The organism is Corynebacterium sp. UMB10321, assembly GCF_030228725.1.
GTDB classification, from domain to species: Bacteria; Actinomycetota; Actinomycetes; order Mycobacteriales; family Mycobacteriaceae; genus Corynebacterium; species Corynebacterium pseudogenitalium.
The window spans coordinates 56,133-112,827 of the sequence record NZ_JASOZC010000007.1 but is presented as its reverse complement, the minus strand read 5'-3'; the positions used below and the strand labels follow the sequence as shown (position 1 = coordinate 112,827).

55 protein-coding genes, 1 tRNA gene and 1 riboswitch (2 of these 57 only partly in view) are annotated in these 56,695 nt (G+C 59.5%); of the genes, 19 read left to right on the top strand and 37 right to left on the bottom strand.

Going from position 1 to position 56,695, the window contains the following annotated elements:
* Both QP752_RS08145 and QP752_RS08140 read left to right on the top strand, forming a co-directional pair.
* Positions 1–686 carry the 3' portion of a NaeI family type II restriction endonuclease gene (locus QP752_RS08145; protein ID WP_070479467.1) on the top strand. 229 nt of this gene lie to the left of the window's left edge, so only the last 686 of its 915 coding nucleotides appear in the window; its start codon lies off the left edge, out of view; its stop codon occupies positions 684–686.
* Positions 687–828: 142 nt separating this feature from the next.
* Positions 829–1,827 (top strand): L-lactate dehydrogenase, encoded by a 999-nt coding sequence (locus QP752_RS08140; RefSeq protein ID WP_070362663.1) that lies wholly within the window; start codon positions 829–831, stop codon positions 1,825–1,827.
* A gap of 61 nt (positions 1,828–1,888) precedes the next feature.
* On the opposite strand, the gene QP752_RS08135 is transcribed toward QP752_RS08140, so the two are convergent.
* Together QP752_RS08135 and QP752_RS08130 are read right to left on the bottom strand one after the other, a co-directional pair.
* Positions 1,889–2,701 (bottom strand): nucleoside hydrolase, encoded by an 813-nt coding sequence (locus QP752_RS08135; protein ID WP_070976262.1) that lies wholly within the window; start codon positions 2,699–2,701, stop codon positions 1,889–1,891.
* 9 nt (positions 2,702–2,710) lie between these two features.
* On the bottom strand, positions 2,711–3,919 hold the full coding sequence (locus tag QP752_RS08130; RefSeq protein ID WP_070976261.1) for an MFS transporter: 1,209 nt from the start codon (positions 3,917–3,919) through the stop codon (positions 2,711–2,713).
* 124 nt (positions 3,920–4,043) lie between these two features.
* Between QP752_RS08130 and QP752_RS08125 the strand changes: the two genes are divergently transcribed.
* A complete protein-coding gene (locus QP752_RS08125; RefSeq protein WP_284805237.1) occupies positions 4,044–4,505 on the top strand; it encodes a hypothetical protein in 462 nt (153 codons plus the stop codon).
* Between the two features lie 8 nt (positions 4,506–4,513).
* Here the strand turns inward: QP752_RS08125 and QP752_RS08120 are convergent, their stop codons facing one another.
* Together QP752_RS08120 and QP752_RS08115 are read right to left on the bottom strand one after the other, a co-directional pair.
* Complete coding sequence (locus QP752_RS08120; protein ID WP_252931052.1) at positions 4,514–5,113, bottom strand: hypothetical protein; 600 nt, start codon at positions 5,111–5,113, stop codon at positions 4,514–4,516.
* Positions 5,114–5,167: 54 nt separating this feature from the next.
* Positions 5,168–6,733 carry a carboxylesterase/lipase family protein gene (locus tag QP752_RS08115; protein WP_284805234.1) on the bottom strand — a complete coding sequence of 522 codons (1,566 nt, stop codon included), beginning with the start codon at positions 6,731–6,733 and terminating at the stop codon, positions 5,168–5,170.
* A gap of 102 nt (positions 6,734–6,835) precedes the next feature.
* On the opposite strand from QP752_RS08115, the gene QP752_RS08110 reads away from it, so the two are divergent.
* Together QP752_RS08110 and QP752_RS08105 are read left to right on the top strand one after the other, a co-directional pair.
* Positions 6,836–7,735 (top strand): hypothetical protein, encoded by a 900-nt coding sequence (locus QP752_RS08110; protein WP_070479458.1) that lies wholly within the window; start codon positions 6,836–6,838, stop codon positions 7,733–7,735.
* A gap of 560 nt (positions 7,736–8,295) precedes the next feature.
* Complete coding sequence (locus QP752_RS08105; protein ID WP_284805231.1) at positions 8,296–12,009, top strand: multifunctional oxoglutarate decarboxylase/oxoglutarate dehydrogenase thiamine pyrophosphate-binding subunit/dihydrolipoyllysine-residue succinyltransferase subunit; 3,714 nt, start codon at positions 8,296–8,298, stop codon at positions 12,007–12,009.
* Positions 12,010–12,093: 84 nt separating this feature from the next.
* On the opposite strand, the gene QP752_RS08100 is transcribed toward QP752_RS08105, so the two are convergent.
* Both QP752_RS08100 and QP752_RS08095 read right to left on the bottom strand, forming a co-directional pair.
* Positions 12,094–12,834, bottom strand: coding sequence for a hypothetical protein (locus tag QP752_RS08100; protein WP_141742279.1), 741 nt, complete (start codon positions 12,832–12,834; stop codon positions 12,094–12,096).
* A 53-nt stretch (positions 12,835–12,887) separates the two neighbouring features.
* The gene (locus QP752_RS08095; RefSeq protein WP_070479453.1) at positions 12,888–13,439 is read right to left on the bottom strand and encodes a general stress protein; all 552 of its coding nucleotides are present in this window, start codon (positions 13,437–13,439) and stop codon (positions 12,888–12,890) included.
* A gap of 60 nt (positions 13,440–13,499) precedes the next feature.
* Here QP752_RS08095 and QP752_RS08090 point away from each other — a divergent pair, with 60 nt between their 5' ends.
* Positions 13,500–14,648 carry an Mrp/NBP35 family ATP-binding protein gene (locus QP752_RS08090; protein ID WP_070479451.1) on the top strand — a complete coding sequence of 383 codons (1,149 nt, stop codon included), beginning with the start codon at positions 13,500–13,502 and terminating at the stop codon, positions 14,646–14,648.
* A gap of 11 nt (positions 14,649–14,659) precedes the next feature.
* Here the strand turns inward: QP752_RS08090 and tatB are convergent, their stop codons facing one another.
* Genes tatB through sigE form a run of 3 tightly spaced genes read right to left on the bottom strand, consistent with a single transcriptional unit; the run spans position 14,660 to position 16,100 of the window.
* The gene (gene tatB, locus QP752_RS08085) at positions 14,660–15,079 is read right to left on the bottom strand and encodes a Sec-independent protein translocase protein TatB (protein ID WP_070479449.1); all 420 of its coding nucleotides are present in this window, start codon (positions 15,077–15,079) and stop codon (positions 14,660–14,662) included.
* Positions 15,080–15,089: 10 nt separating this feature from the next.
* Positions 15,090–15,431 (bottom strand): zf-HC2 domain-containing protein, encoded by a 342-nt coding sequence (locus QP752_RS08080; protein WP_070362675.1) that lies wholly within the window; start codon positions 15,429–15,431, stop codon positions 15,090–15,092.
* 45 nt (positions 15,432–15,476) lie between these two features.
* Positions 15,477–16,100 (bottom strand): RNA polymerase sigma factor SigE, encoded by a 624-nt coding sequence (gene sigE, locus QP752_RS08075; RefSeq protein WP_070362676.1) that lies wholly within the window; start codon positions 16,098–16,100, stop codon positions 15,477–15,479.
* Positions 16,101–16,202: 102 nt separating this feature from the next.
* Here sigE and QP752_RS08070 point away from each other — a divergent pair, with 102 nt between their 5' ends.
* On the top strand, positions 16,203–16,895 hold the full coding sequence (locus QP752_RS08070; protein WP_070363543.1) for an O-methyltransferase: 693 nt from the start codon (positions 16,203–16,205) through the stop codon (positions 16,893–16,895).
* A 72-nt stretch (positions 16,896–16,967) separates the two neighbouring features.
* Here QP752_RS08070 and glgC read toward each other — a convergent pair whose 3' ends face one another.
* Positions 16,968–18,191 carry a glucose-1-phosphate adenylyltransferase gene (gene glgC, locus QP752_RS08065; RefSeq protein WP_070479448.1) on the bottom strand — a complete coding sequence of 408 codons (1,224 nt, stop codon included), beginning with the start codon at positions 18,189–18,191 and terminating at the stop codon, positions 16,968–16,970.
* 121 nt (positions 18,192–18,312) lie between these two features.
* Between glgC and glgA the strand changes: the two genes are divergently transcribed.
* Together glgA and QP752_RS08055 are read left to right on the top strand one after the other, a co-directional pair.
* Complete coding sequence (gene glgA, locus QP752_RS08060; protein ID WP_070362678.1) at positions 18,313–19,470, top strand: glycogen synthase; 1,158 nt, start codon at positions 18,313–18,315, stop codon at positions 19,468–19,470.
* A 24-nt stretch (positions 19,471–19,494) separates the two neighbouring features.
* Entirely contained in the window at positions 19,495–20,883 is a 1,389-nt protein-coding gene (locus QP752_RS08055; protein WP_070479446.1) for a GH32 C-terminal domain-containing protein, read from the top strand.
* Positions 20,884–20,904: 21 nt separating this feature from the next.
* On the opposite strand, the gene QP752_RS08050 is transcribed toward QP752_RS08055, so the two are convergent.
* The 6 genes from QP752_RS08050 to QP752_RS08025 are packed head-to-tail and all read right to left on the bottom strand — an operon-like array spanning position 20,905 to position 24,722.
* Positions 20,905–21,768: a methyltransferase domain-containing protein gene (locus tag QP752_RS08050; RefSeq protein ID WP_070362680.1), complete on the bottom strand. Its 864-nt coding sequence runs from the start codon at positions 21,766–21,768 to the stop codon at positions 20,905–20,907.
* Between the two features lie 32 nt (positions 21,769–21,800).
* A complete protein-coding gene (locus tag QP752_RS08045) occupies positions 21,801–21,968 on the bottom strand; it encodes a DUF3117 domain-containing protein (RefSeq protein WP_070362681.1) in 168 nt (55 codons plus the stop codon).
* Complete coding sequence (locus QP752_RS08040; protein ID WP_070362682.1) at positions 21,940–22,296, bottom strand: hypothetical protein; 357 nt, start codon at positions 22,294–22,296, stop codon at positions 21,940–21,942. The genes QP752_RS08045 and QP752_RS08040 overlap by 29 nt, the downstream gene beginning before the upstream one ends.
* Before the next feature lie 9 nt (positions 22,297–22,305).
* Positions 22,306–23,079 (bottom strand): glucosyl-3-phosphoglycerate synthase, encoded by a 774-nt coding sequence (locus tag QP752_RS08035; protein ID WP_070479444.1) that lies wholly within the window; start codon positions 23,077–23,079, stop codon positions 22,306–22,308.
* Positions 23,079–23,915: a dihydropteroate synthase gene (gene folP / locus QP752_RS08030; protein WP_070362684.1), complete on the bottom strand. Its 837-nt coding sequence runs from the start codon at positions 23,913–23,915 to the stop codon at positions 23,079–23,081. The genes QP752_RS08035 and folP overlap by 1 nt, the downstream gene beginning before the upstream one ends.
* A gap of 3 nt (positions 23,916–23,918) precedes the next feature.
* Positions 23,919–24,722, bottom strand: a complete 804-nt coding sequence (locus tag QP752_RS08025; protein ID WP_070362685.1) for a TIGR00730 family Rossman fold protein — start codon at positions 24,720–24,722, stop codon at positions 23,919–23,921.
* A 115-nt stretch (positions 24,723–24,837) separates the two neighbouring features.
* On the opposite strand from QP752_RS08025, the gene QP752_RS08020 reads away from it, so the two are divergent.
* From QP752_RS08020 to QP752_RS08010, 3 genes are all read left to right on the top strand, one after another.
* Positions 24,838–25,776: a succinyltransferase gene (locus QP752_RS08020; RefSeq protein WP_070479443.1), complete on the top strand. Its 939-nt coding sequence runs from the start codon at positions 24,838–24,840 to the stop codon at positions 25,774–25,776.
* Positions 25,777–25,869: 93 nt separating this feature from the next.
* On the top strand, positions 25,870–27,300 hold the full coding sequence (locus tag QP752_RS08015) for an amino acid permease (RefSeq protein WP_284805226.1): 1,431 nt from the start codon (positions 25,870–25,872) through the stop codon (positions 27,298–27,300).
* Positions 27,297–28,667: an amino acid permease gene (locus tag QP752_RS08010; RefSeq protein ID WP_070976247.1), complete on the top strand. Its 1,371-nt coding sequence runs from the start codon at positions 27,297–27,299 to the stop codon at positions 28,665–28,667. Before QP752_RS08015 ends, QP752_RS08010 begins: the two co-directional genes overlap by 4 nt.
* Positions 28,668–28,680: 13 nt before the next feature.
* On the opposite strand, the gene QP752_RS08005 is transcribed toward QP752_RS08010, so the two are convergent.
* The 7 genes from QP752_RS08005 to typA are packed head-to-tail and all read right to left on the bottom strand — an operon-like array spanning position 28,681 to position 35,560.
* A complete protein-coding gene (locus QP752_RS08005) occupies positions 28,681–29,217 on the bottom strand; it encodes a GtrA family protein (protein ID WP_070362689.1) in 537 nt (178 codons plus the stop codon).
* Positions 29,218–29,247: 30 nt separating this feature from the next.
* On the bottom strand, positions 29,248–30,354 hold the full coding sequence (gene dapC, locus QP752_RS08000) for a succinyldiaminopimelate transaminase (protein WP_070479440.1): 1,107 nt from the start codon (positions 30,352–30,354) through the stop codon (positions 29,248–29,250).
* Positions 30,355–30,360: 6 nt separating this feature from the next.
* On the bottom strand, positions 30,361–30,687 hold the full coding sequence (gene fdxA / locus QP752_RS07995) for a ferredoxin (RefSeq protein WP_070362691.1): 327 nt from the start codon (positions 30,685–30,687) through the stop codon (positions 30,361–30,363).
* Between the two features lie 13 nt (positions 30,688–30,700).
* Entirely contained in the window at positions 30,701–31,078 is a 378-nt protein-coding gene (locus QP752_RS07990) for a hypothetical protein (protein WP_070479438.1), read from the bottom strand.
* Entirely contained in the window at positions 31,075–31,953 is an 879-nt protein-coding gene (gene mshB / locus QP752_RS07985) for an N-acetyl-1-D-myo-inositol-2-amino-2-deoxy-alpha-D-glucopyranoside deacetylase (RefSeq protein ID WP_083290977.1), read from the bottom strand. The genes QP752_RS07990 and mshB overlap by 4 nt, the downstream gene beginning before the upstream one ends.
* Positions 31,934–33,613 carry an ABC transporter family substrate-binding protein gene (locus tag QP752_RS07980; RefSeq protein WP_284805223.1) on the bottom strand — a complete coding sequence of 560 codons (1,680 nt, stop codon included), beginning with the start codon at positions 33,611–33,613 and terminating at the stop codon, positions 31,934–31,936. Before QP752_RS07980 ends, mshB begins: the two co-directional genes overlap by 20 nt.
* Positions 33,614–33,643: 30 nt before the next feature.
* Complete coding sequence (typA, locus tag QP752_RS07975) at positions 33,644–35,560, bottom strand: translational GTPase TypA (RefSeq protein ID WP_284805221.1); 1,917 nt, start codon at positions 35,558–35,560, stop codon at positions 33,644–33,646.
* Between the two features lie 181 nt (positions 35,561–35,741).
* On the opposite strand from typA, the gene QP752_RS07970 reads away from it, so the two are divergent.
* Both QP752_RS07970 and QP752_RS07965 read left to right on the top strand, forming a co-directional pair.
* The gene (locus tag QP752_RS07970) at positions 35,742–36,431 is read left to right on the top strand and encodes a hypothetical protein (protein WP_070479429.1); all 690 of its coding nucleotides are present in this window, start codon (positions 35,742–35,744) and stop codon (positions 36,429–36,431) included.
* Positions 36,432–36,438: 7 nt separating this feature from the next.
* Entirely contained in the window at positions 36,439–36,975 is a 537-nt protein-coding gene (locus QP752_RS07965; RefSeq protein WP_070362697.1) for a DUF402 domain-containing protein, read from the top strand.
* Here QP752_RS07965 and QP752_RS07960 read toward each other — a convergent pair.
* The 8 genes from QP752_RS07960 to QP752_RS07925 all read right to left on the bottom strand — a co-directional run bounded on the left by QP752_RS07960 (position 36,972) and on the right by QP752_RS07925 (position 45,671).
* Positions 36,972–37,451 carry a (d)CMP kinase gene (locus QP752_RS07960; RefSeq protein ID WP_070362698.1) on the bottom strand — a complete coding sequence of 160 codons (480 nt, stop codon included), beginning with the start codon at positions 37,449–37,451 and terminating at the stop codon, positions 36,972–36,974. The two genes, QP752_RS07965 and QP752_RS07960, sit on opposite strands and share 4 nt — an antisense overlap.
* A 3-nt stretch (positions 37,452–37,454) precedes the next feature.
* Positions 37,455–38,216 (bottom strand): energy-coupling factor transporter transmembrane protein EcfT, encoded by a 762-nt coding sequence (locus tag QP752_RS07955; RefSeq protein WP_070362699.1) that lies wholly within the window; start codon positions 38,214–38,216, stop codon positions 37,455–37,457.
* Positions 38,213–39,571: an ABC transporter ATP-binding protein gene (locus QP752_RS07950; protein WP_284805217.1), complete on the bottom strand. Its 1,359-nt coding sequence runs from the start codon at positions 39,569–39,571 to the stop codon at positions 38,213–38,215. Before QP752_RS07950 ends, QP752_RS07955 begins: the two co-directional genes overlap by 4 nt.
* Before the next feature lie 5 nt (positions 39,572–39,576).
* The gene (locus QP752_RS07945; RefSeq protein WP_070362701.1) at positions 39,577–40,176 is read right to left on the bottom strand and encodes an ECF transporter S component; all 600 of its coding nucleotides are present in this window, start codon (positions 40,174–40,176) and stop codon (positions 39,577–39,579) included.
* Positions 40,172–40,287, bottom strand: a riboswitch (TPP riboswitch). Its footprint overlaps the gene before it by 5 nt.
* Positions 40,288–40,384: 97 nt before the next feature.
* Entirely contained in the window at positions 40,385–42,064 is a 1,680-nt protein-coding gene (locus QP752_RS07940) for an ABC transporter ATP-binding protein (protein WP_070479428.1), read from the bottom strand.
* Complete coding sequence (locus QP752_RS07935) at positions 42,061–43,026, bottom strand: ABC transporter permease (protein ID WP_083290976.1); 966 nt, start codon at positions 43,024–43,026, stop codon at positions 42,061–42,063. Before QP752_RS07935 ends, QP752_RS07940 begins: the two co-directional genes overlap by 4 nt.
* On the bottom strand, positions 43,019–43,945 hold the full coding sequence (locus tag QP752_RS07930; RefSeq protein WP_070362704.1) for an ABC transporter permease: 927 nt from the start codon (positions 43,943–43,945) through the stop codon (positions 43,019–43,021). The genes QP752_RS07935 and QP752_RS07930 overlap by 8 nt, the downstream gene beginning before the upstream one ends.
* Before the next feature lie 118 nt (positions 43,946–44,063).
* Positions 44,064–45,671: an ABC transporter substrate-binding protein gene (locus QP752_RS07925; RefSeq protein ID WP_070479424.1), complete on the bottom strand. Its 1,608-nt coding sequence runs from the start codon at positions 45,669–45,671 to the stop codon at positions 44,064–44,066.
* 268 nt (positions 45,672–45,939) lie between these two features.
* On the opposite strand from QP752_RS07925, the gene QP752_RS07920 reads away from it, so the two are divergent.
* Genes QP752_RS07920 through QP752_RS07905 form a run of 4 tightly spaced genes read left to right on the top strand, consistent with a single transcriptional unit; the run spans position 45,940 to position 49,275 of the window.
* Positions 45,940–46,848 carry a DUF808 domain-containing protein gene (locus QP752_RS07920; protein WP_070479422.1) on the top strand — a complete coding sequence of 303 codons (909 nt, stop codon included), beginning with the start codon at positions 45,940–45,942 and terminating at the stop codon, positions 46,846–46,848.
* A 12-nt stretch (positions 46,849–46,860) separates the two neighbouring features.
* Positions 46,861–47,748 carry a DMT family transporter gene (locus tag QP752_RS07915; protein ID WP_070479420.1) on the top strand — a complete coding sequence of 296 codons (888 nt, stop codon included), beginning with the start codon at positions 46,861–46,863 and terminating at the stop codon, positions 47,746–47,748.
* A 38-nt stretch (positions 47,749–47,786) separates the two neighbouring features.
* Entirely contained in the window at positions 47,787–48,800 is a 1,014-nt protein-coding gene (locus QP752_RS07910; RefSeq protein ID WP_141742278.1) for a hypothetical protein, read from the top strand.
* Between the two features lie 49 nt (positions 48,801–48,849).
* Positions 48,850–49,275, top strand: coding sequence for a cupin domain-containing protein (locus QP752_RS07905; RefSeq protein ID WP_070479414.1), 426 nt, complete (start codon positions 48,850–48,852; stop codon positions 49,273–49,275).
* An 18-nt stretch (positions 49,276–49,293) separates the two neighbouring features.
* On the opposite strand, the gene selB is transcribed toward QP752_RS07905, so the two are convergent.
* The 3 genes from selB to QP752_RS07890 all read right to left on the bottom strand — a co-directional run bounded on the left by selB (position 49,294) and on the right by QP752_RS07890 (position 52,487).
* Entirely contained in the window at positions 49,294–51,066 is a 1,773-nt protein-coding gene (selB, locus tag QP752_RS07900; protein ID WP_284805213.1) for a selenocysteine-specific translation elongation factor, read from the bottom strand.
* Positions 51,067–51,073: 7 nt separating this feature from the next.
* Positions 51,074–52,363 (bottom strand): L-seryl-tRNA(Sec) selenium transferase, encoded by a 1,290-nt coding sequence (gene selA, locus QP752_RS07895; protein WP_070479411.1) that lies wholly within the window; start codon positions 52,361–52,363, stop codon positions 51,074–51,076.
* A 29-nt stretch (positions 52,364–52,392) separates the two neighbouring features.
* Positions 52,393–52,487, bottom strand: a tRNA-Sec gene (locus QP752_RS07890).
* A gap of 24 nt (positions 52,488–52,511) precedes the next feature.
* Between QP752_RS07890 and selD the strand changes: the two genes are divergently transcribed.
* Positions 52,512–53,501, top strand: coding sequence for a selenide, water dikinase SelD (gene selD / locus QP752_RS07885; RefSeq protein WP_256059991.1), 990 nt, complete (start codon positions 52,512–52,514; stop codon positions 53,499–53,501).
* Between the two features lie 85 nt (positions 53,502–53,586).
* Here the strand turns inward: selD and nrfD are convergent, their stop codons facing one another.
* The 3 genes in view from nrfD to fdnG are tightly spaced (at most 9 nt apart) and all read right to left on the bottom strand, a layout consistent with a single transcriptional unit that may run on beyond the window.
* Entirely contained in the window at positions 53,587–54,681 is a 1,095-nt protein-coding gene (gene nrfD, locus QP752_RS07880; protein WP_070362713.1) for an NrfD/PsrC family molybdoenzyme membrane anchor subunit, read from the bottom strand.
* On the bottom strand, positions 54,682–55,680 hold the full coding sequence (locus QP752_RS07875; protein WP_070362714.1) for a 4Fe-4S dicluster domain-containing protein: 999 nt from the start codon (positions 55,678–55,680) through the stop codon (positions 54,682–54,684).
* Positions 55,681–55,689: 9 nt separating this feature from the next.
* A protein-coding gene (fdnG, locus tag QP752_RS07870; RefSeq protein ID WP_284805210.1) for a formate dehydrogenase-N subunit alpha crosses the window boundary here: on the bottom strand, positions 55,690–56,695 show its final stretch. Its footprint extends 2,264 nt past the window's final position; only the last 1,006 of its 3,270 coding nucleotides appear in the window; its start codon lies off the right edge, out of view — the gene reads right to left on this strand; the stop codon is at positions 55,690–55,692.

The following is a 56,695-nucleotide window of genomic DNA, read 5'->3' as shown; positions in this document are numbered from 1 at the left end:
CGGACGGCGACAAGATGGATTTCAAGATCCTCGGCCATGAAGTTGACTGTAAATACTCCAAGAACCCCTACGGCTGGATGATCCCGATGGAAGCAGTTGGCCACCACGCCATGCTCTGCCACGCAAATGAGGTTACTTCCACTTTCCGAGTAGGCTTCGTCAAAATCACCGACGACATCCTCACCGCAGGTGGAAACCGTGACCGCAAGCGAACCATCATGGCAGCAGCACGCAACAAAATTGCGTGGGCCTGGTTCGATCACCCGTACCCGAATAACGTGCTCCTCCATGCGGATGAGGAAACTGTCGCCAAAATTATGGAATTGCCTTCTGGGCAACAGCGCCTCGACATGTTGTTTCGCTCAATCCAGCAGGTGCTCATTCCGCGCGGCATCATTTACACTGTCGCTCAGCAGAAAGACCCAATGAAGCGCATTCGATACAACGGCGGATCAAGGTCACGCCTCCAGGAGGAAGGCATCTTGATCCTTGGGGACTACCGGCGCCACCAAGCTATCGCAGAGGCCCTCTGCCTTCCGATTTGCAAGAATGGCGATAGCCTCGCCGTACGAGTAACTCCAGCTGAACCGCATTTTGTTGGTCCTGCAGTAGATATCGAAGGTCAAACTTGGCGAATCGCCACGGGCGCCGACTCACTCCATCGTGCGCCACGCCTCCCCTTTTAATACCCCAAAGCCATCAATGCCCGGTTATGCCCGCCTATTTCCGTTATCTTGGTTACATATTTCGATTGGTATTCCCATTGTGGCGGAAAATCTGCAATGATGGGTAGCGGAACATAGTTTTACTGGATTCAGGAGAGATCATATGACTATCACCAATCCGTCCACCCCGTCGAACAACATCACGCCAGGCAACAAGATTGTCTTGATTGGTGCTGGTGATGTCGGCGTCGCGTTCGCATACGCAATCCTCAACCAGGGTATTTGCGACCACCTCGCAATTATCGACCTGAACGAGAAGAAGACGTGGGGTGAGGTCGAGGACCTCAACCACGCAATGCCGTACTCAGGCCACAACACCAAGATCACGGTCGGCACCTACGAGGACTGCCGCGACGCAGCGCTCATCGTCAACTGTGCAGGTGTTGCACAGCGCGACGGCGAAACCCGCCTTGAGCTCGTGGGCCGCAATGTGAAGATCTTCGAGTCCATCAACAAGGAAGTGATGGCCAACGGCTTCAACGGCATCTACCTGGTTGCAACCAACCCTGTCGATGTCCTGACCTACGCCACCTGGAAGCAGACCGGTCTTTCCTCCGCACAGGTCGTGGGTTCCGGCACCATCCTGGACACCGCACGCTGGCGCTGCAACCTCGGCAAGTACTTCGGTGTTTCCGCAAGCTCTGTCCACTCCTACATCATCGGTGAGCACGGCGACACCGAGCTGCCTGTCGTGGCATCCGGCTCCGTCGCTGGCGTTTCGCTACGTCGTCGTCTGGAGAAGGAAGCAGAAACCGATCCGAAGATCTACGAGCGCATCGACGAGATGTTCGTCGCAACCCGCGATGCCGCCTACAAGATCATCGAAGCCAAGGGCTCCACGTCCTTCGGTATCGGTGCTGGCCTTGCCCGCATCACCCGCGCAATCCTGATGAACGAGGACGTCGTACTGCCAGTCTCTGCTCTCCTTGAAGGCCAGTACGGTCAGGAAGACATCTACATCGGCACCCCGGCTGTTATCAACCGCAACGGTGTCCGCGAGGTTGTCGAGCTGCACCTTGAAGATAGCGAGAAGGAAAAGTTCGATCACTCCGCCAACACCCTTCGTGGCGTGATGGTCGAAGCTGGCCTCACCGAGGCATAAGCCTTTCCCATACCCTTCGATTGCGCCCGCCGGACACACCCCGGCGGGCGTTTTGTCTGCGTTAGTCCTCCGCCCGGAGGTGCCTCGTTACGTCCAGAGCATCATCGCCGCGTGCAAGAGCGTCAAACGTGGCACAGCAGGCGTCGAAAAGCTTGACGACGTCCTCTTCGTCTACATCCGCGGTGTCGAGCACCAGCGCGTTCGGGTCATCATCTTCCTCGGCAGGCGCGAGCGTCACACACTGCCCACCAGTCTGGATATCACCTAACGCGACCTGGGCCGCGAGTAGCGAAACGCCAGTAACCGCGGTGGCCCCGACTTCTGCCAGCGGTGCGCACCGTTGCACATCTACCTGCCCCAACGTTTCCGGTGCTGCACAGACGGTGATCGCCACCGGGGTGTCCTGCAACACCACATCGGAGGCTTCTCGGTCGAGTAGAAGGCTGGATTCAGACACAACGATGTGCTCAAGTGCGTCGAAGTACTCGGGGTAGCGCCGTGAAAACTCGGCGAGGTTTGTCAACGGGCCCGTGCAAATCAAACACAGGTCCCGTGTACCTCGCGCGCACGCGTCGGCCCACAACAGGTCCCAGTCATTCGCGACGTAGCGTTCTGGGACTCGGGCGTCACCCAGTCCAGCATCGCGCGTCGGTTGATGTTTTGGCGCGTCGCAACCTGCTGCGACCGCAACAGCGGGCAGGCCGCAGCGTGCCAACACCCACGCAGCATGCTGGGCACATTGCGCAGCTGAGGCGCTACCGCTTGAGGTTGTCACGCACTCCAATTCAGCCTGCCCACGATGGTGCGCAGCAACGACATATGCCAACGCAAGCGTGTCCTCGACCCCTGGGACGCAGTCAATAATAATTCGCACCGTGCTCCTTTACGCAGTGGACCTGTGCAGAGATTCCTTACCGTACATTGCCCAGAGCAATAGAGCGACCAGAGCAACTACTCCGCAGGCACCAAACGCGATAGCAAAGCCGAACACCTCCGCCAGAAAGCCGATCACAATCGGTGCCGCAATCTGGCCGGAGTCCTGCACCATCTGATAGGTAGAAATTACCTTGCCACCCGAGCGGTCATTGCCGATGATGTCAGCTAACGTCGCCTGCGAGGCAGGACTCATCAACCCACCGCCAACACCCGCACACACTGAGACCAGCAACAGCACCCACACTGTCGTGGCGAGTCCGAGTGTGCCCGTGAATATTGCCGAGACCGCAAGACCTGCGAGAATGCAAGGACGACGTCCGATTCGGTCAGCCAGCCGACCAGAAAACTGCAGCGTGACGCCCGTGCCCAGCGCGAACGCAGTCAACGCAAGTCCGGATGCCGCGCCACCATTTGCAAATATCGCCGCAGCGAACAGCGGAAGGACCGAAACGCGCGCACCGAAGTTCACAAAACCATTTGTAAAGGCGACGGCGAGCAACGCACGGTACGTGGGTTGCTTCCAGGCTCGGCGCAGTGGCATTGGCGGCCGCTGTATTCTCGGTGTCTCTGGCTTGTGTTGCCGAGACGTAGCAACCCACACGATAGTTGCCGCAAGACCGACACCAACACCGTAGACTGCGAACGGAATTCGGTATCCAAGGAAACTGAGTCCAGCGCCGATGATTGGCCCGAAGATGTTGCCAAGCAAGAATGACGATGCATAAAGTGCATTCGCTCGCCCACGAATGCTGGGAGGAATCACGCGAACGATGAAGGCCTGTGCGGAGAGCGTAAACATCGTGGATCCGAAGCCGGCGATAAAGCGCAACGCCAAAATATGCCAGTACGCCTGAGCAAACGCCACGGCAAACGTTGCAGTCGCAACAATGCTCAACCCGGTGAGGTACACCGGCCGTGATCCGAGCTTATCCACCAGCGCGCCCGCGCCTGGCGCGCCAAGCAAGCGAGCTGCTGCAAACACGGAGATCACCGCTGCAGCGGCCGCCATGGACACGTTGAAGCTGGCGGCGAATTGTGGCAACACCGGGGCGATGAACCCGTAGCCGAGCGCAATGATAAACGCTGCGGTGCACAGCACCCATATCACTGAAGGCAGCTTTGGTGAAGCGCCGCCCTTATATGTTTGTTCCGTCATACCAGCGACAACACTAGTCTTTCTTCGCGTTAACATCCCATCACGCAACAAAGTTAGCACGGGTGTTCGAATTCATGGGTGATTTGGCCACTCCGTGTCCAGCTACTCTCGTACGCTTCGAAGCATGTTCTACGAATCAACGATTGCTCAAGAAATCACCCACCGCTTTGACGACACCGTCCAAGCCCTCAGCGCCACAGTCAAGCACCCTCGCTCTCTTGCACGACCGACTGGCTCGTGGCGCCCGCCGGTCATCGCATTGCCGCGAGTCATAGACAAGCAACACATCAACCTTGCGCTTACGCGGCGGAGAGTCGGCCCGCGGGCTCAGGCGATGGTGCAAGGTTACGGAGCGTCTGCACGTCCCGCGTACATCATCGAAGCACGATTCACCGCCCAGTCGGGTGCGCCGGTCAACCCCGCGGTAGCTGAGGGTTGGATGCGCGCGCTCTACCCCGACGCGACGGAGGACATGCTTCATCTACTGCCACATCCATACGCGGCAACGTATGTCTGGCTAGTCGACGGCCACTTCGATCCCGTCCGCTCTCCTTCATCCCTGTTCGCCGGACTGAACGTAGCGTAACCGGCTGGCTACTGCCCCGGTTCGTCGTCAAGCGGAAGCATCTGGCTCTCCCAGTCTTCAGCCTGGTCAGCAACCAGATTCAAGACATCAAAAAGCCTGTCGATGTCGGTGAAGCTTCCCAAGTCAAGTTCTTCGGAATCTGCTTCCTCATCGTCTCCAGGAACCACAAACTGCACGTGGGCAGTGGCTGTGGCGTCGATAACTTCGACCTCCACGTGGACTTCAGCCTCTGTACCAACTTCTGCGAAGACGAGTTGATGGTTTTCGGCGTCCGGAAAGAATTCAAGCCCGGCGATACGTTCGTCTGCAGCCTCGAGCAGGCTGCGGAACACGGTAACCACCTCGTCAGTGGCTATATGCTCAGCGACAGCGGACACAGCATCTTCGGCAGAAAATATAACTGCGACCAATGCTGCTTCAAAGTCCTCATCGTCTTCATCAACGTCAGCAGCCGCGATATACACGTTCGCCGCTGGCAGTTGCTCGTCGATAACAACGAACTGGATCTCAATCTCGGGGGTGATAGGAACAAACATCGTGTCGTCGTGCACACGAGACTCAATACCTTCACGGTCTAGAGCCGCGGCAATGTCTTCTAAAAAGCTCACGAAGAATCCTCTACTCTTCCTCATCGTGGTTGTCACCGGCGGACGATGCCAAGCCTACTGTTCTGGCCCCATGATGCGCATCCACGCTTCGCGGCCCTGCCAGCTACGCATGTCAAAAGCCTCCCATGCCCGGCGTTTGTGACGTTTTGGGTCGTACACGATTGACGGATGTTCGTTGATGATTGCGGTCGCGCGCCCGGGGTGGTCGTCGCCACGAAAATCGTAGCGGGGCCAGTTCGGCCCTGGTTCACCGGTATGAAAGAACGACCCCCAGTTGCGCTGCATCACTTCAACTACTGCTTCAAACGCAACGGTGGAGCCAAATCGGTCGATCTTCGATGAGCGTGTACCTTCCCGATCGCCAAACACCGCCATCAGGTCGGCTGTGTGCATTGCCCCCAACCCGAGCCGCCGCATTGTCGCCGATGCATATTCAAAGCGGTACATCCAAGTCGGAGCCACCTTACGGTGCTCCCCTGCAGCGATCACCGACGGTCCCCAGAACACGGCGTCTGCGAGAAACTCGGCGAAGTCCGTACGCTGGCTCACGTCGCTATACGCCTGGATGACCGCTGTCGCGTTCTTCGCGTCATACGCCTCGAGCAAGCGGCGTGCTGCACGCTGACGGGCTTTCGTCCGCTGATACAGCGCCTTTGCAAAGCTGGCCTCATCCGCATTGGTCCCGATGATCAACGGCACCGGCGCCTGTTGCCCGGCGCGGAACATGTCCAGCGGGTGAGCTGGCAGCGTGGTGCCATCGACCGTCGGCATGAAGCTCAAATTCAGTTCGCGCAGCTCGCGGCCAGTAAACAGCATGGACTGCCCCACTCTAACCAGTTCCTCGGCAGGTACCTCCCGGAGGTGCTCGAGGGTAGATAGTCGCGATAGCCCCATGCCGTCAAGAAGTGTCGACGTCCACATCGCGGCTTGTGCCTTCGTATGCACGGAAGAAAGCGGAGTGGACTGGGCGATTGCCCGGTGGAACAACCCCCGAGCCGCCGGGGCGCACATCATATGGATTACTGAAGCTGCCCCGGCTGACTCGCCCATGATGGTTACGTTGTTCGGATCCCCTCCGAAGGCCGCGATGTTTTCGTGTACCCACTGCAGCGCGAGGATCTGGTCCAAAATGGCGGGGTTGGCAGCGCAGTCCTCGCCGATACTGCGCAGATCCAAGTACCCAAGCACCCCGAGGCGAAAGTTTAAGGAGACATAGACGATATCGGTGACATTAGCCAGAAAGTGCCCCTGGAGTACTTTCTCATGACTCGATCCGCTTACGAACGATCCACCGTGAAAATAGATGACGACGGGGAGTACGTCGTCCGTATCAGGCCGAACGATGTCTGCGTGTAGGCAGTCCTCGGTGCCGATTACTGTGTCTTTCCACCCGAAATTCGTCTGCATCGCAGGTGGCCGATAGTTGGTTGTGGTGCGCACACCTGACCACGAAGGCGCAGGCTGTGGGGCCCGAAATCGGTTCTCACCGCCCATATCTGCACCGTAGGGTACCCCGCGCCAAGTGCGAACCCCGGTTTGTGGATCAATAGTGCCAGCAACGATTCCCGAGGTGGTCTGCACCTGGAGGTGCTCCTGCGGATTGTTGCTGTTGAGATGCATGCCTTTTAGCCTAGCCCGGAATTCTGTCTATTCTCGTGGAGTTTCTAAGGCGGGTACGATGAACGCTCGTACCAATAATTAATAAGGAGAAAAACACACAGCATGTTAGAAAAGTTCCGCAAAGACAAGCACGAAGACGACGAACCTGTAGTCGAAATTATTGAAGACGCCCGTGCTGAAGACTTAAGCTCCCTCGAGGAGGAAGCAGGCCCAGCAGGCCGAGCGTTTATCGCAGCAGTAGATAAGGCTGTCCATCTTCAGTCCGGTGCCATTCGGGCTTACGTGAACTGGCTTCGCCGTCAACACCCGGAGCAAAGTCCTGCGGAAATCCAGCACACGATGGACAAGCATTTTAAAAACGTAGTCTCCGCAACAGGTGCAGGCGTGGGCGCAGCAGCCGCGGTTCCTGGCGTAGGGCTCGTCACCGGCGCAGCAGCCGTTGCTGGCGAATCGGTAGTCTTCTTAGACCTTGCCGCGTTTTACACCCTCTCCTCCATGTACTTGCGCGACGTCAATATCGAAGACAAAGAGCGCCGACGCGCAGGCGTGCTCACGGTCATGATGGGCGCCCAGGGCGTTGCGATTGTTGACACGTTGCTCGGCGCGGACCGAGCTCGGCCGAGGGAGTTGGCGTCGAAAAATGTCCTGACGCGCTTTGCTGGCCCGGGCCTCGCCGAAGTCAATGGCATCCTGTCTCGTGTGGCCATGAAGTCGTTTACGAAGCGGTTCCGCCGAGCATGGATTGGCAAGATGCTGCCTCTGGGGCTCGGCGCGATCGCGGGCACCGCCGCCAACCGCAAGCTTGCCGACCACCTGATGGATAACATCGCCGTCGCCCTCGGCACTCCTCCCTCCCAATTCTTGAGCCCTCTTCCGGAAAAGCCTGACCAGGAGGAGGCTGGCCTCAGTGCGAATCCAAAGAACCTTCTGCGCTGGGTACTCCGACTCTTTGGTGACGACGACAAAGTACGCGACACCAATCAGCAAGAAATTACCAAATAGCTTCGGCTCCGAAGTTCATTCCCGCCTCCCCCAAAACTGAGGCGGGAATCACGCACTTCCATCTTTCGCCTACCCCCGGTAGCACCTCTGCTTTAGTTGGAGATCCACACCCTGCACCGCCGCCGAAACACAGCGCCCCCTCAAATACGCGAGCCTGCTTTGGCCCCACCTTCTTGGTCCCCCCGAGACTGCACACGAGCGCTTCTCGACAGCTGCCACCGTGAATACTGCTCGACGCCCACTCTGCACTTCCCCACGCACCAGGCCAAAGTCGACGTGCCCGCCCCACCTCTTCAAGAGTTCGAAATCAATCAATCACGAGCAAGCAACCGTTCAAATACTTGTTGTCGAATGAGGACGTATCATTGATAACGGTTCTCATGAGACCCTTCTCACTCAAAACGGAAGATATGCCCATTTGTGGTGTATCAACCGCTAAAGGGGGTAGATCTCACAAGTACGAGGGCTTTTCGGGAATGTAAGGTAGCACTACCTAATCCCAGACAATTAAAGTCGTTGAAAAGTTACATACAACCCAAGAAGAGAGGCGAGCACCTGCCGTGAGCAGCGAAGATACGTTCGGCCAGAACGACTGGCTGGTTGAGGAGATGTTCCAGCAGTACAAACAGGATCCCAACTCCGTTGACGCGGAGTGGCGCGATCTTTTCGAGAAGAAGGGCACCCCGCCGACGGTGACAAACACCCCGGCGCCAAAAGGTTCCTCGAAGACTGCGACGAGCGTCACCAGCTCCACGAGCGCTCCTACCCAGGACGGCCGTCAAACCCAGGTAGACCGCGCAGCCGCCGAAGCAGCTCCAAAGCGCACCAAGAAGCCGACCGCTTCCCCGTTGGACAAGCTCGATAGTGTCAAGGTCACTCCAGGCGAGGAACAGCTCAAGGGTGCGTTCCGCGCTATCGCGAAGAACATGAACGAATCGCTCGAGGTGCCAACCGCCACCACCGTGCGCGATATGCCGGTCAAGCTCATGTTTGAAAACCGCACGTTGATCAATGAGCACCTCAAGCGCACTCGCGGCGGCAAGGTTTCGTTCACGCATATCCTTGGCTACGCAATCATTCAGTCCACCAAGCTCCACCCGGACATGAATAAGAACTACAAGGAGGACGGCAAGAAGTCCTTCGCAGTTCAGCCTGAGCACATCAACCTGGGTCTAGCAATCGACCTGCCGCAGAAGGACGGGTCCCGCTCCCTGGTCGTCGCTGCGATTAAGGAGTGCGAGAACAAGTCGTTTGCGGAGTTCGTCGAAAGCTACGAAGACATTGTGCGTCGCGCGCGCGACGGCAAGCTCACGATGGACGACTTCTCTGGCGTAACCATTCAGCTGACCAACCCGGGTGGCATCGGTACCCGCCACTCGATTCCGCGTCTGACAAAGGGCCAGGGCACCATCGTTGGTGTCGGCGCAATGGACTATCCTGCAGAGTTTGCAGGTGCCAGCGAGGACCGTTTGGCGGAGCTGGGCGTCGGCAAGCTTGTGACACTGACCTCCACCTATGACCACCGCGTCATCCAGGGTGCAGAGTCTGGCGAGTTCCTGCGCGATATTTCGCAGCTCCTCGTCGACGATAAGTTCTGGGATTCCATCTTCGAGTCCCTCGAGATCCCGTTCCTCCCGATACGCTGGGCGAAGGACCTGCCGAATTCCGGCGTGAACAAGGACACCCGTGTCATGCAGCTCATCGAGGCGTACCGCTCCCGCGGCCACCTCATTGCTGACACGAACCCGCTTCGTTGGCGCCAGCCGGGCCTGCAGCAACCGGACTCCCGTGACCTGCTGATGGAAACCCACGGCCTGACGCTGTGGGACCTCGACCGCACGTTCCACGTAGGTGGTTTCGGGGGCAAGGAAACAATGACGTTGCGCGAGGTGCTTAGTCGCCTACGTGCTGCCTACACCCTGCACGTCGGTGCTGAATACACCCATATTCTCGACCGCGATGAGCGTGAGTGGCTGCTCGAGCGCATCGAGGCTGGCATGCCGAAGCCGACGAATGCTGAGCAAAAGTACATCCTGCAGAAGCTCAATGCTGCTGAAGCATTTGAGAACTTCCTCCAGACGAAGTACCTCGGCCAGAAGCGCTTCTCCCTCGAGGGTGCGGAAACACTCATCCCATTGATGGACGCGGTGATTGATACCGCCGCTGGCCAAGGCCTCGACGAAGCTGTCATCGGCATGCCACACCGTGGTCGCCTGAACGTGCTGTTTAACATCGTGGGCAAGCCTGTCGCTACGATCTTCAACGAGTTCGAGGGCAACATGCAGTCCGCACAGCAGGGTGGCTCTGGCGACGTGAAGTACCACCTCGGCTTCGAGGGCAAGCACATCCAGATGTTCGGCGACGGCGAGATCAAGGTCTCGCTGGCCGCGAACCCGTCACACCTCGAGGCTGTTGACCCAGTGCTCGTCGGTATTGCCCGCGCAAAGGCGGACACGCTGCGTGAAAACGGTGTTCGCGACGACAATCCAGTAGTTCCGATTATGCTGCACGGCGACGCCGCATTCGCTGGCCTCGGCATCGTACAGGAGACGCTGAACCTGTCTCGCCTCCCTGGCTACTCCGTTGGTGGCACCGTCCACATCGTTGTGAACAACCAGATTGGTTTCACCACTACCCCTGACTCTGGCCGCTCCTCCTACTACGCTACCGACCTGGCCAAGGGCTTCAACTGCCCAGTGTTCCACGTCAACGGCGACGACCCGGAGGCAGCCGCCTGGGTTGCTCACCTGGCAACCGAATACCGCCGCGCCTTCGGCAAGGACGTCTTCATCGACCTCATCTGCTACCGTCTGCGCGGCCACAACGAGGCAGACGACCCGACCGTGACGCAGCCAGTGATGTACGACCGCATCCACTCCCACGACTCGGTGCGTACCCGCTACACCAAGGACCTCATCGGCCGTGGCGACCTCACGCAGGAAGAAGCCAAGATCGCGGCACAGGACTTCCACGATCAGCTTGACGCAGTCTTCTCTGACGTCAAGTCCGCTGAGGGCAAGCCAAGCGAGCAGACCGGCATCACGGACTCGCAGAAGCTCACTCGTGGCCTGGACACCTCGATCAGCGAGGATACGTTCAAGCGCCTTGCGGATTCGTACGGCAAGCTGCCTGAGGAATTCGAGCCGAACAAGCGCCTGAACAACGTGCTCAAGAAGCGCGGTGGTTCCTTCGAAAACGGCGACATCGACTGGGGCTGGGGCGAGCTGCTCGCTTTCGGTTCCCTTGCAGAGCAGGGCAAGTTTGTCCGCCTTGCAGGTGAGGACTCACAGCGCGGTACGTTCACGCAGCGCCACGCGGTGCTCTACGACCCGAATAACGGCACTCCGTACAACCCACTCGACGCAAACGCGGAAGAACAAGACAACGGCGGACGCTTCGAGGTGTTCAACTCTGCACTGACCGAATATGCAGGTATGGGCTTCGAGTACGGCTACACCCTTGGCAACAAGGACGCTGTCGTCGCATGGGAGGCACAGTTCGGCGACTTCGCCAATGGCGCACAGACCATCATCGACGAGTACTTGTCCTCCAGCGAGACCAAGTGGGGCGAGCTTTCCAGCATGATTGCCCTCCTGCCGCACGGCTACGAAGGCCAGGGCCCGGACCACTCCTCCGCCCGTATCGAGCGCTTCCTCCAGCTGGTCGCCGAGGGCTCGATGACGATTGCCCAGCCGTCTACCCCGGCAAACCATTTCCACCTGCTGCGTCGTCAGGCGCTCGGTGAGATGAAGCGCCCGCTCGTCGTCTTCACCCCGAAGTCGATGCTGCGTAACAAGGCGGCGGTCTCGCAGCCTGCAGACTTCATCGAGGTGGACAAGTTCCAGTCAGTTATCGACGACCCCGAGTTCGTACAGCGTGGCAACGTCAAGGTTGACGGCGCAGATCACGACAAGGTCACCACGATCTTGCTGTGTTCCGGCAAGATCTACTACGAACTGGAGAAGCGTCGTAAGAAGGATAAGCGCGACGATGTCGCCATCATCCGTATCGAGATGCTGCACCCGATTCCATTCAACCGCATCCGGGATGCGTTCGAGAACTACCCGAACGCGAAGGAAATTCGCTGGGTTCAGAATGAGCCCGCTAACCAAGGCGCATGGCCGTTCTACAACGAGCACCTGCGCACACTGATTCCGGATATGCCTGAAATGGTCCGCGTCTCTCGCCGTGCGCAGTCGACCACTGCAACCGGCGTGGCGAAGGTCCACCAGGAAGAGGAGAAGACTCTGCTGGATGAGGCGTTTGCGAAGTAAGTAGCGCTTACACGCAATGGCGCCCCAACCGCTTACTGCGGTTGGGGCGCTTCCCTGTTGAGGATTCACTCATTTGGCTTGCGCCTAGGGAGTAGCTGTCGCCTCGGCTTCCCCGCCGTTGGCATCTGGGTTTTCAACGTTGATGCTGGCGTATTCACGGAGCCAATCCGCAGTAACAACGCGCGGTTCTTTGCCCTGCGCGACTTCCTCGCTCATCTCTTCCAACTGCGCTGTGCTGAGCACGCGCGTCATCGCGTTGATGCGCCTGACTTCCTTGCGAGCAAACTTTGATTTGTAGAACAGCGGGATGACGCTGTTAGGAAGGTGCTCGAGCTCCACGTGCGACGCACAGCCCTGCGCAGGGGAAGGGTCAACCGATTGGATGTTGCCGGGCAGCGCACCCGCAAGAAGAGCGAACGTCGCTTCTGACGGATCCGCACCGTCGAGACGATCGTGCGCTATATCGTTGTCGAGCTCCTTCGCTCCGTGTGCGTCTAGCGCTTGCAACAGAACACCAGAGCACGCAACGACCATATCGACGTCTTCTTCTTGCAGCAGTTCGGCTGCATTTCGGGAGTACACGTCATTGAACGGGACTACCCCGGCAGGATGTCCCATCGCTGTAATGATCTCGTAGTAGATCTCCCCCAGCACTACCTGTTCAGGTTCTGAGGTATCAATTCCGATTTTGACGATGTTGCCGCGGGATTCGCCGTTGACAAACTTCACCGGTGAAAGCGAGTCATCTGTGCAGCCAGTCAACCCGCCGACAAGGCTCGTTGCCAGTGCCGCAGCAATCAGTGTACGGAGAGGACGCAGGGACACCATAAATACCTTCTTCGTAGTGTGCTCAGACGAGCCTGGAAAACAGAGTTAGTCTAGCGCGCTGCGTTGTCTTCGGAGGCGTCGCTATCGGTGGCCGACGGCTCAGTTGGCCGTCCAGTGACGCGCTGTGGGTGCATTGCGGCGATCATGTCGCGGGCTCGACGCGCAGCGTCAGGTGCGCAAAGCACATCGTATCGGCGTGCGACGATGCTTGTCGCTGAGGCGAAGTCACGCTTTCCACCTGTAAACGCGTAAGCGATAGCTGCGAAAACTGCTCCGAACACGCCACCCATCGCGACGCACGAGGCGAAGATGCCCCACCCACCTTCTTCCGCGAACAGCGAGAAAATGATGCCGATGAACATGCCCATCCACAGGCCCGATAGTGCGCCGCCACCAAGTACCTTGCCCCACGTGAGGCGGCCCGTAATACTCTCAACCTGCATCAAGTCCACACCGACAATTGTGAGCTTCTCTACCGGAAATTCCTTGTCCGACAGCGTGTCAACTGCTTCTTGTGCCTCCTGGTAGGTATTAAAACTGCCTACCGGCCACCCTGTTGGCACTTCGCGCGCTACCAGGCGGTTGTTGTTGAGTTGGGCCATTCGTTGTCACTCCTCTGCTCGTATGAACATCCAGCTTCTCTGACTATACTGAAGCCCGTTATGGCAAACGCAGAACTCATTTCAGAATTCCAGGTCCGCGAAGCGCTTGCTCGCGTTGACGATCCCGAAATTGGAAAACCCATTACCGAACTCGGGATGGTGGAGTCCGTACGTATCGACGGCCCCAACGTCACCGTCGGCATTTACCTCACCATCGCGGGCTGCCCGATGCGTGACACCATCGAGGGCAACGTCCGCGCAGTCGTAGAGGAAATCGACGGCGTGGAGAACGTGACAGTCACGCTTCACACTATGAGCGCGGAGCAGCGTCGCGAAATGGCCTCGAAGCTGCGTGCACAGCAGCCCGGGCCCGACATCCCTTTCGCTGACCCGTCGTCGCGCACCCGGGTGTTCGCGGTAGCTTCAGGCAAAGGTGGCGTCGGCAAGTCCTCGATGACAGTGAACTTGGCCACTGCAATGGCAGCACAGGGCCTCAGCGTCGGAATTGTCGACGCCGACATTTACGGGCACTCCGTCCCTGGTCTCCTCGGCTCTTCCGACATGGGGCCGACTGTGGTCGAAGAAATGATCATGCCACCGATCGCACACGGCGTGCGCCACATCTCTGTGGGGCAATTTGTGGAGGGCAATGCCCCTGTGGTTTGGCGTGGACCGATGCTCACCCGCGCAATCCAACAGTTCCTGTCTGATGTGTACTGGGGCGATCTTGACGTACTCTTCCTTGACCTTCCACCGGGGACCGGCGATGTGGCGATCACAGTGGCGCAGCTGATTCCAAATGCCGAACTGCTCATTGTTACCACTCCGCAAGCAGCCGCAGCTGAGGTCGCTGAGCGTGCCGGCACAATTTCTCAGCAGACTGAGCAGCGAATTGCTGGCGTCATCGAGAACATGGCCGGGATGGTCATGCCTGACGGCTCCGTCATGAATATCTTTGGTGAAGGTGGTGGCCAGCAGGTTGCGGAGCGCCTGACCGCGCTCACAGATAGTGACGTGCCGCTGCTAGGTTCCATCCCGTTGGATCCGAAGCTACGAGAAAACGGTGACACCGGAACCCCTGTCGTCACAGCAGAACCAGACTCCCCTGCCGCTGCGGCGATCCAGGAGATCGTCACCAAGCTGAAGATTCGCCGTAACTCACTTGCTGGCAAGTCCCTCAACCTTGGTGTGAAGCACACTGACGAATAGATCGGTGGGAACTAGGTAACGTCAGTCCAGGAGAATCCCCCTCCACTGGGCTGTCCCCCGTCCTCCGGCCCTTTCTTTGCCCGGGACTGTGGCTTTGATGGTTGGCGAGCCAGAGGCGCATCGTCTTCCATCATTTTGCGCGGATCAAAACTTTCGAGAAATTCCTCGTCATCTTCGAAGAAAAACTTCGCCATCGCGCGCTTTGGCCCCATCGACGCATACTGCGACACCGTATCCAGTGGCTTGCGTAGCTCCTCAAACTCCTCGAGCTCACCGTTGAGCTCCCGCTTCGCGTTGTTGATCGCCTTGCGCGCAGCGTAAATGGCTGCGCGGACATCCTCGATAACGCTTGGGAGCCGCTCCGGACCAATCACAATGAGGCCGATGATCAGGATGAAAAAGACTTCACCCCAGCCAATACTGGAAAACACGGATCACATCCTACTCTCGGTGCCGCAGCGCCCGAAGCGTGGCGTCAACGGCGGCCACAATCGGTGATCGTTCCTTGTGATGAGCATCTTCACCGCAAGGCTCGGCAGGTTGCATCTCGTGGCACAGGCCGCTGAGCTTCGCCACCAGCGAATCTGGGGCTCGCAGGTCGTCATCCTTGCAGGCCTTTACACGTGCGGACGCTCGCCGCTGCACAAGAACATCTTGGAAGCACTCTGGGCACTCCAACATATGTTTCATAGCGCGACGGCTTGCAGAGCGCGAAAGTTCACCGTCTGCGAAAGCTGCAATTGCTTCAGGGTTCAAATGCTCAGTGGAACAAAACGCTCGCATCGGTAACGCTCCTTTCGCATCCGTAGTCAACCACTATCTCGCGCCCTAGCGTAGTCGAATTAACTCTTCGGTGGCGACGTCATGCCGCGCCTGCTCCTCGAGCGATTCACGCAGCTGAGTTCTACCGCGATGGATGCGTGAACGGACGGTACCCATCTTGACTCCAAGCGTCTCAGCGATTTCTTCGTACGTCATACCGACGACATCGCAAAGCACCACGGCAACGCGGAAGTCCGGACTCAATTCATCGAGTGCGTGCTGCAGGGCAGGATCGAGGTGCGCGACGTTATACGCCTGCTCCGGAGTCATATCAGTGCCGGGAACGCGCTCATAGTCTTCCGGGAGTGCTTCCATCCGGATCTTCGCCCGGTGGCGCACCATATCAAGGAACAGATTCGTTGTAATCCGATGAAGCCAGCCACCGAACGCACCCGGTTGGTAACTCTTTAAGTTACGGAACACGCGGATGAAGGTTTCTTGCGTAAGATCTTCCGCGTCGTGCTGGTTACCTGAAAGACGGTACGCAAGGCGATACACACTGTCGGCGTGCTCTGCGACGAGCTCAGCCCACGAAGGCATCGCCCCCACCCCAGCATCAAATGCAGCCGTACCGCGCAAATCTTCGGGCGCGACGGAATCATGTTGGGCGGCAGCATCATCAGGTTGCATGCTTCATATTGTGGCAGATTGAAATCGCATTCACCAAAGGAAAATTCGTAAAGGTTACTGCATGCGCGTAGCACACACGCTGTGAGGACAGTTCTGGTTATGATGTTGGCTGTGAGTGCGACCGCTTTTGATCAGTTGACAAATTACATCCATCAGTCTTTCACTGATGCCGAGCAACAGCCGTTCCCTGCTGCTTTCCGCGAAGCGTTGAAGTACGCCAGCGTAGAAGCGCAGGAGAACGGAGTCCGTGCGCCGTCGGTCATCGTCGGCACGTTACTTTCGACGCTCGCTGCAGCCTGCCCAAGTGGTCAGTCGCAAGGCGCAGTCGCCATCACTCCGGCTGCGGGCGTCGTCGGGCTCCACCTGCTGCGTGGTCTTCCAGAGCGCGCATCGCTTACCTGCATCGAACCCGAGGTCACGCTACAAACCGGCGCAAAGGAGGCATTCCGTGCCGCCGAGTACCCAACCTCCCGCACACGTTTCCTCACCGCGCGCCCGCTTGAGGTTATGGGCAGGCTTGCGAACGACGCCTACCACCTCGTTTACGCGGATGTCTCGCCGATCGAGTTCACCGCGGTTATTGATGCCGCCTGGCCGCTCCTCAGCGAGGGCGGCACGCTGATTCTCGCCGACTCTCTGCTGGACGGTACCGTCAGCGATTCGACACGCAGGGACCGCGAAACCGAGGCAGCACGAGAGGCAGATAGGTACGTGAGCAGCCTCGCCGCCGACCACGGAGCGCTCGTAGCTCGCCTGCCTCTCGACGGTGGCCTGACCATCATTACGAAGCGCTAGCTCTACGTACGCACGAACAAGGCCCGCTCGAACTTCGCTGAGCTTCGAGCGGGCCTTGCCTATGAGTGTCAGTTATTCCTGAACCACCTGATTTTTGCCGACGACCACTACGCCGTTGTCCGAAACAGTGTAGCGTTTGCGGTCCTTTTCAAGGTCGACGCCAATAATTTCACCGTCAGCTACATAGACGTTCTTATCGAGGATGCAGTGGCGGACCACCGCCCCTTTACCGATGCGCACACCTGGCATCAGCACAGAACCTTCAACGGTCGCGCCTTCCTCAACACGCACATCCGTGGAAAGCACTGAATTGCGTACGGTAGCGCCCGAGATAATTGATCCCGACGCCACCATCGACTCCTGTGCGATACCTCCCACGACAAACTTCGCTGGTGGAAGGTTGCCGTCCTCTGTGGAGTGAATCGGCCACGTCGAGTTGTACAAGTTGAACACTGGGTACGAAGAGATGAGGTCCATGTGCGCCTCGTAGAAAGAATCAATCGTACCGACATCTCGCCAGTATCCCTTGTCGCGCTTTGTCGCGCCGGGCACTTCGTTCTGCGAGAAGTCGTACACATTTGCTTCGCCCTTGCGCACGAAGTACGGGATGATGTCGCCACCCATATCGTGATCAGAGTCCTCGTTCTGCTCGTCCTCGAGCAGCGCTTGAATCAGTGGTTCCGTAGAGAATACGTAGTTACCCATCGAAGCGAACGTCATATCCGGATCGTCCGGGGTTCCTGGTGGATCCGCGGGCTTCTCCAAAAACTCGGTGATGGTGCCGTCCTCTTCGGACTGGATGCAGCCGAACGCCGTAGCTTCTGATCGAGGCACGCGGATACCGGCCACCGTTGCAGCCTTGCCTGACTTGATGTGGTTCTCCACCATCTGCGAAGGATCCATCCGGTAGACGTGGTCTGCGCCAAAGACCAGCACGTAATCCGGCTTATCGTCGTAAATGAGGTTGAGCGACTGCACAATCGCGTCTGCAGAGCCGTTGTACCAGCGCTTGCCACGACGTTGCTGCGCCGGCACCGATGCGATGTACTGCGGAGTCGGGCCAGATACGTTCCAAGCCGTCGCCACGTGCCGGTCCAGCGAGTGCGACTTGTACTGTGTCAACACTGCGATTCGCATGTACCCAGCGTTGACCAAGTTCGACAGAACAAAATCAATTAATCGATAGTTGCCTCCAAAAGGAACGGCCGGTTTAGCTCGGTCCGCGGTCAACGGAAACAGGCGCTTCCCTTCGCCACCGGCAAGGACAATTGCAAGTACTCTAGGCTGACTTCTCACGCTTCCGAGCCTATTGAAAACTTCGTGACCTTGCAGCCTTTTGCCTCCTAAAGTGGGCAGCGCTACATTTCAGTTTTTGCTTTCCTGCACCGACGTGAATTCGTCACTATGCTCGGGCGGTATGAGAGTCGGAATGATGACCAAAGAGTATCCTCCCGAGATTTACGGGGGAGCCGGAGTCCACGTCACAGAGCTCACTCGCTTTATGCGGGAGATCGTTGACGTCGATGTTCACTGCATGGGCACTCCCCGCGACATGAAGGACGTTTACGTCCACGGGGTTGACCCTGCCCTTGAAAACGCGAACGGTGCCATCAAGACCTTATCGACGGGCCTTCGGATCGCCCACGCCGCCAACAATGTTGACGTGGCTCACTCCCATACGTGGTACGCCGGGCTCGGTGGCCACCTCACAGGCCTTCTCTACGACATTCCGCACGTTGTCACTGCGCACTCTCTCGAGCCTGACCGCCCTTGGAAGCGCGAGCAGCTCGGCGGTGGCTACAACGTTTCCTCGTGGAGCGAGAAGAACGCTTTCGAGAATGCGGACGCAGTCATTGCCGTTTCCGCGGGTATGAAAGAAGCCATCCTTCGTGCCTACCCGAGCATCCCGGCGGACAAGATTCACGTCGTACTCAACGGCATCGATCCGGCAAAGTGGTACCCCACCGAGGGAACCGTCCTGACAGACCTCGGTGTAGACCCGGCGAAGCCGATCGTCGCGTTCGTCGGTCGAATCACGCGCCAAAAGGGCGTCGCGCACCTCCTCAAGGCGGCGTCGCACTTTGAGGAAGACGTCCAGCTCGTGCTGTGCGCAGGTGCGCCTGATACACCGGAGATCGCCGCAGAGACGAAGGGGCTCGTCGAAAAGCTACAATCTGAGCGCGATGGTGTGTTCTGGGTACAGGACATGTTGCCGGCAGAAAAGATCCGCGAGGTCTACTCCGCAGCCGACGTCTTTGTGTGCCCGTCAATCTACGAGCCGCTTGGCATCGTGAACTTGGAGGCCATGGCATGCGAAACCGCTGTTGTGGCATCTCGCGTGGGTGGCATCCCGGAGGTCGTCGTGGATGGTGAGACGGGTGTGCTCGTTGACTACGACAAAACGCAGCCGGAAGCCTTCGAGCGGAATCTCGCCGAGGCAGTCAACCGGGTGGCTGGTGACAAGGATCTCTCCCGAAGGCTGGGCCAAGCTGGCCTGACGCGCGCCCGCAATGACTTCTCGTGGAAGACAATTGCGCAAGACACCGTCAAGATCTACGAACAACTCACGAAATAACGCAGGGGTGAACACCACTTAACGATGAGTACTTTCCGACCAGAACTTCACGTCACCGCAGACAGTGGCATCCTCGAGGGGCCAGCTGGTGTCATTTTCGACGGGCGCGAAGGAGAAAACAATTGGCATATTTTCTACCAATACCGCCCCACACCCGAAGCCCCGAGCCGCTGGGGCCACAACGTCAGCGACGGCGACCCGTTTAGCTGGGTCGAATGCAACGATGCCATCGTCCCCGCCGGTGGCGAATCCGCGGTTCGAGCAGGTGCCGTAATTGGTGCGCCGGAAGGCATCTACCTGTACTTCACTTCAGCAACTGCTGCTGGCAACACCATCCAGCTCGCCCACGCGCCTGAGCTGGAAGGGCTGTGCGATGAACTCCTCGAAGATACAAACGCCACACCTGGCGTGCAGCGACTTGGCGATATCGTCGAGGACACGCCTGAGTACAACAACTTCCGCTCGCCCTGCGTCGTTCCTGACTGGAAAGATGACGAGCGCGAGGAGCACGATGGCTGGCTCATGCTGGCGATCACGGGCAGCGTCGATACGCCGAAGCCAGTCGTGCTTCGCTCTATCGATGGCGTTGAGTGGCGCTTCGAAGGACCTCTCACTTTTGATGGCGACCCCGGAATCGACCTCGATGAGACGCTGGTAGCGCCACGAATTTGCAGGCTCCGCGATGAAGTTGATTCCAAGATCTACGACGTCTTCTTCTTCACGCTTGAGCGCGGTGGCAAAGACCGTTCGGCCTACATCATCGGCAAGCTGGAGAACAACACGTTCCGGGTAACCACACCTGCACAGGCGCTCGATTTCGGGCACGATTTCACTCGCCCCCGCAACACCAACTACCTCCCGGTTGCGATGGACCCGGCGCAGCGCTACCAAGGCACCTATCTCTTTGGCTTTATGACGCCCTCTGGCCGCCAAGGGTCCCCGACGAAAGAGCCGAACTGGGAAACCGAAGGCTGGGCAAATACGCTCACACTGCCACGCTATGTCACGCTCCAGGATGGTCACCTGTACCAGGTACCTGCGCCAGGGCTCCCCGAGGCGGTGAGCACGACGCGCGGCGCCCATTTGTGGACTGCGCTATGCGAGATCTCCGCAGGTGGCAGTGTCGTCGCTGAGATTGTCGACGGTAATGGTGAGGTCGCAGCTCGGGTCACCCATGCTGGCGACAAGCTCACCGTCGATCGATTCGATGGCCAAGTTGCGGAAGCCGAAATCGGCGAGGACGAGGAAGATACCATCACGGTTATCGTGGACGGTTCGACGCTCGAGGTCTATGCCGACGGCGGTGCAGTAGTGATGTCCTCGCGCATCTGGCCGGAGAACGGATGCATCGGCATCCGCTCCCGCGCAAAGGGCGACGCCAGCATCTTGAACGAGTGGCGTCGTAGTCGCTAGGTGCTTCCTGAGCGGAACGGCTTACGCCTTGCGCAGGCGCACGAGCTGTGCATGCGCGGTTACGGTCATGTGATCCGGCAGGGCGTCAAGACGACGCGCCAACTCGCCCCGCTCAATGTGGCGGGCGGATGGGCTCATTCCGACCTGGGCCGCGATAGATTCGCGGTCCAAACGCATCGGGAAGACAAGTTCCTTTGGGTCTTCGGCCAGCTCCAGGTGGCCCTCTGACTGCTCGACGAGGCGGTCCAGCTTGCCGGGCTCGACGCCTAAGATACCGAGGGGTTCACGCAGCTCATCGAGGTGGCCTTGATCCGCAATGAGCGCTACAACCTGGCCGTCATCCGCAAGCACGCGAGCGAATTCTGCTGGGTTACGCGGGGCAAACACCACGGTAATCGCGTGGATGCTCCCGGTCGCAATTGGAAGCTGTTGCCACACATCGGCCACAATCGAGCCGATTCGCGGATGTGCCTTTGCAAGATACTTCGCAGCTGGAACCGAGATATCAAGTCCGACGCCGCGCGCGCCAACCACGGAGTCCAGGGTGTGCGACAGGTAGTAGCCGGTCCCCGCGCCAACCTCGAGGATCGCCGGGTGGTCTTCCTCAGGCGCGCTGAGGTCAAGCACGTGTTCTACGTGCTCCGTCATCGCTTCAACGAACGGGGCGAAGTGCCCCTGCGACAAAAATGACTCGCGGGAGAGGACCATCTCCAACGAGTCACCGACATGTTGCAGACCTTTTCCGCTCGCCAGCGTAACGTAGCCCTGCTTCGCCACATCGTACGAGTGGCCACTTTCGGAAACGAGGCGTGAAAACTCCTCTTCACCACAAAGAGGAGTAAGGTCTATAGGATCTGCCAGCACATCAATTATGTCTTTGAGCATGCTGGATATATTACCTTAAGTTTAGAGAATTCTTATCCTACGGCTTCAATCAGCAGATTTCCGAGCTCAGTTGCCTCTTCCTTGCTCATCTCGATGACCAGGCGGCCGCCCCCGTCGGACGGAATTCTCATGACAATCTTCCGGCTTTCTTCTGCGGCTTCCATTGGTCCATTACCGGTGCGCGGCTTCATTGCTGCCATCTGTCGCTTCTCCTTCAGTCAAAACGTTTGTATCCAATACTACGCTGTTTTCGGTTAGCTGACTGATAGTCGGAGCAAAGCCGTACTTTTCACCGAGTGCGGTAAGCAGGTCATCGACCTGGTCCATCCGGTAGCCACGGTGCACCACTTCAAGGTGCACGTCTCCAATGTTGCCCTCCTCAACTGCGAGCCGGTTCGCGGACTTGACGTCCTCGGTCTCCATCATGGGTGGCAGCTGTTCGCCGCGCCCAAACAGCTGGCTAAAGAGCAAGAAACCAAGCACGCAAAAAACGGCAATGGCGATAATCAGGATGATCCAAGAAAGCATGTCATCATACTAGCGTTCAGCGCTCAGAATTTCGCACCAGGGCGGCCGTTGCCTCGTCTTCTGTTCGGAACCTAGCTGTCCGGATACCAACGCCCTGTCGAGAATTGTCGACGCCACCACGTCCGCCATCGGCCCCAGCTCCTCAAGCGGGCGGTTGCGGTGTACGCGAGTTCCAAGATCCGCTTCCGCAATAGCATTGCGTCCATACCTGGCGAAGGTGTCGATGAGCAGCCCCGACTCAACGCCGTATCCCGCCACGAACGGCAGGCGCAGCGCTGTATCTCGCCGTATTGCATATTCGCCGGCCAGTGGCTGACCAATATCACTCAATGCTGGGAAAAACCGTCGTAGCAAAGGCTTTGCAGTCAGTTCCGTGACACGCCCGCCGCCAGAAGGCCGCCCGTCCAGGGATCTTTTGTAACGAGCTTTCACAAGGTGGATCTCCGGGGTCTTGAAGGGCTCGATGAGTGCATCAATCCACCACGGCTCGAGGGAGGTGACGTCGGCGTCGATAAACACGACGAACTCTCCGCGCGCGGCCTTCACACCGCGCCACAGTGCTTCGCCCTTGCCTTCCTGCGGTTCAATCGCGCTGACCTCGCGCCAGTTCACCACACGAGCCCCCGCCCTGGCGGCAAGCGTCGCGGTGTCGTCGTGTGAATCCGAGTCGATGACCAGTACTTCCCCATCGCGCCGAACTGCATCTGCAACGCAGCAGCGTCGCACAACGTGTCCGACGGTTGCGGCCTCGTTCAGCGCCGGGATGACCACACTGACGCGCACTACGCAAGCCCCCGCACGGTATTGATCGGTGGCATATGTCCCTGGATGGCGGCGGTCATTCGGATCACGTCGAGGGTTTCGGCGACTTCGTGGACGCGAAAGGCTGCGACACCGCGTGCGGCGGACCACGCTGTCGCTGCGAGCGTCCCTGCGACTCGCTCGCCAACTGCACGGTCGAGCGTCTCGCCGACGAAGTCTTTGTTGCTCAGCGCCATGAGCACTGGCCACCCTGTTGCGACGAGCTCGTCGACTCGGCGCAGCAACTCCAGTCCGTGGAAGGTGTTCTTGCCGAAGTCGTGCGTTGGGTCGATCATCACGAGATCTTCGGGCACGCCGCAAGCAACGGCGCGCTCGGCGAGCGCTGTGGTTTCCCGGATGACGTCGGCGACGACATCGTCGTAGTGGACGCGGTGTGGGCGTGTGCGAGGTACCGCACCGCCGGTGTGGGAGCAGACGTACCCAACGCGATGCGCCCCGGCGACCTCGACAAGCTCGGGATCGTAGCCAGCCCAGGTGTCGTTGATTAGGTCCGCACCCGCCTCGATTGCGGTCTGTGCGACGTCGGCGCGCCAGGTGTCCACGCTGATGCGTATTGACGGGTGCCGGAGGCGGATGCCCCGGATGACAGGGACGACGCGTTCGATCTCCTCTGCGGGGTCGACTTCGTCGCCGGGACCTGCTTTTACCCCGCCGACGTCGACAATCGACGCTCCCTGCGCGATCACCGTATCGGCTCGATCCAGCGCTTGCTCTATCGCGAACGTTGCTCCTTTGTCGTAAAACGAATCTGGCGTCCGGTTGATGATCGCCATAACCTCTGCGATGCGGCCAGGCATCTCTTAGACGTCCTCGTTGTGAGCATCTCGCAGGCGCGCGTCTGTCATCACCTTATGTGCGTGCACGATGTGCGCGATCGCGTCGTCGACGGAGTCGGTGACGTAGAACAGGGATTCATCGCCCGGCGAGATGAGGCCGCGGCCAAGCAGCTGCTCCTCAATCCACGCAACCAGGCCGGACCAGAACTCGGTACCCATGAGCACTATCGGGAAGTTGGTAACCTTTTGGGTTTGCACCATCACGAGCGTTTCGAACAGCTCGTCCATGGTCCCGTACCCGCCCGGCAGCGCGATGAACGCCTGCGAGTACTTCAAGAACATTGTCTTGCGCGCGAAGAAGTAGCGGAAGTTCAGGCCGAGGTCGACCCAATCGTTAAGCGTTTGTTCGAACGGCAACTCAATGCCGAGCCCCACCGAGATGCCGTCGGCATCGTGGGCACCGCGGTTCGGCCCCTCCATCAAGCCTGGACCGCCACCAGTGATGACCGCGTATCCCGCCTCGACGAGCGCCTTGCCTACCTCGCATGACAGCGCATACTCTTCCGTGCCTTCGTTGAGGCGTGCGGAGCCAAACACAGTGACCGCCTTCGGCAAGTCGCTCAGTGCGTCGAAGCCTGCGACAAACTCAGACTGGATTCGCATCACACGCCACGGGTCCGCGTGCTTCCAGTCGTGGTCGCTGTAGCCCAAGGACTCCAGGAGGCGACGGTCGTGCGTCGTCGGCTGTTCGGTGTCCTCGCTTCGCAGCATGATTGGGCCGCGCAGTTTTCGCTCCTTGTCCGGTCGCGGTGACTTGTGAGGTGCCATGGGTCCTTCCTTCCTCAAAACACGTTGAGTTCGACTCTGCCAAAAACTTATATGCTAGGCCAACCCCTCCCCCGCTTGTCGTCCGAGTCCGGCCCTTTGTGACTGTGCGTTTAAGATGACAAGCATGTTACAAGGAGCGCAGGCCACAGGTATTGCCAATATTTCGCTGGACGGTACGGTACTCGACACCTGGTACCCTTCCCCTTCACTTATCGACGACCCCTCCGGCCTCACTTCCGGATCCCGCAGAGTCAGCGCGCACGAACTTGGGGACGCATTCCTCAGCCTGGTGGGCATGGACTCGGACCGGCTCGTCGAGCACGTGCCGGTGCGCACCACAATCGCGGACCTGTCCCAACCCCCTGTGGATGCCCACGACGTATATCTTCGGCTCCACCTGCTCTCCCACCGCCTGGTGCGCCCCTTCGAAGTCAACATGGAAGACTGCCTCGAACACCTCGAGCCGGTGGTATGGACGAATAAGGGCCCATGCTTGGCGGATAACTTCGAATTCGTGCGAACTCGCCTGCGTAGCAGGGGCAACATCCACGTCTACGGCATCGAGCGGCTTCCCCGCATGGTCGACTACGTGGTGCCGACTGGGGTCTCAATCTCCGAAGCGGAGCGCGTCCGCCTCGGGGCCTACTTGGCTCCGGGAACGTCCGTGATCCGTGAGGGCTACGTCTCACACAACTCCGGAGCTCTTGGACCAGCAAAGATTGAGGGGCGACTCTCCTCCGCTGTCACGGTTGGTGAAGGTACCGAGGTTGCGTTGTCGGCGGTGCTGATGGCTGCGCGCGGCAGCGGACATAACCGGATCCCGCTACGAGTCGGACGCAATTGCACGCTTCACCCCGCATCGGGTGTAATCGGGGTGGATCTCGGGGACAACTGCGAGATCGGTGTCAATGTGATGCTGGAGCCGTCGACAATTATCTACGACACAAGAAATGAGACACACATCCCAGCAAGTGAGATTGCTGGTCAGAGTGATATCAGCATCCACCAAGAGCCGGCAAGCACCACGCCCGTACTGCGCGCGCGAAACAGCTAACGCTCTACTTTTACGGGCCGAATTCGCAGAGCACGGGGCGACACAACTGCGAATGATAGGCATGAAAGTACATGAGTGTTTAAGGTAATTGCCATGTCTTTGAAAGCTTCATCGGTTGTGGCCCCAACTCGGGCGTCGACATCGTTACAGCGCGGACTGAAGACCCGGCACCTGACCATGATGGGCCTCGGCTCAGCAATTGGCGCCGGGCTCTTCCTTGGCACTGGTGTGGGTATCGCCGCAGCAGGCCCCGCTGTCATCATTGCGTACATGATCGCTGGCGCAATCACCGTGTGCATCATGCAGATGCTCGCGGAGATGGTTGCCGCGCGCCCTTCTTCGGGCACGTTTTCTACCTACGCGGAGCAGGCCTTCGGTCCGTGGGCAGGCTTTGCCATCGGCTGGCTCTACTGGTTCATGATGATCATGATCATGGCCGTCGAGATCACCGGCGCTTCCGCCATCATCGCATCATGGCTCGCGGTGTCTCCGTGGATCCCGGCGCTGACAGCGATTGTTATCTTCACGGCGATTAACTTCGCCGCAGTGCGAAACCTCGGCGAATTCGAGTTCTGGTTTGCCCTGATTAAGGTCACCGTGATTTGTCTCTTCCTCGCCCTCGGCGTGGCGTTGTGGCTGGGGCTCCTGCCGGGAACGTCGTTCGTCGGCACAACGAACATTGCCGAGTTCGGGTTCATGCCGAACGGCTGGGGTGGCGTCGCCACGGCACTGCTCGCAGTTGCGTTCGCATTCGGCGGTATTGAGCTGGTCACCATCGCGGCGGCCGAATCCGAAGACCCCGAGGTTGCCGTGCACTCTGCGATCCGCTCCATCATCTGGAGAATCGGCATCTTCTACATCGGATCCGTGTTGCTCATCGTCTTGCTGCTGCCATACGAAGACATCGGTGGGGCGAACGACGCTTCCGAGTCCCCGTTTACCGCCGTGCTGCACTTGGCAAACATTCCGGGCGCGGTAGGCATTATGGAAGCCGTCATCGTCATCGCGCTGCTCTCCGCGTGCAACACACAGATCTACGGTTCTTCCAGGTTCCTCCACAACCTGGCCCTGCGCGGCGACGCCCCCGAGGCTTTCGCACGCACCGACCACCGCGGCGTACCGATGCGCGCCGTCGTGCTCTCCGTGTTCTTCGGCTTCGTAGCTGTCGCACTACAGTACTGGAATCCCCCTGGACTGCTCGCATTCCTGCTCAACGCGGTAGGTGGCTGCCTGATCGTGTTGTGGTTCGCCATCACATTCTCGTTCCTGCGCATCCACCCGCAGCTCGTGAAGCGCAACGAGATCACGCACGTTCGCATGTGGGCTCCACGAGTCTTGCCGTGGGCAACAGTTGTACTGGCGGGAGCCATCGTGGTGCTCATGCTGACCAACCCTGACGGCCGCTTCCAAATGTTCGCGGTAGCAGTCGTCGTGGGCATCATTTCAATCGCTGGTGTCCTCTGGACCCGCACCGACACTTTCCAACAACGCGCTAAGGACGCCGCCGAGAGGAACATCCGATGACAACTCAACGCAACACTGAATCCGACGACGCCACGCTGGGCACTGGCCTCAAATCGCGTCACCTGACCCTGATGGGTCTGGGCATGGCGGTAGGCGCCGGTCTCTTTCTCGGAGTGGGCGTCGGCATCCGGGCCGCAGGCCCCGCCATCTTGGTCGCATACGCGATCGCAGGCCTGATTGTTATCTCGGTTATGCGCATGCTCGGCGAGATGGCTGCAGCCCGCCCATCCTCCGGCTCGTTCGCGACGTACGGGCGCCAGGCGTTCGGCCACTGGGCCGGCTTCCTGTTGGGCTGGCTCTACTGGTTCCTCCTCATCATGGTTGGTGGCGCCGAGATCACCGGCGCAGCCGCAATTATGTCTGGCTGGTTTGGCGTCCCCCAATGGGTTCCAGCGCTGGTCACAGTGGTATTCTTCGCTGTCATCAACCTCGCGCAGGTGAAAGGCTTTGGCGAGTTTGAGTACTGGTTCGCCATGATTAAGGTCGCCGTCATCATCCTCTTTTTGGTCATCGGCGCCGCGCTCTTCCTCGGCATCCTCCCCGGCCACGACTTCGTCGGCCTGGACAACGTCCGGGAGTCGGGCTTCATGCCGAACGGCTTCGCCGGCGTCGCCGCTGGGCTGCTCGCCGTGGCGTTCGCCTTCGGCGGTATCGAGGTTGTCACCATCGCGGCGGCAGAGTCGGAGAACCCCGCGCAGGCCGTCAAGCGCGCGGTCAACTCCATTATCTGGCGCATCGCGCTCTTCTACATCGGAAGCATCATCGTCATCATCTTGCTGATCCCATATGCTCAAATCGACGGTGCCGACTCCGCAGCAGATTCACCATTTACCCAGGTGCTCAGCATGGCAAACATCCCAGGCGTGGTCGGGTTCATGGAGGCCGTCATCGTGCTGGCGTTGCTCTCCGCGTTCAATGCCCAGATTTACGGCACGTCTCGCCTCGCCTACCAACAGGCGCTCGAAGGCGACGCGCCGCGCTGGCTTCGCGCCACGAACAAGAACGCCGTCCCAATGAACTCCGTATTGGTGTCGATGTTCTTCGCCTTCGCCGCAGTCGGCTTGCAGTGGTGGAACCCACCAGGGCTGCTCGACTTCCTCATGAACGCCGTCGGTGGCTGCCTCATGGTCACGTGGGTAATGATCACGCTGAGCTACATCCGACTGCACCCGCAGATCAAGAACTCCGCAGTGCAGGTACGCGGAGCGACCTGGGTTCCGTGGGCAACGCTGATTGCCCTCGTGGGACTCACCATCCTCATGCTTTTCGACGCCTCCACCAGAGGCCAAATTATCGCGGTCCTCATCGTCTCCGCGGTATTGATCGGCGCATCTTTCCTGGTGCGCCCATCCAAGGAAAGCGTCTAACGGGCAAGCACAACTAGGAAGACGCGGACGTTTTCGGAGCTGTTTTCGGCTTCGAAAACGTCCAAATTTTATTAATGATGTAGTTCACCGGTGTCGCGATCAGCGTCGCCAGGCCCTGCGACCAGTAGGACTTCGTGCGAAGACCGGTGGAGTCGTCGAAAATGCTGTCCGGCAAACCAATTGGGGAGTTCGGGTTCATAAACAACGTCAAGAACACCAGCGAAACAACGAATGCCATCACGCCGGTGGTGAGGAACGGGAAAAACCCGCGGATCCACGAACGCCGCTGCGGGCCCCGGAAGGTCCACGACCTGTTGAGCTGGTAGTTCCATGTGTTCGCCACGAGAAACGCCACGGTAGCAAGCACGTGATACCAGCGGACGTTAAAGCGGGTGCCGAAAAGGTTGAAGAAGATGTCGCCCTCATGCAGATTGAAGCCGACTTCGATCGCTTTCTTGGTGAGGTAGAACACCAAAAGATTGACCAGGACGCCGGAGCCTCCCACAATGCCGAAGCGCAAAAACTCGCGCAGGCTTCGAAGCGCACGCATCCCACGATGCTCTGTTGGAGTGGTCACGTGTTACTCCGAGAGTCGCTGTGCGGCCTCAGCGATGGCCTCGTCGGAAGCCGTGAGACCAACTCGAACATGCTGCGAGCCGCCAGGGCCGTAAAAGTCCCCTGGCGCAACGAGGATTCCACGCTGCGCGAACCAGTCGAGCGTCTGGCGGGCATCTGCGCCTTCCCTGCGTGTCCACAGGTACAGCCCGGCCTCGGAATGCTCAACGCTGCACCCTGCCGCGAGCAGCGCGCGCAAGAGTGTCACCCGACGGTTGGCGTAGCGAAGCCGCTGGAGTGTTTCGTGCTGATCGTCGCGGAGTGCAGCCAGCGTTGCTGCTTGGATTGGTCCTGGCACCATCATTCCGGTGTGCTTGCGCAACAGCAGAAGTTCTTGCACCAGCTTCTCGTCACCAGCGATGAAACCGACTCTGTAGGAGGCCATATTCGATGTCTTTGACAGCGAATGCAAGACCAAGAGGTTGGTGTTGTCACCACCGCTGACCGCCGGGTCAAGCAAAGATACTGGCGCACGCTCTTCGTCCCACGCCAGACCCATATAGCACTCATCTGAAACGATGATCGCGCCGGTGTCCCGCGCGTAGTCAACCCATACGCGCATCTCCTCTGCGGAGAGGACGCGACCGGTTGGGTTGCTCGGGGTGTTTAAGAATACTAGGGACGCACCATCGACTGGAACGTCAGATCGCACGACCTTGCATCCCGCTATGATCGCGGCCACCTCGTAGGTTGGGTACGCGATCTCCGGGATCACCACTATGCCACCGCGCAGGTTGAGCAGGGTTGGAAGCCACGCGACAGCCTCCTTTGTGCCGATGACGGGAAGCACAGCGTCTGTGTGCAGGTCCTGAATGTTGTATCGGCGCTCCAGCGAGTCGGCAATCGCTTGGCGTAGTTCCGCCGACCCCTGCGTCGGCGGGTAGCCAGGCGCAGCGGCATGCTCAGCCAGGGCAAGCTGGATGGAAGGGTCGACTGAATCTACCGGTGTCCCGACCGAGAGGTCAATGAGTCCGCCGGGATGGCTGGCTGCCTTCTGCTTGACATCGAGGATGGTATCCCAAGGAAACTCCGGTAGCTGCTCCTCTAAGCCGGCGCGATGGTGCGTGCTCATGCAGGTTTAACCGTCCTGGTTCTGCGGTGGTAGCGCCTCCACGAATGGGTGGTCGAAATCCTGTGGCCCAAGCTTTGTCGCCCCGCCTGGCGATCCGAGCTCGTCGAAAAAGCCGACGTTTGCGTCGTAGTACTCGGCCCATTCCTCCGGGGTGTCATCCTCGTAAAAGATGGCCTCTACCGGGCAAGCTGGCTCACATGCACCGCAGTCGACGCACTCGTCTGGGTGAATGTAGAGCATGCGCTTGCCCTCATAGATGCAGTCGACTGGGCATTCTTCGACGCAGCTGCGGTCCATTACGTCCACGCATGGTTGAGCAATCACATAAGTCATGCGTTCCAGTATGTCACTTTCGACCGAAAAGGGGCCAAACGCCCCCACCCAAACCCGCAAAAAGGAGCAGCAGCGTCAGCGGGCTCGCGGGGAGCACGACCGCTCCCCGCGCCGGGAGAGCGATAAGCAGAACAAAGAAACCTACCACCCAAACAATGAGTGGAACGAGCTTGACCAGCAGATGATCTGACCACAGCGCCGCAGTCTTCGTGAGCACCGCATTAAAGAGCGCAGCGATGACTGCCGTAAACGGCACCGCGATTCCAACAATACGTGTGTCCAAGTTGACAGCTTCTAACAAAAGTGAAATGAGCGCGCCGACAGAAAGCCAGATGAGACCTGCTGCTTTCTCGCCGCGGGCAATGTCCGCCTTGAAACGGGTTTCAGTCATCGCTCAAGTCCGCTGAGCACATCCGACGTGTCGACGACCGCTTCGCCACCGCCCAGTTGGAAATGCTCCCACGGCTGAATCGGCTGCACAATCAAGTTGGACAGCGCGTAGTACATGACTGGCCCCTTGCCCAGCACCGCGTGCGGGTTCGTCGCGCTGGTCCGCCCGTCCGCAACCCAGATTTGTGTCGCATGCGTCGCCATCGCAGCGATCTTGGCGCTGTACGCCTCACCGTCCAGGCGCACCGAAACATCGACGCTGTCCACGCCGTCGAGCTCGCCAGGCTTTGGCAAGCGCCAGCCTTCAGGCGCGACCTCAGGCAAAAGTGCGTCGGTTTCCTCCCTCTTGCGCACTGCCCACAGGATGCGCGGGATATCAAACTCCTCAGCGGCCTCGTGCACGATCTCGTGCGCACGAATATGATCCGGGTGCCCGTACCCACCGTCGGGACCGTAGGTCAAAACGAGGTGTGGACGCTCCCGGCGCAGTACTTCCAGCAACGCGTCGACTGCGCGACGCCCGCTATTGACAAATGCACGTGGGTTCTTGCTGGCCTCCGACCCCGCCATCCCACTGTCACGGAAACATCCTGCTCCGCCGAGAAACTCGCCACGAACACCTATTGCCTGGAGCGCGCCGTGCAGCTCCGTAATGCGGAACCCGCCTAGCTGATCACCATGGTCATTCGTCAGCAGTTGATATGGCTCTCCAATGACCTCGCCTTCCTCTCCTAACGTGCAGGTCACCACTAATACGTCTGCGCCGCGTCGCGCGAGGTCAAACAGCGTTCCTGCCATGGTGATGGACTCGTCGTCGGGGTGCGCGTGCACGGCGAGCACCCGGTAGCCCTGTAGGTCACGGGAGTTGTGCATGATTAATCCGATCTCCTTCGTTTCGTTTCGGTTGCAGGCGCCACGAAGCGGCCGTCGATAAGCCTGCTTTCCAGTTATTCAAATCTGCATCCGGCCCGATTATGCCCTCCCCGAGGGCGATAATACGACGCTCGCGCGCAATCGGCATCCATAGTGCCTCTTGCTCGAGCACCTCATTGACCGCCTCGGTGGCCTGCTTAAGCCCGTACGAACCGGCCAAGATTTCTTTCGCAAGCCCCACCGACTGAGGTTCACAAAAACCGGCGAGGTTGCCTGCACGAGGGGCGCCAGCGACGCAGTCCAAGCGACTCGCAGCATCCGGCAAATTTTCCGGATCGTGTTGCCACGCCACCAAAACATCAACGGTATTTTCCTCGAGACCTGAGCGAATCAGCGAACCGAAATCCGTCGCGACAACTCGTGCCGACACTCCACGATCGTGCAGCATGTCCGCCATCGATCGAGCCGCTGCTACCGCTGCGGGATCTGCAAGATCGGCACCAATGCGAATCGCACCGTGAGCCGCAACGTGTTGATACACCGCGTGCGGCTCATGCGTGCTCACTTGACCGTGCTTTGCAACCGAAACATCAGCCGTGCGGTCCAACGCAATGCTTGCAAGCAGCGGAACGTCGATCAGCGAACGAAGCTCCGAACGAACCTCAGGCGACATCCCAGACGTCGCAGAAAGCACAGCGCCTAGCACCCGTGGCGTATCGAGCATCCGCGTCTGCACACCCGGTACCAGGCTGAGCACGCGCCCGGTCGTCTCGCTAGGAACCCGATCCACAAACACCAGCTGGCCGGTGCGCAGCTGATCTGCAATCTGGGTGGTCCCGCGTACCGCGTGCAGCGTCAAAATATCTATCTTGGCAGGATTGGCCGCCCAAAACCTATCATTGCGGTTCAGCGTAATCGTTCCACGACCACGGTCTACCCCGCGCACCATGTACCGGCCAGCAGAAACCGGAATCGTGTCGCGCAGCGCCACCCCGAAATCAGAGCCGTCGGCTGCAAACACATGCGCCGGCAGCAAGTGGTCGAAAAGGCCACGCCAATCCGCAACCGGCTCAGCGAAGTCAACGTCGACGACCTTGCCCGTCGCGCCACTGACACGCACGGCATCGATCGCGCGATACCCGGCCGGGTTTCGCACCCCTGGTGTGTCCCGCATCCCCCGCCACAGGTACACAAAGTCCGCACCGGTCACCGGCGTGCCATCAGACCATTGCGCGGTCTCGCGAATGATGTAGCGCACCGTCATTGCACGCGGCGATTCTGAGAGCACCGTCGCCCCATTGAGCAGTGCGGAATTTCTCACCCCATCATGAAATGCGCTGGGAAGCACCAGATTCGCCACACTCTTCACAACCGCAGATTCATCAGCGATAAGGTGCGGGTTCAGCCCGTTTCGGAGCGAATCCACACCAACCTCCACCTGGGAGCGCACGCGAGTCTTGCCCTCCGGTCGAGCGGAAGTAGTCGTGGAATCCTCTTGCTCGTACATCTCACGAGCAGCAACATCGTTCGGATCAACGAGAGGCGGCGGGCCAGGCGACGCGGCGCATGCAGAAAGCGCAACCACGCCAGAGCACGCAAACAGCGCCACGCCGACTCGCAGTGATCGCGAGCGACGTGGCACTGAAAAGATGTGCGGATTCATCGCAGTAGATACTACCGCACCAGTGCGTAACTACTTATTGCGCTGCTTTGCACGTGAACGGGCACGGCCACGCTCTGTGGAGTCGAGGATGATCTTGCGCACGCGCATCGCCTCCGGAGCGACCTCAACGCACTCATCCTCGTCGCAGAACTCAATTGCCTCATCCAAGGACAGCGTACGGGCCTTCGCCAACGTGACGGTCGCGTCGGCGGTTGCGGAGCGCATGTTCGTCAGCTTCTTTTCCTTCGTGATGTTGATGTCCATATCCTCATCACGGTTGTTCGCACCAACGACCATGCCCTCGTAGGTCTCTGCACCAGGCTCCACGAAGAAATCGCCACGGTCCGCGAGTTGCGTCAGCGCGTACGCGGTGACCTGGCCAGAGCGGTCAGCGACCAGCGAACCGGTCGGACGGCCCTTGATCTCGCCCGCCCATGGGCGGTGCTCAATCGAGTAGGAGTTCGCAATGCCAGCGCCACGGGTCTCGGTCAGAAACGTCGTACGGAAGCCAATCAGGCCACGAGCCGGAACATCGAACTCCATGCGAACCCAATCGCCGGAGCCCGTGTTGCCCATCGCCGTCATCTGGCCCTTGCGGGCCGCCATCAGCTGGGTAACAGCGCCCTGGTGTTCGGAGGGGACGTCGATAACCATGTGGTCGTACGGCTCGTACACCTTGCCGTCGATCTCCTTGGTCACGACCTGCGGCTTACCAACGGTCAGCTCAAAGCCTTCACGACGCATCGTTTCAATCAGCACGGTCAGGGCCATCTCGCCGCGACCTTGCACTTCCCAGGTGTCCGGACGCTCGGTCGGCAACACCTTGATGGAGACGTTACCGATAAGCTCCTGGTCAAGGCGCGCCTTGACCATGCGGGCGGTCAGCTTATCGCCACCGTTGCGACCAGCCATCGGCGAGGTGTTCACGCCGATGGTCATCGAAATTGCAGGGTCATCGATCTTGATACGCTCCAGCGGCTCAATGTGGTCGACATCGCACAGCGTGTCACCAATCATGATTTCGTCGATGCCGGAAACAGCGGCAATATCGCCAGCAACTACGCCGTCCTTCGCCGGAACTCGGTCGAGCCCCTCGGTGACCAGCAGCTCGGCAATCTTCACGTTCTTCACGTGCTGCTCACCCTCGGCGTCATAGTGCACCCAAGCAACAGTGTCGCCCTTCTTGACGGTGCCCTTGTACACGCGAATCAGCGCGATACGGCCCAGGAACGAAGAGGAGTCAAGGTTCGTGACCTGCGCCTGCAGCGGTGCATCGATCTCAGCGGAAGGCTCCGGCAGCACGTCGTAGATGACGTTGAACAACGGGAGCAGATCATCATTGTCAGGCAGATTACCGTTGCCTGGGTTCTCGAGCGAAGCCCGGCCAGCGCGACCCGACGTGTACAGCACAGGGAGCTCGAGCAGGTTCTCCGCGGCCTCTGCTGCCTCCGGATCCTCCAGCCCCGCACCAAGCTCAAGCAGCAAGTCCTGGGCCTCTTCAACGACTTCGTCAATGCGGGCATCCGGGCGGTCGGTCTTATTTACGCAGATGATGACCGGCTTCTTCGCTTCCAACGCCTTGCCCAGCACGAAACGAGTCTGCGGCAGCGGGCCTTCGGAGGCGTCGATAAGCAAGACAACGCCGTCAACCATGGACAGGCCACGCTCGACCTCACCACCGAAGTCGGCGTGACCCGGCGTATCGATCACATTAACAACAAGGTCTGTACCGTTCTTGCCCTTCCCCTTGCGGCGGATAGCGGTATTCTTCGCCAAAATGGTGATGCCACGCTCGGACTCGAGCTCGCCGGAATCCATCACGCGGTCACCGTGTTCGCCGTGGTCAGAGAATACGCCGGACTGCTCCAGCATTGCGTTGACCAATGTAGTCTTGCCGTGGTCAACGTGAGCGACAATCGCTACGTTTCGAAATTCAGGATGCGACACTGAAACCGGTGCTCCTTCGCATAGGTGGAAATAACGGTTAAATGCTACTCGCAAAGCACAAAACATGCACCTTGTAGCCCGCTCCTCACTTGACCCTGTTACAAAAGTGACTATTGTGACTAGGGTTATGGCTTTTCGACGGCCACCCTACCTGTCATGCGAAGGAAAGTTAGGTCACCACGTGCGCCCCTCCCACTTCACGCGTCGCGCCGCGATCCGCCTTACTACGCTCTGCGCTGCGTGCGCCCTCGTTACTGCACCACTCGCGAGCGCTCAACAGCCCAGCATCCCGTCATCTCTCTCATCCGCGGTTGATGGACTCGGACGCCCCACGAACAACACCGTTGCTCGTGTCAACCAATTCGCAGATCAACCCTTCGTACCGCCACAGGTAGCTAACGCACTGCGCACCGCCGTAAACTTCTTCGCCGGTACAGGCGAACTTGGCGGCCCGCCACTGCCAAAAGACGCACCGGCGTTTACGCAGTTCTACTGGCCGACGGTCTCTAGTAACTGCATCGGTCCAGGCCTGCACTCCACGGCCTCCGCGCTCGTTGTACCTGGACCCGCACCCGCACCAGCCCCAGGCGCCAAAGCTGGGGAAGCCACATTCGTGTTTACCGCCCTCGGTACTCCACCAGCGGCAGAGCGTCAAGGCCTCATGAACGCGTACTGGATCAACCTCAACTCGGGCAAGACCGGTGTAACGCCGCTTGCGAATAATCAGATAAACCCAACAGGACCAACCACCCTGTCCGCAACCGCAAAAACAGGGCCCGGCAGAGTCCTCGCAGTGATCAATGGTGCCGCGCGCACCGAAAACAATGTCTGTCACTTCGCCCCAGCAGCAGCACAGTTCAACGTAAGGTAGCCAGCCTATGACCGTCGATCTTCATCCAGTGAAGCAGGAAACCTTCGACATCTCCGCGAAGGTCAACACCGATCCGAAGGGGTTCCTGCGCCAGGTGGATGTCTTCACGACGACCAACTTCGGCCTCTACATGGCCCGAGGCGCAAACCACCCACGGTTTGGATACTTGGAAAGCTGGCTGCTTCCATCGCTTGGTCTCCGCGCAAACATCTTCCACTTCCGCCAAGGCATCGATGTACAACAAGATTTCTACTTCGACGTCGCAGATATCACCGAAACAGATGGCGTCTGGCAGACGCGCGACCTCTACGTCGACCTAGTGTCCCTGACCGGACGTCCGATCGAAGTCCTTGACATCGACGAGCTTGCCGCGGCGACGTCCGCAGGGCTTATCACTGCAGAAGAAGCTGAACGCGCCATGGAAGTGACCCTCAACGCCGTCGAGGGAATTACCCGCCACGGCGACGACGCGATGCGGTGGCTCTCCAGCCTCGGCATCGACCTCACTTGGGCAGAGCGCGTCACGCTCACCCCGGCTGACTAACGCCGCTCAATAGTCACGTCGAAGTAAACGGCACCTCGCCTAGCTCTGTGCTCCTGCTCCTGGGCCGCCCACATATCCCAAAACGGCGCATACCCTGGGTCACGCTGCAACGCCCGCGAACGACGCAGCGACTCTGCCGCCTCTACCCACAGCGTGTTCACACAGCCACGCGCCCGCGCCGCCGCGATCGACGCCTCGGTCACTGCACCAACGCCCTCAATAATAAGGTCGCCTTCTGGGTCAAGGCTGACCCACTCCCCGCGGCGTTGACACTCCCAGTCCCAACGCCAGTATCCCGGCTCATTGAGCGAAAGTACATCCCGCTCCACAATTCTGGATCCTTCTTCAAGCCCGCTCCAGCCAGGATAAAACTCATCGCAATGCACCACTCGAACGCTGAGCGCAGCACCAATTTGTTCAGCCAATGTGGTTTTGCCGGCGCCGGAGGGGCCGTCGATAAGCAGTGTGTAAGCCATGAGCTACGAGACGCTCCACACTGGCCGGAAGTACCCAGTGGCAACTGAAAGCCCCAGCGCGACGCACGCGACAGCGATGCATACAACCATGACAACCCAATCGCGCCTGGTAAGCCGCGACTCTCGAGCCCACGTACGCTTTTGCGGGCCGCCGAATGCGCGAGCCTCCATCGCGGTAGCAAGCTTGCCTGCCCTGCGCAGAGACATCACCAGCAAGCCGAAGGCCAACGAAAACCAATACTTCACGCGTCCCGTATCAGCAATGCCACGGGCACGGCGCGCCATTCGCATCGCCTCAACATCCTCACGAAGCAGCGTCAACATACGAAACGCAGCGACTGATCCCAGAACGAAGCGCTCTGGCAGCTTCAACACCTGGGACAGCCCATCGCCAAGATCCGTTGGATCCACGTGCGCAGACAACACAATGACGGGCAGCGCAATGGCAAACACGCGAAGCACCATTGATAATGCGAGCGAAATGGACAGCTCCGTCACATGGATGAGACCCCACTCAAGGTAGGTTTCCCCACCTGACTGGCCGTATAGCGCCATCGGGATACCCGCGAGCGGGGCAACAACAAGAATTGGTAACGCGCGTTTGAAAAACGTCCTAAATGACAGCCCGCACAGCGGCACGACTGCCAGCGTAAACGCAATGGCGACAACTGCAGAAACCCAATCGATCGTCACCATAAGCGGTGTAGTCAGCAACGCCAATCCCAGAATCCGCGTTACCGGATTCACCCCATTGAGCACGTTCATTCCCGCACCCCGCCTTCCGCATTCATCTCGTTGCGCAGCTCCTCCATATGGTCGCCCAACGAACTGACGAAGGCCTCATCGTGAGTAATTGAGATGATGGTTTTCCCCTCGTTGGCCAACTCACGGATCAACGAAACTACCTCTACAAAGGTTTTGTCATCCTGCCCAAAGGTCGGCTCATCAAGAATGAGGAGCTCAGGGGCATTCACTAGCGCAGTCGCTACCGAAAGCCTGCGCTTCTCTCCTCCTGAAAGTGTAAAGGGATTTGCTGCTACTACGTGTTCAAGCTTCAGTCGTTGCAACAGCTCATCGACGCGGTGTGCCGACGCACCCGACAACGCAACTTCATCGCGCACATTCGCGGTCACGAACTGATGCTCCGGTTCCTGGAACACATAGCCAATCCGTTGGGCCAAGTCCTTCGACTTCCAGCGGTGCGACGGTGTAGTCAGCCCGCTTCGAATCCGCGGCGAGTACTCCAAAGTGCCACTGAGTGGCGCGACGAGCCCAGCGAGCGCTTGCACTAGCGTCGTCTTTCCAACACCGTTCTTGCCTGTAATCACGGTAGAAAAGCCCTCTGGTACCGCGATGTTGCGGGGTGAACCGAATGCAACCCGGAGATTCTCAGTACGCAGCGCGCTTACCGCGCTGGCAGGGACCTTCAACGCTGGCGGCAACTGCGGTGGCATTGGGAGCTGATCCGGGCCGCTGCGCTGTAGCCCATCCGCGGTGAGGTGGTAGAACGTGTCCACGAAGCCTACCCAGTGTGCAGGTCGGTGCTCCACCACAATCAAGGTCGCCCCTGTGCGGCGACACACGGCATCGACTGCCCGCACAACATCGTCGCGCCCTTCCGGGTCAAGGTTTGCCGTCGGCTCATCCAGCAGAATGATGTCAGCGCCCATGGCCAATACTCCCGCCAATGTGAGTCGCTGCTTCTGCCCACCAGAAAGGTGCGCGGTGTTGTGGTCCAACGGCACATCCAGGCCCACTGCATCCAGCGCAGCGCGCACACGGGGCCAGATTTCCTCTGGCGGAATCCCCATATTCTCGGCACCAAACGCAACGTCGTCGCCAACGCGAGTCAAAATCGTTTGTGCCTCTGGGTCCTGCATCACCATGCCAACCGTGCCGTTGACACTCACGGAGCCAAGAACTTGGCCTTCCTCACCATCTGCCGCCAACCCAGCTAAAACGGCAAGCAGCGTTGACTTGCCAGCGCCAGAGTCTCCCGTGAGCAGCACGCGCTCCCCACGAGAGACGGTCAAGTCCACCCCGGTAAACGCAGGCTTCGGGCGAGTCGCGTGTTTATAGCCCAGGCCCTGTGCCTGGATGACCTGGTCCCCCGTAGCCACCGAGGCTACACCTCCTGTTGGAACCGCTCGCGTCCTGCACCGAAGCGGTCAAGCGCACCAGTCTTAGCCAGAGCATCAACCAAGAGTTTTGCAACAATACCAGCAAGCAACGCGCCCGATACCAGCATGCAGCTGAGGTAAATCACGTTGAACGCCAGGCCCATCGCGAAGTTGGCAGACAGGAACAGCTCAAGCACGAACGCGCCCACTGCGCTGCCCATACCGGCAAGCACCGCCACAGTCGTCGAAAACTTCTTGTAGGCGAAGATCAGGAACACGATCTCTGCACCGAGACCCTGTGCCAATCCTGAATACAGCGTCTCGATCCCCCACTGGCTTCCGATGACCGCGGACACAGACGCCGCCAGCACTTCCACGAACACCGCAGCGCCAGGCTTGCGAATTACCAACCCACCAAGCGTGCCACCGAGGAACCAGATACCGGTGAACAGGCCACCAAGACCCGGGGTGAGCGCATCAAAGGCCTTAAATCCTGCGTACCCGACGCTGTTCCACATCCAAAAAATGAGCCCGCATGCCACCCCCAAAACGGCTGCAGTAACAATATCAATGACACGCCACGAATGGCTTCCACGCGTATTCATACGCTTACATTCCTTCCTAAACGCCGGCATTACCCGGATCAGGTTCAACGGTTCGCTTGTGCATCTCAGCCTTCGCTTTTCTCTCCAACGAAGACACCCGTGTATGAAGTTGTGACAATACTGTACATTCCCTAAACGCTACGCCACAATCGCAGTATTCATCGCTGCGATTGTGGCGTAGCGCACGTAACAAATCAGCAGGTGGGACCTACTCTCCTACTCCCAATTCAATGTTGAGGCCAGGCACCGAATTAATCAGGTTCTGTGTGTACGGATCCTGAGGGTTATCGAAGATGTCATCGGCCCGGCCCTGCTCCACTGCCTTACCCTGCCGCATCACCACAATGTCATCAGCAGTCTGGCGAACCACCGCTAGGTCGTGAGTGATGAACAGATATGAAAGGCGCATCTCCTCCTGCAGCTGAGTCAGCAACTGGAGAATCTGGTTTTGAACGAGCACGTCCAACGCCGAAACAGCCTCGTCGAGGACAATCACTTCCGGACCCAATGCCATCGCGCGTGCAATTGCGATGCGCTGGCGCTGGCCACCGGATAGCTCATTCGGGTATCGACGCATCGCCGATCGCGGCATCTGCACCAAATCAAGCAACTCGGCGACTCGCGCCTCGCGCTCCTTTCGGTTACCGACCTTGTGCAGCGTCAACGGTTCCTCAATGCAGCGGTAAATGGAATACATCGGGTCCAGCGAACCATATGGATTCTGGAACACCACCTGCATTTTGCGGCGCATTTCAAACAACTCGCGCCCTTTAAGCTTCGCGATATCTTGTCCTTCAAACAAGACACGGCCACTCGTTGGCTCCAAGAGGCGAAGCGCCATGTTCGCCACCGTGGACTTACCGGAGCCGGACTCACCGACGAGCGCAAGCGTTGTGCCGCGGCGAACATCGAACGTGACGTCGTCTACAGCACGAAGCACCTTCTGCTTGCCCTTCTGCCCACGGACGTCGAACTCTTTCACCAAGTTCTGCACGCTCAGCACCACTTCTTCGGAGTCGTGGTGTCCCGAGGCGAGCTCCTCGCTGGACTCAATGCCCTGAGCTTTCGCGCTCTGGATACGAGCGGATGCCAAGGAAGGTGCGGCAGTAACGAGGCGCTTCGTGTACGGGTGCTGCGGGTTGCGCAGAATCTGCAGGCTCGGGCCTTTTTCAACGATGCGTCCGCGGTGCATGACTAGCAGGTGATCTGCGCGCTCGGCGGCCAGTCCCAAGTCGTGCGTGATGAACAGCAGCGCTGTGCCGAGTTCCTCCGTCAGCGTCTCCAGGTGGTCGAGAATCTTCTTCTGCACCGTCACATCCAACGCGGATGTTGGCTCGTCGGCAATCAACAACTCTGGGCGTGCCGCGAGACCGATAGCGATGAGCGCACGCTGTCGCATACCACCCGAGAACTCGTGCGGGTACTGTTTGGCGCGGCGTTCGGCCTCTGGAAGTCCCGCTTCCTCGAGCAGTTGGACGACGCGTGCGTGACGTTCAGAGCCCTCCACAACATGGTTTGCGCGAAGGGACTCCTCTACCTGTGTGCCAATCCTCCATACTGGATTGAGGTTGCTCATCGGGTCCTGTGGCACCAGACCAATCTTGTTACCCCGGACCTTCTGCCACCCCTTCTCATCAAGCTCGGTGAGCTCTTCACCGTTGAGCTTGATGGAACCATTGGTGACCTTGCCTGTTCCGGGCAACAATCCCAGGATGGACATCGCTGCAGTGGACTTTCCCGACCCGGACTCGCCCACGATAGCGATCGACTGGCCTGGATACACCGTCAGGTCGAAGTCACGCACCGCTTCGACAACACCGGTAGTTGACTCGAATGTAACTTTCAGGTCCGCTATCTCGAGTAGCGGTTGATCTTGTAACTCGCTCATCGTTTCCTCGATTTAGGGTCAAGGGCGTCGCGTACGGCGTCACCCATCATGATGAAGCTCAGCACTGTCAGTGCCAAAGCAATTGCAGGGTAGAACAGCACCATGGGCTGGGTCCTCAGGGATGCCTGTGCGGCAGAAATATCGCCGCCCCACGACACGACTGTCGTCGGCAAACCGATGCCGAGGAACGACAGCGTTGCCTCTGCGACGATGAACGTACCCAGCGCGACGGTAGCGTACACAATGATCGGTGCTGCCGCGTTGGGCAGGATGTGCGAGAAGATAATCCGCACGTCACTCGCTCCGAGCGCGCGTGCCGCGGTGACGAACTCGTCGTTCTTCACACCCATCACCGCGCCTCGCGCGATTCTCGCGATCTGTGTCCAACCGAACATAGAGAGCGCGAACACCACCATCCAGATGGAGCGCTGGTTCTGGAACATGGACATCACCACGATCGCTGCCAGCACGAGTGGTACAGCGAAGAAGATATCCGTCAGGCGAGACAGCAAGGTGTCCCAGATACCGCCGTAGAAACCGGCGATCGCGCCGATCAGCGAACCTAGGACCGTCACGACGATCGTAGTAAGCACACCGACTGTGACCGATGCACGCGCACCATAAATTGTGCGAGCGTAAATGTCGCAGCCTTGACGGTCAAAGCCAAACGGGTGACCGGACTCCGGCGCGCCAAGTGAGCGAGACAACATGCACTCACGCGGGTCCACGCTAGTAAACAGGCCCGGCACCAGGGCAAGCAGAATGGCGAACAAAATCAGGAGTGCGGATACCCAAAACAGAGGACGGCGTCGCAACGCGCGCCAGGCCTCTCCCCACTGACTTGTGGGAGCGGACTCGTCCTGTACTGCGTCAACAGCACCGAGTCCGGTTTCGTCCGTTTCCGCGATGAAATACTCCTGCCCAGCGCGGGCAGCTGCTGTGAGATCTTGAGAGTTATGCATAGCGGATCCTTGGGTCAAGTACTGCGTAGAGCAGGTCAACTATCAGGTTGGCAACGATGTAGATGATCACCAGCACGGTGGTAAAGGACACGACTGTCGCGGGCTCACCTTTAATGATGGCCTGGTAGATCGTGCCACCGACACCGTTGATGCCGAAGATGCCTTCTGTCACAATCGCACCGCCCATGAGCGCGCCGAGGTCAGCGCCCAAGAACGTCACCACTGGAATGAGGGAGTTTCGCAGCACGTGGCGGGACATCACTGTGCCCTTAGACAGACCCTTAGCACGTGCGGTGCGCACATAGTCCGCGCGGAGGTTATCGCTGATGGATTGTCTGGTCAATCGAATCACGTACGCGCACGATAAGGCACCCAACACGACGGCAGGCATCAACAAGGCAATGAAAGACTCATTCCTGCCCACTGTTACGGGGAGCAAGCCCCACCGCACGCCCACGAGGTACTGCAGCACGAAGCCGATGACAAAGGACGGCACTGCGATTACGAACAGGGACACAACCAGCACGGTCGAATCAAAAATTCCACCGCGGCGGATTCCTGCGAAGAATCCGAAGAGAATGCCGAAGAACGCCTCAAACGCGAGTGCCATCAGGCCGAGCTTGATGGTTACCGGAAACGCATTTGCCATCACAGAGGCGACGGGCTGGCCAGAGAAAGTCTTTCCGAAGTCGCCAACCATAATGCCCTTCAGATAGAGCAGGTACTGGACGATGAAAGGTTTATCGAGGTTGTATTCGGCTTCAATGCGCGCTCTCGCGGCCTCGGTCAAGCCACGATCGCCGCCGAGGGCCTGGACAGGATCACCGGGCATGAGGAACACCAGCGCATAGAGCAGCAGCGTGGCCCCAAAGAACACGGGAATCATCTGAAGGAGCCGTCGCCCGATATATCGCAACATGGTTGCAGGCTCTCCTTAATTCTTCGTTTTGAACATGAGCTTATGGACGCACCCAAACCCAACACCCCGCATGCTTGTACGCAGGCGGGGTGGGATGGGTCAGAGCGTAGGGGTTTTGTTACTTCTTGGTGATTTGCGTGTACACCGGAACGGACTTCCAGTTGAACGCGACGTTCTCAACGTTCTCCGAGGAGCCACCGTTGACGTTCGCGTACCACAGTGGAACTGCCGGCAAGTCCTTCAGGAGCTGCTCCTGCACCTTGTTGTAGATAGGTGTAGCGGCTTCGACGTCGCCTGCAGCAGCGGCTTCCTTCAGCAGGTTGTCCACCTCAGGGTTAGCGTAGTCACCGTCGTTGGAACCACCATTGGAGGCGTACAGCGGGCTCAGGAAGTTACCCAGCGATGGGTAGTCTGCCTGCCAGCCGGTACGGAATGCGCCCTTGATGGTCCTATTCGTGACGTCATCACGCAGGGACTTGAAGTCTGGGTATGCGTTGCCAACTGCATCGATGCCAAGGGTGTTGCGGATGGAGTTTGCAACTGCATCGACCCATGCCTGGTGGCCGCCATCAGCGTTGTAGGACAAGGAGAACTCGCCGGTGAATGGTTTGATCTTGTCTGCTTCAGCCCACAGGCGCTTTGCTTCCTCTGGGTTGTACTCGAGTACCTCTGCCCCGTTGAGCGAGTCAGAGTGGCCAGGGATGACTGGCGAGGTGAAGTCGGTCGCCGGGGTGCGGGTGCCCTGGAAGATCGTCTTCGTGATCTCGTCGCGGTCGATCGCCATCGAGATGGCTTGACGACGCAGCTGTCCTTCCTCACCGTTGAAGTGCTCCAGGTTCTCCGGAATGGTGAAGGACTGGAAGATAGCCGACGGCTGGTTTACTGCGCGGTCACCCAACTCCGTTTCGTAGCTTGCGAATGCGGAATCTGGAATAGCGTCGAGGACGTCCAGGTTGCCCGCGAGCAGGTCAGCGTATGCAGCATCCTGCTGTGCGTAGAAGACGAAAGTCACGCCGTCGTTCTGCGGCTTCTTGTCGCCGGCGTACTCCTCATTCGGAACGATGGTTGCGTCCTGGTTGTGGTTCCACTCCGCCAGCTTGTACGGGCCGTTGGAAATTGGGTTCTCACCGTAGGCGTCGATGTCTTCGAACGCCGAAGGGTGCATTGGGAAGAACGCGGAGTAGCCGAGGCGGGTTGGGAAGTCTGCCTCAGGCTGGCTCAGCTCGATGGTAAAGGTCTTGTCGTCGATGACGTTGAGGCCCTCAAGGGTTGGCACGCCCTCTGGGTCGTAGCCCTTGATGGATTCAAAGAAGCTCTCGCCGAGCAGCGAATTCGCAACGATGTAGTTCCATGCGTCAACAAAGTCGTTCGCCGTAACTGGAGTTCCGTCCTGCCACTTCACGCCGTCCTTCAGCGTGACTTTGTAGAGGGTGTCGCCCTCAAGGTCGATGGACTCTGCAAGGTCGTTATGGGTCTTACCCTCAGTGTCGTAGTAGATGAGGCCAGAGAAGATCTCGTCGATGATGCGTCCGCCACCGACCTCATTCGTGTTGCCCGGGATCAGCGGGTTCTGCGGCTCGGTGCCGTATGCCAGTACATAGTTGTCGCCACCGGTCGACTCACCCTGACCGCTTGCGGCCTCGTCGTTGCCGGATCCACCACACGCAGCCAATCCGAGTGTGAGGGTTCCTACCGCCAAGATCGCTGCAGCTTTTACTGTACGCACAGCGCCTCCTTCAGATTGTTGTTAGCTAGCTTCAATTACCTCCACTCAAGTGGACTACATCACACTTGATGAGATGCATTCTATTCCACCACATAAGACTGCGACATTGGTAAATAATTCAGGTTTCTGACATGGTTCTACACTTTTGGGGGTGCTTACTGACAGCCTTTTCACAGCCCCTTCGCCCTTGAGCGCACAAAGGTATCTAGAGAGCGCCGTGTAGACTTTCGGTCGCCCACCGCAACGATTCCTAGGAAGGGAAATACACATGGCCGGAGGTCTCCTCGCCCTCTTTGACGACGTCGCCCTCATTGCCAGAACCGCAGCTTCTTCTGCGGACGATGTGGCTTCCCTCACGGCGAAAACGTCCGCCAAAGCTGCAGGCGTCGTCATCGACGACGCCGCCGTCACGCCCCAATACGTTTCCGGCGTCACCCCGGCGCGCGAACTTCCAATGATCTGGAAGATCACGAAAGGTTCACTACGGAACAAGCTGCTCATCATTTTGCCGATCGCGTTGGCACTCAACGCGTTTGCGCCGTGGGCACTGGTGCCAATTTTGATGATTGGTGGCACATATTTATGTTTCGAGGGCGCCGAGAAGATCGTGCACAAATTGACCAGTGATGTTGAGGCTGACGAAGAGGCGGCCGTACACCGTACTGCTCAGGACGAAGACGCACTGGTGAAAAGCGCAATTCGAACAGACCTCATTTTAAGTGCGGAGATCATGATCATCTCCCTTGACGAGGTGGCGGATCAATCTATTTGGATGGAAGCTGCGGTGCTCATCGCAGTGGGCATTTTTATCACCCTTGCGGTCTACGGTGCAGTGGCACTCCTGGTCAAGATCGATGACATTGGCCGTGCAATGATTCAGCGCGATCGTGCAGCGAGACTGGGCCACGCGATGGTGAAGTCAATGCCCGTTGTGCTTTCGGCGATCGGTGTGATCGGCACCGTGGCGATGTTGTGGGTCGGAGGCCACCTCATCCTTCGGGGCCTCGACGAGGTCTTTGGACTGCATGTGATCCATGAGGTAATCGAACGCGCTGTGAACGCCGTGCATAACGGTGTCCTTGGTTGGTTCGTGGAGACTGGGATTTCTCTGACCGCGGGCCTGGTAGTTGGCCTGATCGTGGTCGGTGTGGTGTCCGCGATTCGGCGCGTCCGGTAAGGGGAAGATTCCATGGCAGCGCGCTCGACCCGTACGTTGGTTCGCCCCATCGGCCTTATCTTCGTTGGGTCCTTGGGTAATCAGGTCTCCGCGTTGCTAGCTGCTTCCCTGTTCGTCGTCGCTAGTACCGTCAGCATCTCAACACTGCGCTTCTTGCTGGGCGCCGTTATTCTTCTCGTACTTTTTCGGCCGAACCCCCGTGAGATGTCGAAAGAGCAGTGGAAGCAGGCATTCATCTTCGGCGCGTCGATCGCGCTGATGAATCAGTTTTTGTACGCAGCTATCGCGCGTATCCCCCTGGGTGCTGCAATCACTATCGATTTCTTGGGCCCGTGCTGCGTGACATTTTTTGGTATTCGGCAATGGTGGATTCGGCTGTGGGCGCTGGTTGCTCTCGCCGGGGTTGTATTGATTGCTGGGCCTTCGTCGGGGCTCAATCCCCTGGGAGTGGTGTTCGCGTTGTGCGGCGCCGCGTTCTGCGCGCTCTACACAATCTTCGCGGAAAAGGTGGGCAAGTCCTCGGGTGGAATGGGAGAGCTTGCAATCGCAATCACGATCGCAGCTCTGCTTACGTTGCCTTTTTCAATTCATGATGCAGTCAAGCTCGATGCGCATAGCTGGATGCTCCTGACGTTGGCGGGCTTCGTTGGCGTCGTCATCCCCTATATGGCGGACACGCTGGCTGCACGGTTTACATCGGCGCAGATTGTCGGCACGTTGTTCGCGATGGAGCCGGTGCTGGGCACGGTTCTCGGCGTGGTGTTTCGCGGTGACGTGCTCACTCCCCATCTGGTGTTAGGTATCTTGTGTGTCACGGTCGCGGGTGTTGTAATCGCATGGTTTGGCGCTGCTCCCCCACCGCCTGTTGAACAGGCCCCGCGGCGCTGGCCGCAGCAATGAGGTTGTGACTTTTTGGATGCAGATAGGAGTATGACGCTGTGGAACTCTCTCTCCCCGTGTACCCGCTTGCGCCATCGACGTGGGGCGCCGGCGAGGAGGTGACTGTCGTTGACGTCGTGCAGTCGCCTTTGTTTGCTGAATTCGGCGGCACGCGCCACACGTCATACGTGCCTGTAGTGCTCGAGCCAAACGCGGTCGAGGAAAACTGGCGGGTACGAAGGCTCGGCGCCGGTGTTCTTGGAGAGGTTGCTCAATTCGACCGCGCCCGTTACGTCGACATGGAGCGAATCCATCAGTCTCAGCTGCTACCGATGACGTTGGCTGCGGTGAAGTTCGATGCTGAGCACGGCAAGTTCGCCGTCGATGTGATTTTGCCACCGCCTCAGCTCGCTGTCCCCCGCAACAATGCGGGTCCTGATTGCCTTGTGCTGCCAAGCGGTGACATGGCGATCATCGATACGGAACGAGGCGAGTTCAGCGCGGAGCAACTCGCAAGCCTGGCGCCGGGCCAGTGGTTTGTTGGACTACAAACCGCGGGTGACGCCGACGTCGTAGTGACGTTGGGTGAGCGCGTGCTCGGCTGCGTCTCGGCAGCTGACCGTGACGATGTTCGTGCCATGCTTCTCGACGCCCCTTCGCCCGACAACGGATGTATAGTCGCCCGCGCATTTTTCTTGGATGGCATGGCGGCCCTCGACATTGCTGATTATTCAGACGCAGCAGACCCGATGTGGCTGCACGTGCCTGACCTCACGCACTCTGGCCCGGACGGTGGGAAACAATTCGAGACGGTTCAGTTCCCCGACGGCTCGTGGGCTGTCACCGTTGATCGTTCCCGTGCCGCAGTTCCTACCCGGCCGCGAACGAACACTCAGGGTGCTGAGCCTGCACCGCTGGTGGACATCGACGTCGTGGAGGACGAAGAGGCGTCGATACTTGCTGAGACAGCTACTGCTGAGCCCCCTAGCAGCGACGACGGCGATTACCTGACCGAGGTTCAAAAAGCACGGCGGCGCCGCAGCCAAGACGCAGGCCGGCACCGCAAGCCCTAAAGCGCGCTATGCTGTGGAGTGAAACCGAACCTATTTGCGAGGAGGAATCATGTCCAAGATTTTGCGCACTGACCACGGGCCGAACCCAGTTACGTTCGACATTGAGCAGGCAACGCTTGATAACGATGCATTTCGTGACACTCTGTGGACCGGAAAGCACCTTCAGCTGACGGTCATGAGCATCCCAGCAGGTGGCGAGATTGGCGCAGAGATTCACGACGATCACGACCAGTTCATTCGCGTCGAATCCGGCGAGCTGCGCGCGATGATCGGCCCATCCGAAGATAATCTGACTGTTGACAAGGTCATCGGCGACGATGACGCAGCGTTCGTTCCTGCTGGCCAGTGGCACAACTTCGTGAACGAGTCCGACGCCCCGGCGAAGGTGTACTCAATCTACGCCGCTCCAGAGCATAAGCCTGGCACTGTCCACGAGACGAAGGCCGACGCGGACGCAGACGAGCACGAACACTAGAACAGCCGAACGAGGCTGCTACGTCAGCACTCGAACACCCGCCTCTATCTGGCGGGTGATTCCGCGTGCGTCTAGAAGCTCGAGCAGCGGGATGGCAACGCGGCGGGTTGTCTCGAGCGCCTGGCGCGCGTCCGTCGTGCGGAACGGCTGAGGTAAGTCCCGCAGCCTCGCGGTTGCAAGCGTGATCGCATCTGCGGCAACGACTACGCCGTCGCCGAGCCGTAGAATCCTTCCGGCCCGCTCCGCTGCCGCAAGCTCTTTCGCCCCCAGGCCGAGCTGTTCGAGATCGCGCGCCTCGGGCGCCTTAAATGGATGGGCACGAAGCTGCGCCTCGAGTTTCTGGACCCCTGGCTCCGCCTCCCCAAGATCGACCTCGGCGGTGTTGCAGACGTACCCGTCGCGAGTGTTGAGTTTCGCAGCGGCGACAGCAAGCGGCAACAGCTTCGCGTCTGGCAGATGCAGAGCTTCAACGGCCGCGCCAGTAGCTAACCCAGCCGACAGCGGATGCGCCGCAAGGTGTGCTTGCAATGCCTGCAGCAACGTGTCTTTCCACTCCATTACCTGCTGCGCGCGGATCCAGTACCCAGCGAACGCCACGGTACCTTGCGGGGGCTTATCGCCGACCTCAAATCCAAGGCTTGCCAACAGTTCTGGCCGCACTGCCACCCGTCTGGCGATCTCCACGTTGATATCCGGCAGCGTCTCAAGCTGCGCCGAGCGCTTCCGCCCGTCGCCGCGCCGGGGAAGGGCGGGCGGGTCGACGTCGATAGCCTCTACCCCGCCGAGAATTTGCTGCGCACCGGAGCCTCGCAGCACCAACCGGTCCCCGATGCTCAGCACCAGGTCGTACTCGAGGATGAGCCTGGCGTGCTTTGCACCGAACGGTCGCACTTTCGCGCTGACTCCTGCAGTACCGACGTGCACCACAACCTCCTGCGGCACGTCGTTCAGTGCAGCCCCGTGGGTATGGCGCACATCCACCACAGAGGTCGTGTGCCACTTCTCTGGCGTGCACAGCGCCGCGCCACGCGAAACTTCGTCGACGCTCACTCCGCGAAGGTTGAGCGCGACGCGCATCGTCGGCTTGGCTTCTTCAACTGCGGTGTCCTCCGACTGGATACCACGCACGGTGACTTCGCGTTGACCTGCAGCGGTCTGTAGCGTCAGCGTCTGCCCAGGTTGAATTGTTCCATTGGTGAGCGTCCCCGTAACAACGGTGCCGGCGCCTTTGATGTGAAACGCCCTGTCGACCCACATCCGGATTCGCCCGGCAGGGTCCGCCGTCGGCTGTTGCCGCAGCATCGTCACAAGCGCGCTCCTGAGTTCTTCAACCCCCTCGCCCGTCTTGGCAGAAACTTCGACGACAGGCCAACGCTCCATACTGGTACCAGCGACATTCCGTCGAGTTTCTTCAGCCACAGCTTGTCGACGCCCAGCATCCGCCTTATCCACCCGTGTCATCGCGATAACACCGTGCTGGACGCCGAACGCGTCGATAGCGTCCCGGTGATCCAATGTTTGCTGCATCCAGCCCTCGTCCGCAGCGACGACAAACAAGACATCCGTGACTGGCCCAACACCCGCGAGCATGTTCGCGATGAAGCGCTCGTGCCCGGGGACGTCCACGAACGCGATGTCTTCGCCATCGACGTTGGTCCACACGAACCCGAGGTCGATCGTGAGCCCCCGGTCTTTCTCTTCCTCCCAGCGGTCCGGTTCCATTCCGGTAAGCGCTTTGACCAGGGTGGACTTTCCATGGTCGACGTGGCCAGCTGTCGCAACTACAAACACGTAACACTCAGTCCTTTCCTTGGGCCGCTCGAATCGCGGCTGCGATCTCGTGGTCGCGCTCGGGTGGCACGCAGCGCAGGTCAATCAACAACTCATTCTCGTGGACACGTCCGAGCACAACCGGGGTACCTGCCCGTAGCGGGGCTGCCAACGACTGATCAAGCGCAACAGCCCAACCGGGCAGTGGGAAGCCCGGCGCGCCGCCTCCTCCAACGCGGCCGTCGTGCGGAACCACACTGCCTCCAACCTCCGCTGCAATCGCTACTGCGCGGGCTTTGAGCTGGTCGGAGTTTGCGTGTAGGTAGTCGTGGACTGGTGTGCTGGCGATGTTCAGGCTTGCCTCCAGCGCAGCGAGGCGCAGCTTGTCGATGCGCACTGCGCGCGCCAGCGGGTGCCGCTTCAGCTTCGCAATGGCGTTCTTCGTTCCGACCATAACGCCTGCCTGCGGCCCACCAAGTAGTTTGTCGCCGGAAAACAGCACCACGTCCGCGCCATCGCGCAAAGCTGTGGTGGCATCTGGCTCGTCCGGCAGCAGCGGATCAGGGTGAAGCAGGCCCGAGCCGATGTCAGCGATCAGGGCGCAGCCGCGGGGCCGGACAAGCTCGCGAAGCTGCGCGATAGTGGTCTCCGCGGTAAACCCGTGCACCCTGTAGTTCGAGGGATGCACCTTCAGCACCGCTCCCGCGTTGTCGAGCGCCCGCTCATAGTCAAAGGGATGCGTACGGTTTGTCGCGCCGACTTCAACCAAAGACACTCGTGCGCTCTCAATGAGCTCAGGCAGGCGGAACCCCGCCCCAATCTCGATGAGTTCGCCGCGAGAGATAACGACGTCACGCCCCTCGGCGAACGTAGCCACGGCAAGGAGTAACGCCGCTGCGCCATTATTTACTACCAGTGCGTCCTCCGCCGCTGGACATGCAGCCAGGATTGCATCCGTGGCCGCCCTGCCTCTATCGCGGGATCGAACGCCTGCTGCGAGGTCCATCTCTACATCCACATATTGCGCGGCATCCACCATCGCGTCTATTGCCTGCGGGGCAAGCGGTGCTCTGCCGATGTTGGTGTGCACAACCACGCCAGTTGCGTTGAGGACTGGCGTCAGGGACCCGGGGTGGCGTCGACAAGCGTGGAGAAACTCCGGGGTGACCTCTTCAGGGGTGATCTCGCCGTCGCGGGCGCGCTGCTGCAACTTCCCTGCGAGCGCCTTAAGCGCGTGTGGCGCCAACGCGGTGTGCTCCTGCGCTGCAAGCGTAAGCAGTGCGTCTGTGCGAGGGATTCGACGGCGAGGATCATTCATGTGCTTCCCCTTACAACAACACAACGTTTTGGCGGAGACGGACAGGAATCGAACCTGCCAGGCCGAGATGCTCGACCTCACCAGTTTTGAAGACTGGGGTGGCCACCAGGACACGTACGCCTCCGAAAAGCAACGCTACCATGTAGGTATGGCTGCTGATAATTCTAAGATTCGTTTGACCCAGTACGCATCCGGTGGCGGGTGTGCGTGCAAGATTCCACCCGGTGAGCTCGAAGAAGCCGTCCAGGGACTGGTTGGTTTCGCTGACCCGAACGTGATCGTTGGCCTCGACGACGGCGACGACGCCTCCGCGATTCACGTCCGCGACGACCTCGCCGTCATCTCCACAGCCGACTTCTTCACCCCGGTCTGCGATGACGCCTACACCTGGGGCAAGATCGCGGCCGTCAACGCGCTCTCTGACGTCTACGCGATGGGCGGCACCCCAATCACCGCCATCAACCTGCTCGCCTGGCCACGGGATGTCCTCCCCTCAGAGCTCATCCGCGACGTACTGCACGGTGGCATGGACGCCGCCACCGCAGCCGGCATCAGCGTGACCGGCGGGCACTCGATCACCGCACCCGAGCCGATCTACGGCATGGCTGCCACCGGCATCGTGGACCCGGCCAAGCTCATGCGCAACGACGCCGCAGAGGCCGGCCTGCCCATCACCTTGACCAAGCCGATCGGCTCTGGCCTACTGAACAACCGCCACAAGGCAACCGGCGATGTCTTCCCGCAGGCCATCGAAGTAATGACCACGCTGAACAAGGAAGCCTCCGAAAAGGCAGTCGCCGCCGGTGTGAAAGCCGCTACCGACGTCACTGGTTTCGGCCTCCTCGGCCACTTGTTCAAGATGGCACGCGCCTCCGGAATCGACGCCGTCATCGACCACACGAAGGTCCCATTTATCGACGGCGCCCGTGAAACGCTCGAGGCCGGCTACATCCCTGGCGGCTCGAAGCGCAACCTTGACTGGGTACGCCCCAACATCGACTCTGATCTGGACGGCGACGAGCTGCTGCTCCTTGCGGACGCCCAGACTTCCGGCGGGCTGCTCGTCATCGGCGAGATCCCCGGCTACCCAGTCATCGGCGAAACTGTCGCAGGCACCGGCCGCGTTCAGGTGAAGTAGCCGAAATACCAAACTAGAAATACAACACTGCCCCTCCAACACGGTGTGTGAGAGGGGCAGTGTTGTGTGTTAGCTCCAGTCGCAGCTAGGCGGTAGTGATGCCGTCATCAACCTTGCCCGCTTCACGGCGCTTGCGCAGGCGCTCCCGCTGCGGTTCAACGACGTACTTCGGGTCCTCGGTGGACTGCTTACCGGCCTCGAGCACCGCGAAACGAGTCAGGCAGGAACCCGCCATCAACGCGACACCCGAAATACCTGCGAGTACTCGACTCTTTTTACTGAACAGCGCGCCAACGCCACCAACCGCGAGGCAAACCTCGGAAGCCTTGAAAAGCTTGCCTGCCTTGCCCGTGGAAAACGCTTCCTTAGAGACGTCGTCCAGTTGGCTCGTCATGTAGGACGTCGCTGCTACATCGGCGGCTGCGCCCACGACACCGAGTGCTCGCGGCACAGCAGCATTCTCCGTCGAAGTGGTGAGCAAGCCCATGCCACCCGTCGCTGCGGTCGCAGATGATACGAACACGAACGGTAGGTTCTTGCCCGCCTCCTGCCATGCAGGCACCGACGTGTTGCCGATCAGCACCGCGGTGTACGCCGCGAGCGGCGAGGCAAGCACACCGCCAGCAATACCAGCCGGGGTCGCTGCGAACTCAATAAACGAGCGCAGCGGGCTTGGCAGCGGCAGCTTCTTGCCAGTCAGCTCGTCGAGCTCCGGAAGCATAGCAAGCCCCTGCAGCGCGGAGAACGAACCCAGCAACCAAGAGCCAACGCTCATCGGGGACGACAGCTTGAACACGCGGAACATGTTCAGCAAGCGCTCCGGGCGACCAAGGTCGAGCACCAGGCAACCGGAGCCCACCGCGGCGGCAGCCATCGAACTAATCCGCATGTTGCGACGCAGCTCCTTGTTGCCTGTCGCGTCAGCTCCCACGGCCAACAAGGAGGAGCCTCCGGCGAGGCCGCCGAGGAAGAAGTAGACACCAATCGGCCACTCCCACGGCGGGAACTTCACAATCGGCTTACCGTAGTAGGAGTCAAAGTGCTCAAAGCTTGCCTCCGGCACCATTAGCTCCTCGCCACGACGCTTCTTCGGGCCACGTGGGCGCTCGCCTTCCGCTTGATCACGTCGCCGCGGACGACGCGGCTCCTGCGGTGGACGGTAGCTATCAAACTCAGCCATTTACTTCCTACCTCCGATCAGGACCGCGGCTGCAATAGTGCCAACCATTCCGGCTGCGGCAATGACGCCGCGCTTCGCCAGCTCCGGCAAGTTCGCCGTTGGAACCACTGGGTCTGGCGGAAGCCCGTAGACCTCTGGCGCATCCAGCAGCAGGAAGATTGAGCCTGTACCGCCTACACCGTCGTTCTGGTTTGCGCCATACAGGCGAGCTTCCGTCATGCCCTGCGCGTGCAGTTCCTTCACGCGCGCCTTCGCAAGCGCGAGCATTTCGTCGTACGTGCCGTACTTGATCGACGTCGTCGGGCAGGTTTTGGCACATGCTGGCTGCTCGCCGACCTGAAGGCGGTCGAAGCACATGGTGCACTTCTGGGCCACCCCGATGTTCTTAATCGGCGCGCTCTCACCAGGTGTGAAGTCCTCGCCCTTGCCGGAACGCTCGTTGCGCTTGCGAACGCCACCATCGCTACGACGCTCAATGACGCCGAACGGGCAGCCAGCAACGCAGGTACCGCAGCCATTGCAGACGTCATCCTGTACGACGACGGTGCCGTGCTCGGTGCGGAACAACGCACCCGTCGGGCACACGTCCAAGCAACCAGCGTTCGTGCAGTGCTTGCACACGTCGGAGGACATCAGCCAGCGGAAATCCGGTGTATCCGGCAATACCGCGCGGGTGGAAGCCTCTTCGGCAGGCTTGACGCTCGGCATTCCAAGCCCGACGAGCTTTGCACCCTCTTCACGAGCCTGCAGAATCCGGTCCTCGCCTTGCTCAATGAACGCCACGTGGCGCCACGTGTCCGCGTTCAGCGAACCGGTGTTGTCGTAGGAGTTACCAGACAACTTGTAGCCGTCCTGCGGGTTTCGGTTCCATTCTTTACATGCAACCTCACACGCCTTGCAGCCAATACAAATCGACGTATCCGTGAAGAAAGCCTTGCGAGCCTCCTTCTCGTACCCGATGTTGGCTGGGGATTCGGTGATCTGATTCTTCGTTTTCATCGTCAAAACCTATCCTTCCCCGTTCGCCATATTCTTCTTCGTCGAGTCGTACTTCGCCGCCTCGGTGTCACCGAGCTGCTCACCAACGATGACGTCTTTCGACTCGTCGGTCAGCTTGGTACCGGTGTCCTCCGTCAGGCGCGCACGGCGCTGGTACTCACGCACCAGCTTCATGCGGTCCTCGCCGCGCGGGCGTCGGCCCGGCCGGATATCAACCGCGGAAACCTTCGACGCCTGGATGTTGACGTTCGGGTCCAGCATGATGCCCAAAAGGTCGTTCGGTCCATCGCCTTCGACCTCGGCGTAAGAACCTGCGCCGAAGTGGTACGGCATACCAATCTGCTGGAACTCGTGACCGTCAATGACCAGAGTCTTCATGCGCTCCGTGACCAGCACTCGCGCCTCGATGGCGTTGCGCGGCGAGATGATCGTCGCCCAGTCACCATTCTTGAGACCGACCGCTTCGGCCAGCTTATGCGAGACCTCACAGAACAGCTCCGGCTGCAACTCCGCCAAGAACGGCAAGCTTCTCGTCATCGAACCAGAGGTGTACGCCTCCGTCAGACGGTAGGTGTTCAGCATGTACGGGTACACGCCAACACCCGGCTCGCCAAAGTTCGGCGCCGAGAGGTTGTCCTCCCCACGCATCACAATTCGCGACGGCGACTGCTGCTGCTTGTACAGCGGGTTCGCAAACGGGGACTCCTGCGGTTCGTAGTGCGTCGGCATCGGGCCGTCAACCATTCCGGTTGGCGCGAACAGCCAAGCCTTGCCGTCAGGCTGCATGATGAACGCATCATCACCGGCAAGCGCCGCAGGACCAACCGCGTCGCGCTCTGGCTTAAACCCAGGTGCGCGGTTGACCGGGAAGTCCACAACATCGTCGGACTCCCACAGCTCCTTGTCCTCGTTCCACCAGACCAGCTTCTTGCGCTCCGACCATGGCTTGCCATCCGGATCCGCAGAAGCACGGTTGTAGAGCACGCGGCGGTTCATTGGCCATGCCCAGCCCCAC

What these genes read in the sequence shown, in the direction of transcription:
- QP752_RS08140 (WP_070362663.1), top strand. Translation starts at nt 829, where the DNA reads ATGACTATCACCAATCCGTCCACCCCGTCGAACAACATCACGCCAGGC.
- QP752_RS08130 (WP_070976261.1), bottom strand. Translation starts at nt 3,919, where the DNA reads ATGACGGAACAAACATATAAGGGCGGCGCTTCACCAAAGCTGCCTTCA.
- QP752_RS08125 (WP_284805237.1), top strand. Translation starts at nt 4,044, where the DNA reads ATGTTCTACGAATCAACGATTGCTCAAGAAATCACCCACCGCTTTGAC.
- QP752_RS08115 (WP_284805234.1), bottom strand. Translation starts at nt 6,733, where the DNA reads ATGCATCTCAACAGCAACAATCCGCAGGAGCACCTCCAGGTGCAGACC.
- QP752_RS08110 (WP_070479458.1), top strand. Translation starts at nt 6,836, where the DNA reads ATGTTAGAAAAGTTCCGCAAAGACAAGCACGAAGACGACGAACCTGTA.
- QP752_RS08095 (WP_070479453.1), bottom strand. Translation starts at nt 13,439, where the DNA reads ATGGCCCAACTCAACAACAACCGCCTGGTAGCGCGCGAAGTGCCAACA.
- QP752_RS08090 (WP_070479451.1), top strand. Translation starts at nt 13,500, where the DNA reads ATGGCAAACGCAGAACTCATTTCAGAATTCCAGGTCCGCGAAGCGCTT.
- QP752_RS08080 (WP_070362675.1), bottom strand. Translation starts at nt 15,431, where the DNA reads ATGCGAGCGTTTTGTTCCACTGAGCATTTGAACCCTGAAGCAATTGCA.
- sigE (WP_070362676.1), bottom strand. Translation starts at nt 16,100, where the DNA reads ATGCAACCTGATGATGCTGCCGCCCAACATGATTCCGTCGCGCCCGAA.
- QP752_RS08070 (WP_070363543.1), top strand. Translation starts at nt 16,203, where the DNA reads ATGTTGGCTGTGAGTGCGACCGCTTTTGATCAGTTGACAAATTACATC.
- glgA (WP_070362678.1), top strand. Translation starts at nt 18,313, where the DNA reads ATGAGAGTCGGAATGATGACCAAAGAGTATCCTCCCGAGATTTACGGG.
- QP752_RS08055 (WP_070479446.1), top strand. Translation starts at nt 19,495, where the DNA reads ATGAGTACTTTCCGACCAGAACTTCACGTCACCGCAGACAGTGGCATC.
- QP752_RS08050 (WP_070362680.1), bottom strand. Translation starts at nt 21,768, where the DNA reads ATGCTCAAAGACATAATTGATGTGCTGGCAGATCCTATAGACCTTACT.
- QP752_RS08045 (WP_070362681.1), bottom strand. Translation starts at nt 21,968, where the DNA reads ATGGCAGCAATGAAGCCGCGCACCGGTAATGGACCAATGGAAGCCGCA.
- QP752_RS08040 (WP_070362682.1), bottom strand. Translation starts at nt 22,296, where the DNA reads ATGCTTTCTTGGATCATCCTGATTATCGCCATTGCCGTTTTTTGCGTG.
- folP (WP_070362684.1), bottom strand. Translation starts at nt 23,915, where the DNA reads ATGCCTGGCCGCATCGCAGAGGTTATGGCGATCATCAACCGGACGCCA.
- QP752_RS08025 (WP_070362685.1), bottom strand. Translation starts at nt 24,722, where the DNA reads ATGGCACCTCACAAGTCACCGCGACCGGACAAGGAGCGAAAACTGCGC.
- QP752_RS08020 (WP_070479443.1), top strand. Translation starts at nt 24,838, where the DNA reads ATGACAAGCATGTTACAAGGAGCGCAGGCCACAGGTATTGCCAATATT.
- QP752_RS08015 (WP_284805226.1), top strand. Translation starts at nt 25,870, where the DNA reads ATGTCTTTGAAAGCTTCATCGGTTGTGGCCCCAACTCGGGCGTCGACA.
- QP752_RS08010 (WP_070976247.1), top strand. Translation starts at nt 27,297, where the DNA reads ATGACAACTCAACGCAACACTGAATCCGACGACGCCACGCTGGGCACT.
- QP752_RS08005 (WP_070362689.1), bottom strand. Translation starts at nt 29,217, where the DNA reads ATGCGTGCGCTTCGAAGCCTGCGCGAGTTTTTGCGCTTCGGCATTGTG.
- dapC (WP_070479440.1), bottom strand. Translation starts at nt 30,354, where the DNA reads ATGAGCACGCACCATCGCGCCGGCTTAGAGGAGCAGCTACCGGAGTTT.
- fdxA (WP_070362691.1), bottom strand. Translation starts at nt 30,687, where the DNA reads ATGACTTATGTGATTGCTCAACCATGCGTGGACGTAATGGACCGCAGC.
- QP752_RS07990 (WP_070479438.1), bottom strand. Translation starts at nt 31,078, where the DNA reads ATGACTGAAACCCGTTTCAAGGCGGACATTGCCCGCGGCGAGAAAGCA.
- QP752_RS07980 (WP_284805223.1), bottom strand. Translation starts at nt 33,613, where the DNA reads ATGAATCCGCACATCTTTTCAGTGCCACGTCGCTCGCGATCACTGCGA.
- QP752_RS07965 (WP_070362697.1), top strand. Translation starts at nt 36,439, where the DNA reads ATGACCGTCGATCTTCATCCAGTGAAGCAGGAAACCTTCGACATCTCC.
- QP752_RS07960 (WP_070362698.1), bottom strand. Translation starts at nt 37,451, where the DNA reads ATGGCTTACACACTGCTTATCGACGGCCCCTCCGGCGCCGGCAAAACC.
- QP752_RS07955 (WP_070362699.1), bottom strand. Translation starts at nt 38,216, where the DNA reads ATGAACGTGCTCAATGGGGTGAATCCGGTAACGCGGATTCTGGGATTG.
- QP752_RS07945 (WP_070362701.1), bottom strand. Translation starts at nt 40,176, where the DNA reads ATGAATACGCGTGGAAGCCATTCGTGGCGTGTCATTGATATTGTTACT.
- QP752_RS07940 (WP_070479428.1), bottom strand. Translation starts at nt 42,064, where the DNA reads ATGAGCGAGTTACAAGATCAACCGCTACTCGAGATAGCGGACCTGAAA.
- QP752_RS07935 (WP_083290976.1), bottom strand. Translation starts at nt 43,026, where the DNA reads ATGCATAACTCTCAAGATCTCACAGCAGCTGCCCGCGCTGGGCAGGAG.
- QP752_RS07930 (WP_070362704.1), bottom strand. Translation starts at nt 43,945, where the DNA reads ATGTTGCGATATATCGGGCGACGGCTCCTTCAGATGATTCCCGTGTTC.
- QP752_RS07920 (WP_070479422.1), top strand. Translation starts at nt 45,940, where the DNA reads ATGGCCGGAGGTCTCCTCGCCCTCTTTGACGACGTCGCCCTCATTGCC.
- QP752_RS07915 (WP_070479420.1), top strand. Translation starts at nt 46,861, where the DNA reads ATGGCAGCGCGCTCGACCCGTACGTTGGTTCGCCCCATCGGCCTTATC.
- QP752_RS07905 (WP_070479414.1), top strand. Translation starts at nt 48,850, where the DNA reads ATGTCCAAGATTTTGCGCACTGACCACGGGCCGAACCCAGTTACGTTC.
- selA (WP_070479411.1), bottom strand. Translation starts at nt 52,363, where the DNA reads ATGAATGATCCTCGCCGTCGAATCCCTCGCACAGACGCACTGCTTACG.
- selD (WP_256059991.1), top strand. Translation starts at nt 52,512, where the DNA reads ATGGCTGCTGATAATTCTAAGATTCGTTTGACCCAGTACGCATCCGGT.
- nrfD (WP_070362713.1), bottom strand. Translation starts at nt 54,681, where the DNA reads ATGGCTGAGTTTGATAGCTACCGTCCACCGCAGGAGCCGCGTCGTCCG.
- QP752_RS07875 (WP_070362714.1), bottom strand. Translation starts at nt 55,680, where the DNA reads ATGAAAACGAAGAATCAGATCACCGAATCCCCAGCCAACATCGGGTAC.